The 57,671-nt window shown below is 39.6% G+C and carries 57 protein-coding genes (2 of these 57 cut by a window edge); 27 read left to right on the plus strand and 30 right to left on the minus strand.

What is annotated here, in order from left to right; translation table 11 throughout:
• Nucleotides 1-947, plus strand: the 3' portion of a protein-coding gene (gene groL, locus I4641_RS04340; RefSeq protein WP_229639240.1) for a chaperonin GroEL. 679 nt of this gene lie to the left of the window's left edge; only the last 947 of its 1,626 coding nucleotides appear in the window; its start codon lies off the left edge, out of view; the stop codon is at nt 945-947.
• Between the two features lie 76 nt (nt 948-1,023).
• On the opposite strand, the gene I4641_RS04345 is transcribed toward groL, so the two are convergent.
• The 6 genes from I4641_RS04345 to I4641_RS04370 form a co-directional block, all read right to left on the minus strand.
• Nucleotides 1,024-1,569, minus strand: coding sequence for a Crp/Fnr family transcriptional regulator (locus I4641_RS04345; protein ID WP_229639241.1), 546 nt, complete (start codon nt 1,567-1,569; stop codon nt 1,024-1,026).
• Between the two features lie 116 nt (nt 1,570-1,685).
• Nucleotides 1,686-3,128, minus strand: coding sequence for a CIA30 family protein (locus I4641_RS04350; RefSeq protein ID WP_229639242.1), 1,443 nt, complete (start codon nt 3,126-3,128; stop codon nt 1,686-1,688).
• A gap of 118 nt (nt 3,129-3,246) precedes the next feature.
• On the minus strand, nt 3,247-4,095 hold the full coding sequence (locus I4641_RS04355) for a universal stress protein (RefSeq protein WP_229639243.1): 849 nt from the start codon (nt 4,093-4,095) through the stop codon (nt 3,247-3,249).
• A gap of 134 nt (nt 4,096-4,229) precedes the next feature.
• On the minus strand, nt 4,230-4,517 hold the full coding sequence (locus I4641_RS04360) for a DUF3493 domain-containing protein (RefSeq protein ID WP_229639244.1): 288 nt from the start codon (nt 4,515-4,517) through the stop codon (nt 4,230-4,232).
• A 130-nt stretch (nt 4,518-4,647) separates the two neighbouring features.
• A complete protein-coding gene (petE, locus tag I4641_RS04365; protein WP_229639245.1) occupies nt 4,648-5,007 on the minus strand; it encodes a plastocyanin in 360 nt (119 codons plus the stop codon).
• Nucleotides 4,992-5,282: a hypothetical protein gene (locus I4641_RS04370; RefSeq protein WP_229639246.1), complete on the minus strand. Its 291-nt coding sequence runs from the start codon at nt 5,280-5,282 to the stop codon at nt 4,992-4,994. Before I4641_RS04370 ends, petE begins: the two co-directional genes overlap by 16 nt.
• On the opposite strand from I4641_RS04370, the gene petJ reads away from it, so the two are divergent.
• The 4 genes from petJ (at nt 5,281) to I4641_RS04390 (ending at nt 9,314) form a co-directional block, all read left to right on the plus strand.
• Nucleotides 5,281-5,616 (plus strand): cytochrome c6 PetJ, encoded by a 336-nt coding sequence (gene petJ, locus I4641_RS04375; RefSeq protein ID WP_229639247.1) that lies wholly within the window; start codon nt 5,281-5,283, stop codon nt 5,614-5,616. The genes I4641_RS04370 and petJ overlap by 2 nt on opposite strands.
• 162 nt (nt 5,617-5,778) lie before the next feature.
• Nucleotides 5,779-6,924 carry a pyridoxal-phosphate-dependent aminotransferase family protein gene (locus I4641_RS04380; protein WP_369426721.1) on the plus strand — a complete coding sequence of 382 codons (1,146 nt, stop codon included), beginning with the start codon at nt 5,779-5,781 and terminating at the stop codon, nt 6,922-6,924.
• A gap of 346 nt (nt 6,925-7,270) precedes the next feature.
• Nucleotides 7,271-7,495 (plus strand): Calvin cycle protein CP12, encoded by a 225-nt coding sequence (locus tag I4641_RS04385; RefSeq protein ID WP_229639249.1) that lies wholly within the window; start codon nt 7,271-7,273, stop codon nt 7,493-7,495.
• Between the two features lie 208 nt (nt 7,496-7,703).
• Complete coding sequence (locus tag I4641_RS04390) at nt 7,704-9,314, plus strand: serine/threonine-protein kinase (RefSeq protein ID WP_229639250.1); 1,611 nt, start codon at nt 7,704-7,706, stop codon at nt 9,312-9,314.
• Nucleotides 9,315-9,345: 31 nt separating this feature from the next.
• Here I4641_RS04390 and I4641_RS04395 read toward each other — a convergent pair whose 3' ends face one another.
• Complete coding sequence (locus I4641_RS04395) at nt 9,346-11,157, minus strand: aspartate kinase (protein WP_229639251.1); 1,812 nt, start codon at nt 11,155-11,157, stop codon at nt 9,346-9,348.
• A gap of 111 nt (nt 11,158-11,268) precedes the next feature.
• Entirely contained in the window at nt 11,269-11,490 is a 222-nt protein-coding gene (locus I4641_RS04400) for a type II toxin-antitoxin system HicB family antitoxin (protein ID WP_229639252.1), read from the minus strand.
• A 192-nt stretch (nt 11,491-11,682) separates the two neighbouring features.
• Here I4641_RS04400 and hxpB point away from each other — a divergent pair, with 192 nt between their 5' ends.
• Complete coding sequence (hxpB, locus tag I4641_RS04405; RefSeq protein ID WP_229639253.1) at nt 11,683-12,342, plus strand: hexitol phosphatase HxpB; 660 nt, start codon at nt 11,683-11,685, stop codon at nt 12,340-12,342.
• On the opposite strand, the gene bcp is transcribed toward hxpB, so the two are convergent.
• Together bcp and I4641_RS04415 are read right to left on the minus strand one after the other, a co-directional pair.
• Nucleotides 12,339-12,815 carry a thioredoxin-dependent thiol peroxidase gene (gene bcp / locus I4641_RS04410; RefSeq protein ID WP_229639254.1) on the minus strand — a complete coding sequence of 159 codons (477 nt, stop codon included), beginning with the start codon at nt 12,813-12,815 and terminating at the stop codon, nt 12,339-12,341. The two genes, hxpB and bcp, sit on opposite strands and share 4 nt — an antisense overlap.
• A 20-nt stretch (nt 12,816-12,835) precedes the next feature.
• Complete coding sequence (locus I4641_RS04415) at nt 12,836-14,374, minus strand: FAD-dependent oxidoreductase (RefSeq protein ID WP_229639255.1); 1,539 nt, start codon at nt 14,372-14,374, stop codon at nt 12,836-12,838.
• Between the two features lie 87 nt (nt 14,375-14,461).
• On the opposite strand from I4641_RS04415, the gene I4641_RS04420 reads away from it, so the two are divergent.
• From I4641_RS04420 to I4641_RS04460, 9 genes are all read left to right on the plus strand, one after another.
• The gene (locus I4641_RS04420) at nt 14,462-16,786 is read left to right on the plus strand and encodes an ATP-binding protein (RefSeq protein ID WP_229639256.1); all 2,325 of its coding nucleotides are present in this window, start codon (nt 14,462-14,464) and stop codon (nt 16,784-16,786) included.
• Nucleotides 16,787-16,789: 3 nt separating this feature from the next.
• Nucleotides 16,790-17,272 (plus strand): response regulator, encoded by a 483-nt coding sequence (locus tag I4641_RS04425; RefSeq protein ID WP_229639257.1) that lies wholly within the window; start codon nt 16,790-16,792, stop codon nt 17,270-17,272.
• 89 nt (nt 17,273-17,361) lie between these two features.
• Nucleotides 17,362-18,858, plus strand: coding sequence for a glycerol kinase GlpK (gene glpK / locus I4641_RS04430; protein WP_229639258.1), 1,497 nt, complete (start codon nt 17,362-17,364; stop codon nt 18,856-18,858).
• Nucleotides 18,859-18,882: 24 nt separating this feature from the next.
• Nucleotides 18,883-19,659 (plus strand): ABC transporter permease, encoded by a 777-nt coding sequence (locus I4641_RS04435; RefSeq protein WP_229639259.1) that lies wholly within the window; start codon nt 18,883-18,885, stop codon nt 19,657-19,659.
• 52 nt (nt 19,660-19,711) lie between these two features.
• A complete protein-coding gene (locus I4641_RS04440; protein WP_229639260.1) occupies nt 19,712-21,277 on the plus strand; it encodes a DUF1565 domain-containing protein in 1,566 nt (521 codons plus the stop codon).
• 127 nt (nt 21,278-21,404) lie between these two features.
• Nucleotides 21,405-21,878, plus strand: a complete 474-nt coding sequence (locus I4641_RS24100) for a DUF1622 domain-containing protein (protein WP_229639261.1) — start codon at nt 21,405-21,407, stop codon at nt 21,876-21,878.
• Nucleotides 21,879-22,043: 165 nt separating this feature from the next.
• Nucleotides 22,044-23,450, plus strand: coding sequence for an NAD-dependent malic enzyme (locus I4641_RS04450; protein ID WP_229639262.1), 1,407 nt, complete (start codon nt 22,044-22,046; stop codon nt 23,448-23,450).
• A 24-nt stretch (nt 23,451-23,474) separates the two neighbouring features.
• Nucleotides 23,475-24,260, plus strand: a complete 786-nt coding sequence (locus I4641_RS04455; RefSeq protein WP_229639263.1) for a M15 family metallopeptidase — start codon at nt 23,475-23,477, stop codon at nt 24,258-24,260.
• Nucleotides 24,261-24,355: 95 nt separating this feature from the next.
• Nucleotides 24,356-25,174 (plus strand): SWIM zinc finger family protein, encoded by an 819-nt coding sequence (locus I4641_RS04460; RefSeq protein ID WP_229639264.1) that lies wholly within the window; start codon nt 24,356-24,358, stop codon nt 25,172-25,174.
• 13 nt (nt 25,175-25,187) lie between these two features.
• Here the strand turns inward: I4641_RS04460 and I4641_RS04465 are convergent, their stop codons facing one another.
• The 4 genes from I4641_RS04465 to I4641_RS04480 all read right to left on the minus strand — a co-directional run bounded on the left by I4641_RS04465 (nt 25,188) and on the right by I4641_RS04480 (nt 28,081).
• The gene (locus I4641_RS04465) at nt 25,188-25,721 is read right to left on the minus strand and encodes an anti-sigma factor family protein (RefSeq protein ID WP_229639265.1); all 534 of its coding nucleotides are present in this window, start codon (nt 25,719-25,721) and stop codon (nt 25,188-25,190) included.
• A 60-nt stretch (nt 25,722-25,781) separates the two neighbouring features.
• Entirely contained in the window at nt 25,782-26,441 is a 660-nt protein-coding gene (locus tag I4641_RS04470) for a sigma-70 family RNA polymerase sigma factor (protein WP_229639266.1), read from the minus strand.
• 107 nt (nt 26,442-26,548) lie between these two features.
• Nucleotides 26,549-27,082, minus strand: coding sequence for a late competence development ComFB family protein (locus I4641_RS04475; protein WP_229639267.1), 534 nt, complete (start codon nt 27,080-27,082; stop codon nt 26,549-26,551).
• A gap of 123 nt (nt 27,083-27,205) precedes the next feature.
• A complete protein-coding gene (locus I4641_RS04480) occupies nt 27,206-28,081 on the minus strand; it encodes a M23 family metallopeptidase (protein ID WP_229639268.1) in 876 nt (291 codons plus the stop codon).
• A 295-nt stretch (nt 28,082-28,376) separates the two neighbouring features.
• Here I4641_RS04480 and I4641_RS04485 point away from each other — a divergent pair, with 295 nt between their 5' ends.
• The 6 genes from I4641_RS04485 to I4641_RS04510 all read left to right on the plus strand — a co-directional run bounded on the left by I4641_RS04485 (nt 28,377) and on the right by I4641_RS04510 (nt 35,450).
• Nucleotides 28,377-30,368: a DICT sensory domain-containing protein gene (locus I4641_RS04485; RefSeq protein WP_229639269.1), complete on the plus strand. Its 1,992-nt coding sequence runs from the start codon at nt 28,377-28,379 to the stop codon at nt 30,366-30,368.
• Nucleotides 30,369-30,488: 120 nt separating this feature from the next.
• A complete protein-coding gene (locus I4641_RS04490; protein WP_229639270.1) occupies nt 30,489-30,923 on the plus strand; it encodes a photosystem I reaction center subunit II PsaD in 435 nt (144 codons plus the stop codon).
• 127 nt (nt 30,924-31,050) lie between these two features.
• Nucleotides 31,051-32,580 (plus strand): anthranilate synthase component I, encoded by a 1,530-nt coding sequence (trpE, locus tag I4641_RS04495; RefSeq protein ID WP_229639271.1) that lies wholly within the window; start codon nt 31,051-31,053, stop codon nt 32,578-32,580.
• Nucleotides 32,581-32,844: 264 nt separating this feature from the next.
• On the plus strand, nt 32,845-33,444 hold the full coding sequence (locus I4641_RS04500; protein WP_229639272.1) for a hypothetical protein: 600 nt from the start codon (nt 32,845-32,847) through the stop codon (nt 33,442-33,444).
• A 55-nt stretch (nt 33,445-33,499) separates the two neighbouring features.
• Nucleotides 33,500-34,957: a 9,9'-di-cis-zeta-carotene desaturase gene (gene zds / locus I4641_RS04505; RefSeq protein ID WP_229639273.1), complete on the plus strand. Its 1,458-nt coding sequence runs from the start codon at nt 33,500-33,502 to the stop codon at nt 34,955-34,957.
• Between the two features lie 43 nt (nt 34,958-35,000).
• Nucleotides 35,001-35,450: an SRPBCC family protein gene (locus I4641_RS04510; protein WP_229639274.1), complete on the plus strand. Its 450-nt coding sequence runs from the start codon at nt 35,001-35,003 to the stop codon at nt 35,448-35,450.
• Nucleotides 35,451-35,665: 215 nt separating this feature from the next.
• Here I4641_RS04510 and I4641_RS04515 read toward each other — a convergent pair whose 3' ends face one another.
• The 6 genes from I4641_RS04515 to I4641_RS04540 form a co-directional block, all read right to left on the minus strand.
• Entirely contained in the window at nt 35,666-36,544 is an 879-nt protein-coding gene (locus I4641_RS04515) for a phosphatidate cytidylyltransferase (protein WP_229639275.1), read from the minus strand.
• Between the two features lie 135 nt (nt 36,545-36,679).
• On the minus strand, nt 36,680-37,270 hold the full coding sequence (gene cbiT / locus I4641_RS04520; RefSeq protein ID WP_229639276.1) for a precorrin-6Y C5,15-methyltransferase subunit CbiT: 591 nt from the start codon (nt 37,268-37,270) through the stop codon (nt 36,680-36,682).
• A 48-nt stretch (nt 37,271-37,318) separates the two neighbouring features.
• Complete coding sequence (locus I4641_RS04525; protein WP_229639277.1) at nt 37,319-38,836, minus strand: aminotransferase class I/II-fold pyridoxal phosphate-dependent enzyme; 1,518 nt, start codon at nt 38,834-38,836, stop codon at nt 37,319-37,321.
• Between the two features lie 34 nt (nt 38,837-38,870).
• Nucleotides 38,871-40,526 carry an ABC transporter ATP-binding protein gene (locus tag I4641_RS04530; protein WP_229639278.1) on the minus strand — a complete coding sequence of 552 codons (1,656 nt, stop codon included), beginning with the start codon at nt 40,524-40,526 and terminating at the stop codon, nt 38,871-38,873.
• Between the two features lie 62 nt (nt 40,527-40,588).
• Entirely contained in the window at nt 40,589-42,541 is a 1,953-nt protein-coding gene (locus I4641_RS04535) for a glycoside hydrolase family 9 protein (RefSeq protein WP_229639279.1), read from the minus strand.
• A gap of 138 nt (nt 42,542-42,679) precedes the next feature.
• Complete coding sequence (locus I4641_RS04540) at nt 42,680-43,339, minus strand: HAD-IA family hydrolase (protein WP_229639280.1); 660 nt, start codon at nt 43,337-43,339, stop codon at nt 42,680-42,682.
• A gap of 304 nt (nt 43,340-43,643) precedes the next feature.
• On the opposite strand from I4641_RS04540, the gene I4641_RS04545 reads away from it, so the two are divergent.
• Nucleotides 43,644-44,039: a DUF4346 domain-containing protein gene (locus I4641_RS04545; protein WP_229639281.1), complete on the plus strand. Its 396-nt coding sequence runs from the start codon at nt 43,644-43,646 to the stop codon at nt 44,037-44,039.
• Nucleotides 44,040-44,134: 95 nt separating this feature from the next.
• On the opposite strand, the gene psb32 is transcribed toward I4641_RS04545, so the two are convergent.
• Nucleotides 44,135-44,881 (minus strand): photosystem II repair protein Psb32, encoded by a 747-nt coding sequence (gene psb32 / locus I4641_RS04550; RefSeq protein WP_229639282.1) that lies wholly within the window; start codon nt 44,879-44,881, stop codon nt 44,135-44,137.
• Between the two features lie 179 nt (nt 44,882-45,060).
• On the minus strand, nt 45,061-45,534 hold the full coding sequence (locus I4641_RS04555; RefSeq protein ID WP_229639283.1) for a photosystem I reaction center subunit XI: 474 nt from the start codon (nt 45,532-45,534) through the stop codon (nt 45,061-45,063).
• Nucleotides 45,535-45,715: 181 nt separating this feature from the next.
• Here I4641_RS04555 and I4641_RS04560 point away from each other — a divergent pair, with 181 nt between their 5' ends.
• Nucleotides 45,716-45,838, plus strand: a complete 123-nt coding sequence (locus I4641_RS04560; protein ID WP_263858129.1) for a photosystem I reaction center subunit VIII — start codon at nt 45,716-45,718, stop codon at nt 45,836-45,838.
• A gap of 111 nt (nt 45,839-45,949) precedes the next feature.
• Here the strand turns inward: I4641_RS04560 and I4641_RS04565 are convergent, their stop codons facing one another.
• From I4641_RS04565 to I4641_RS04600, 8 genes are all read right to left on the minus strand, one after another.
• Nucleotides 45,950-46,771, minus strand: a complete 822-nt coding sequence (locus tag I4641_RS04565) for an EI24 domain-containing protein (RefSeq protein ID WP_229639284.1) — start codon at nt 46,769-46,771, stop codon at nt 45,950-45,952.
• Nucleotides 46,772-46,986: 215 nt separating this feature from the next.
• The gene (locus I4641_RS04570; protein WP_229639285.1) at nt 46,987-47,313 is read right to left on the minus strand and encodes a glutathione S-transferase family protein; all 327 of its coding nucleotides are present in this window, start codon (nt 47,311-47,313) and stop codon (nt 46,987-46,989) included.
• A gap of 28 nt (nt 47,314-47,341) precedes the next feature.
• Nucleotides 47,342-47,647, minus strand: coding sequence for a glutathione S-transferase family protein (locus tag I4641_RS04575; protein WP_229639286.1), 306 nt, complete (start codon nt 47,645-47,647; stop codon nt 47,342-47,344).
• A 239-nt stretch (nt 47,648-47,886) separates the two neighbouring features.
• Nucleotides 47,887-49,143, minus strand: coding sequence for an RNA polymerase sigma factor SigC (gene sigC, locus I4641_RS04580; protein WP_229639287.1), 1,257 nt, complete (start codon nt 49,141-49,143; stop codon nt 47,887-47,889).
• A 538-nt stretch (nt 49,144-49,681) separates the two neighbouring features.
• Entirely contained in the window at nt 49,682-50,560 is an 879-nt protein-coding gene (lipA, locus tag I4641_RS04585) for a lipoyl synthase (RefSeq protein ID WP_229639288.1), read from the minus strand.
• A gap of 175 nt (nt 50,561-50,735) precedes the next feature.
• Entirely contained in the window at nt 50,736-52,586 is a 1,851-nt protein-coding gene (gene ftsH3 / locus I4641_RS04590; RefSeq protein WP_229639289.1) for an ATP-dependent zinc metalloprotease FtsH3, read from the minus strand.
• Between the two features lie 263 nt (nt 52,587-52,849).
• A complete protein-coding gene (locus I4641_RS04595) occupies nt 52,850-53,068 on the minus strand; it encodes an NAD(P)H-quinone oxidoreductase subunit O (protein WP_369426722.1) in 219 nt (72 codons plus the stop codon).
• A gap of 40 nt (nt 53,069-53,108) precedes the next feature.
• A complete protein-coding gene (locus I4641_RS04600; protein WP_229639291.1) occupies nt 53,109-54,017 on the minus strand; it encodes an alpha/beta fold hydrolase in 909 nt (302 codons plus the stop codon).
• 250 nt (nt 54,018-54,267) lie between these two features.
• Here I4641_RS04600 and infC point away from each other — a divergent pair, with 250 nt between their 5' ends.
• From infC to I4641_RS04620, 4 genes are all read left to right on the plus strand, one after another.
• Nucleotides 54,268-54,804, plus strand: coding sequence for a translation initiation factor IF-3 (gene infC / locus I4641_RS04605; RefSeq protein ID WP_229639292.1), 537 nt, complete (start codon nt 54,268-54,270; stop codon nt 54,802-54,804).
• 91 nt (nt 54,805-54,895) lie between these two features.
• On the plus strand, nt 54,896-55,834 hold the full coding sequence (locus I4641_RS04610) for a GDP-L-fucose synthase family protein (protein WP_229639293.1): 939 nt from the start codon (nt 54,896-54,898) through the stop codon (nt 55,832-55,834).
• Between the two features lie 362 nt (nt 55,835-56,196).
• Nucleotides 56,197-57,042, plus strand: coding sequence for a hypothetical protein (locus I4641_RS04615; RefSeq protein WP_229639294.1), 846 nt, complete (start codon nt 56,197-56,199; stop codon nt 57,040-57,042).
• A 293-nt stretch (nt 57,043-57,335) separates the two neighbouring features.
• On the plus strand, nt 57,336-57,671 hold the beginning of the coding sequence (locus tag I4641_RS04620; protein WP_229639295.1) for a glycoside hydrolase family 10-like protein. 1,722 nt of this gene lie beyond the right edge of the window; only the first 336 of its 2,058 coding nucleotides appear in the window; its start codon is at nt 57,336-57,338; its stop codon lies off the right edge, out of view.

A 57,671-nucleotide genomic window follows, 5' to 3' on the forward strand; every position in this document is an offset into this window, starting at 1 on the left:
ACTTAGTACAGGATTTAGTACCCGTACTAGAACAAGTTGCTCGTGCAGGCAAGCCTTTGGTAATTATTGCCGAAGACATCGAGAAAGAAGCTCTAGCTACACTAGTAGTTAACCGTTTGCGCGGTGTCTTGAATGTGGCTGCCATTAAAGCTCCTGGTTTCGGCGATCGTCGCAAGCAAATGCTGGAAGATATTGCAGTCTTAACTGGCGGTCAGGTAATTTCTGAAGATGCTGGTCTCAAATTAGAGACGGCTAAAGTAGAAATGCTGGGTACTGCTCGTCGCATTAATATTACTAAAGACAGCACTACTATCGTTGCAGAAGGTCACGAAGAAGGAGTCAGAAAACGCTGCGAACAAATTCGTCGTCAAATGGAAGCGAGCGAATCTTCCTACGATAAAGAAAAGTTACAAGAGCGTCTGGCTAAACTTTCTGGTGGTGTTGCTGTAATTAAAGTCGGCGCAGCAACGGAAACTGAAATGAAAGATCGAAAATTGCGTTTAGAAGATGCAATCAACGCGACTAAAGCAGCAGTAGAAGAAGGTATTGTTCCTGGTGGCGGTACTACTTTGGCTCACCTTGCTCCTAGCTTAGATGAATGGGCAAAAGCTAATCTTAAAGATGAAGGATTAACTGGTGCGACTATTGTAGCCCGTGCTTTGACTGCTCCTTTGAAAAGAATTGCCGAAAACGCTGGTCAAAACGGTGCTGTAGTGGCAGAAAGAGTCAAAGAAAAAGAGTTAAGCATTGGTTATAATGCAGCTACAAACGAATATGTCAATATGTTTGAAGCTGGTATTGTTGACCCTGCCAAAGTAACTCGCTCTGCATTACAAAATGCTGCTTCTATTGCAGGAATGATCTTAACTACTGAGTGTATTATCGTAGATAAACCAGAAAAAGATAAAGGTGCTGCTAGTGGCGGTGCTGGTGACTTTGATTATTAGAATCTTTAAGCTTATAGCTTGATAAGTCATAAAAGAGCTGTCCTGCAAATTTACGGGACAGCTTTTTGTTTTGCCTTTACTTTTTAAGAATGATACATCTAGTTTTTGGTCGCATGATCAAACCATCCTGTTCAAATTGATTTAGAATTTTTGTGACGGTAATTCTAGTCGTACCCAAGGCATTTGCTAATTCTTGATGGGTTAATTTAAAGTCGATTAATTTTCCGTAGCTAACTATTCGACCAAATTTGCTTGCCAGCCAGGTTAAAAGCAACCACAGACGTTGAGAAACTTTAGTATTGCGTACAATATAAATTAACTGTTGGGTTTGTTGCTGACAATAGATCATTTCTCTAGATAAACTTCCCCATTGAATGCGAGGAATTGCGATCGCTTTAACATCGCTTAGGCATCTCATTATATAAGGATCAACCTTTGATAAAGAATTTCCCACCACATCTTTGTTTCCCCAAAAGCCCAAAGTAATCGATGTACCATTTTGACCCTGGGTAAAGGTTTTGACTACCCCGCTAGTAATTAACCATAAGTAATCTACTTCTGTTGGTAGTTGCTCTCCGTCAAGAAAAAATGTTGTATTTTGTTGGCTTATTAGAGTTTGCATTAATTTATGATCGCATTACAGCTAGATTTAATTATTACTACACATTAAACCGTTTTTTTAATGCTGTTTGTAATAAAAATTTACTAAATATCTCAACCAACCACCCCTTCTATGTTTTACGATAGACCGCTAAATAATTTTTGATAGTTGTTTTTGCCCGATCTTGGTTCTTCTTTCACTTCAAAAGTTTTGTTGACTGCTGCGGGTAGATTCATTGCTTGAATACATAATTGAGCTACAGCATCTCGGCTCACTTGCCCCTTTAAATTATCTCCTTGTTCGGCATACAAAATCTTGTTTCCTGGCTGTTCGGTCAAAGCGCAGGGACGAATAATAGTATAAGTCAAACCACTGGCTTTGATTACCTCTTCTCCTCTCAATTTCCAAGTTAATATTCCTCCCAATTGTTCGTTCATTGCTACGGCAGGGGGTTCGTTTTCTAGGTTGATTCCAGGACGACTGGGGCGAGTAACTCCCGCCGAACTTACTTGTATGAATTGCGGTTTAACTTTGCCACCGTAGGCTTTAATCTGTTCGATCTCTATCGCAAACGAACCCGCTTCAAAATTGGGATTTAGCTCGCCGTCGTACTCAAACTTGCTTAACATTAACTGCATGGAATAGATTTTGCTAGCATCTATTTGACTGGCTTGAGAAACAGTTTTGGCTCGAAAAACAGGAATAAGATTTTTGAAGGGAATACGAATTGTCGTCGGGAAATTATAAACAGTGTCAAAGGAATGACAGTAACCCACACCATCCCATTTGCCTTCGCAACGAGTAATAAACTTATAGCGTTTGCCATCACCAGTTACTTTTAATTCAATTCCTTCATAGTCAGATAGATCTAATGGGATAGAGAAATTGCGTGTGCGTACCGAAGCAAAGCCTCCATTGTTATCAGTAGAGACAACCCCCGAGAAAATAGCCTTATTATCTGCCAAGCGAATATTACTCTGGCTTACTCCTCCCATCACTACATCATCTACTGCACCCCACGTTTCTTTGATTTGGGCATTAGGATGAGTAAAATCAAAAATTAGTCTATCGTCAGCAGTAGGTATATGTTGAGCTACAACTTTTACTAAGTTTTTAATTCCCTCGTATTCTACTAATTCAGGAATATCTACGACTTCTGGTAAATAGAACTTGACTCCTTGATAGTATTTTTCTCGTGTAGGGGTATCGCCTTCCACTGGCTGTACTTTTGTTCCCGTACAGCAAATTACCGCCCTAACTCCCCGCATCATGGCTGGCTTTAGGGTTTCGGGGATAGTAATATCTGCTTCAAATAGGTCTACCCCTTCTCCTAAGATATTTTTGGCTCGATTGATATCTCTAACTAAAGCTCGTACTTGGTAATTTTGTTCTAGTAGCCTTTTGACTACTCTTTTACCCACGCCACCCGTCGCACCAGCTACCAAAATTACCATATTTGTCTCTTGTTTAGATTTTATTGCTCGATCGCGTTGGAAGATTTTTTGCCAACAATTAATCACAGGAATGACATCAAAATAAATTAGAGTTTGCCATAGTCTGCCGAATTCCCATTTAGCCACAGTCTAGTCTCGCGAGGATTTTACTATTATTTTATACCCAAGCAACAGTAATGCCCGATGTCTAAATGAAACAACGGGCAGCTAGAGGAAATATTAATTTCTTAATTAGCGATCAAACTTAAGCTTCTTCTTGCCTTGCTAAAAGAACGGGACAAGGAGCTTTGATTCTAATATAGTCGGATAACGAACTACCCAAGAGACGCTCAATATCGGGTAAATTTTTGGCAATAGAGGGACGGCGTTCGGGAGAACCAAGAACTAACAAATCAATATTTCTGGCTTCCGCTAGAGAGCAAATTTTTTGTGCTGGTCTACCACCTGTTACTAAACATTGATAATCTATACCCATTCTTTTTACCTTGGCGATCGCAGGTGCTAAGATCGGATTATTCTCCATATCTTCTTTAGATAATGCCAAATTGGAGTCTAAATCGGGATTGACGCGAGTTAAGAGTATTTCTGCATCTTTATACCCCTGGAGCATAGCAAGGGTAACATCTAGAGCATAGCTAGCAGCAGGAGATTTATCGATCGCGACCATTACCCGTTTGAGCTTTTTGACGTAGATATCATCTTTAACCAACAGCATAGAACGCTCTGTCAATTGGAAGACGTACTGACTGACTGAATTACTCAAGATAGACTGTAACTTACCCAAGCCACGAGAACCCATAATAATCAAGCTCGCATCAATTTCTTGAGCAACTTTTAAAACCGTAGTTTTAGCTTCTCCTTCTTCGACTCTGTTAGAAACTTTCCCTCGGTCTATACCCAACTTAGTAATTAATTCTTCAATTTTAGATTCAGCTTGTTCCTGGGCTGCTGATTCTTCTTCAGTAGTTTTGGGGGAAATGACTCGTAAAACCGTTACCTGAGAATTCTTCGTAGCGGGAAGCTCTAGCAAGATTTTGAGCATATCCTGAGCATTATCTGCGCCAGAGTCAGCATATAAAATTTTATTAAGCATTGTCAGCCTTAGAATTTTTGATGATTTGCAATTTGGTAATGATTCTAGATTACTGCCAATCCATACCCCAAATATTAACTTGAAGTATAAAACTTAATGACTGAATTTGATGCCCCGTATGGGATGGGTAAATTTTATTCTGGTTTGCTTTTACTTTCTAGACGAAATAAAAACACCATCAAAGCAACTACACCTATCTGAAGCAAAAAGTTAGATAAATTAGTTTGCCAATCTTGACCCGCTGCTAATTTTGCCAAGAATACAAACGCCCCAATTAAACCAGATGCACCAAAAGCTCCATAGATTGTTTTCCGCAAGCCTTTGTAGGGGGCTTTCGCCTCTGCCCGCAGACGAGCATATTTTTCAGGAGTGAGGTTGTTTTTTTTTGCCCTCGCTAATTCTTCTGGGGATAGTTTTACCATTATTTAGATTTCGTAATTTTTTTAAAGATATATCAAAATATATAGAATATATTAACGAAAAAGGAGAGGTAAACCTAAACATGGCATCCCCTCCAATTAAATTTCGAGCTAAATATTGCGCGATGGGAAATTACTGAACTACAACCTTACCAACCATTCCTGCACCACGATGGGGTTCGCAATAGTAGGAATATTCACCAGCTTCGTTGAAAGTGCTTTCGTAGCCTTCTCCTGGGGAAAAAACTAAATTTTTGTGGGATTTGTCAGCAGCATTTTCAAACACTACGTTATGGGGAGACATTTTGTTGTTTGCCCACTTAACTGTATCTCCTTCTTTGATGGTTACAGTTGCAGGCTCAAACTTAAGCATTCCGCCGTCAGTACCCATTTTTACTTCTACAGTATTAGCCATAGCGGGACTAACACTAAAGAAAAAGGTAGATACTACTAGTACTAGTGCGGACAATAACAAACTTATTTTTTTAGCCATTTTGTTGAACTCTCTGTGTCAAATATGATTTTTTGTAGTAAACATTCCTGAAAAATAGAGAATCGAGCATTAAAGCTGAATTCGGCTACTTTTATGGGAATTGAGTATTTTTTTCTTAGCTCTATTCCTGATAAATATATTACTACAGAAGTTTGACGAGTTGTAAAAGTTTGACAAGCTGTCTTTTGACATTCTTCCACTGCGATCGCACAATTAGCGATCGATCCCAATCTACTATTTTGATTGAATTTTAAAACTTGGAGAGGAGAAACCATGTTTGCCAGAATACTATCGACCTTAATGGCGTTTTTAACCGCAGCGATGTTTGCCTTGGCAACTCCCGCTATCGCAGGAGATGCAGCTAGTGGTGCTAAAATTTTTAGTGCGAATTGCGCTGCTTGTCACGCTGGAGGCAACAACGTTGTTAATGGTGCAAAAACTTTAAAGAAAGATGCTTTAGAAAAATACGAAATGAATTCCATTGATGCTATTACTTATCAAGTAAACAACGGTAAAAACGCTATGCCAGCTTTCAAAGGTCGTTTGACTGACGCTCAAATTGATGATGTCGCCACTTACGTCCTATCTCAATCCGAAGCAGGATGGTAAGAATAAGTAATAAGTAATAAGTATTTTTTGATTACTTCTTCAATCCTCGATCGCCTGTTACAGATGATTGAGGATATTTTTTATCTAAAATATTATCTATCTCAATCTAGTAAACTAAGCAGAAGAAAGTGTTACAAGGCAAATAGTTTAAGGCTTAAAAATATGGTGACAACTACAGGAATTAGCGATCGCTATCGGATCGAGACGAAACAGCTTGATATGCCTCCTCGTCTTTTATTAGGACCAGGTCCTGCTAATGTCAATCCTAGAGTACTCTCAGCAATGAGTATCAGTCCTGTAGGACATCTCGATCCTACTTATTTGGCATTGATGGACGAGATTAGAGACTTGTTGCGCTATGCTTGGCAGACTGAAAACGAACTAACTATTTCCGTCAGCGGTACGGGGACAGCAGCTATGGAAGCTACCCTCGCTAATGCAGTCGAACCAGGGGATGTTGTCTTAGTTGGGGTTAAAGGTTATTTTGGCAATCGTTTGGTAGATATGGCAGGACGTTATGGTGGGGATGTCCGCACCATGACGAAGCCTTGGGGACAAGTATTTAGTCTTGAAGAAATCAAAACCAACCTAGAAAACCACAAGCCAGCTATCCTAGCCCTAGTTCACGCAGAGACATCTACAGGGGCGTGTCAACCTTTAGAAGGAGTGGCAGACTTATGCCACCAACACGGTTGCTTGTTAATTGTCGATACGGTGACTAGTCTGGGAGGAGTTCCTCTATATATCGATGAATGGGGTATTGATTTAGCTTATAGTTGCAGCCAAAAAGGTTTGGGCTGTCCTCCTGGGGCTTCTCCTTTTACCATGAGTAGTCGGGCGGTAGAGAAACTAAATAACCGTCCCAAACCCGTACCCAACTGGTATTTGGATATGACTCTTTTGGCGAAATATTGGGGGGAACAACGAGTGTATCACCACACTGCACCGATTAATTCTAATTATGCTCTTCGGGAGTCTTTACGTATCGTCGCCGAAGAAGGTCTAGAACAACGCTGGAATCGCCACCAACAGAATGCGGAAATGCTCTGGTCTGGTTTGGCAGAATTGGGCTTATCTTGTCATGTAGATCGAGAACATCGTTTGCCTACCCTAACTACCGTCAGAATTCCTGATGGGGTAGATGGCAAAGCGATCGCGCGTAAACTCTTGACCGAATATAATATTGAAATTGCTGGCGGTTTGGGCGAGTTGGGCGGAAAAGTCTGGCGTATTGGCTTAATGGGATACAATAGCCGTCCTGAAAATGTTCTTTTGCTTTTAGATGCTTTAGAGAAAGTTATTAAATAATAAATAAAGATTCGGATACTGTTTATCTGGTTTTTCACACCAGAGTTGGCGAAGGCAAAGGTTACAATGTTAGATCTAAAACCAAAATTATTTCGCGTCGAAATACTAGCGATCATTTAAGCCTTGAGAAAGATGCTAAATTTTTACTAGATATAAGATATCAAGTAATGTTAAGTTTTAGAGTATAAATGCCTAGTCGCCCTATCTGGAAAAAAATATCGATTAAATTACCAAAACAAGGTTAGATTACAATATTTTCCATAGCTAAAGAGTATGAGTGATTACCAAAGCTAGATAAGGGTGCGTGGCATAATATAACATGAATTTCAATATAAGAGGACTAAAAATGAGCGATATACAAGAGCAAATACAAAAAGAAAGAGAATCAGCCAGAGAAGTTTGTAGCGTTGAAGGAGCGAGTTCTGGAGAATGTGCGGCAGCTTGGGATACAGTAGAAGAACTTTCGGCAGAAGCAGCACACCAAAAACAAAAAACTCCTGAAAAAAGCTCTTTAGAGAAATATTGCGATGATAATCCTGATGCTCTAGAGTGCCGAGTTTACGAAGACTAAAAACTGTTGTAAATAAACCAAAAGTTTTTAAGTAGACATTTTCCCGCAACCGATCTACGGATAGGATGCGGGTTTTTAATAATCGCCCCAGCCAAGAGACTCGATTCTAGATTAACTCGTGATTACTGAGTTATAGTACGAGAATTTTGATTCTTTTTGGTTAAAATTATGAAAGCTCAAGTAAGAAGCCGTTTATACAATTGCGTCGATGGATAACAATCTTGTAGGACAAACTATTCAGGGACGTTATTACGTCGTCAAACAACTAGGACGCGGTGGTGTGGGAGTTACATTTGTAGCTCAAGATCAGCAGTGTTTTGATAGCTTGTGTGTCGTCAAACAACTAAAGCCCAAATCTGCCAGTGATAAAACTCTCGAAATAGCCAGGCGGTTGTTTAATCGAGAAGCAGAAATTATGAATCGTTTGGGAGATTGCGATCGCATTCCTCGATTATTAGCTTATTTTGAACACCAAAACGACTTCTTTTTAGTTCAAGAATTGATTGAAGGACAGGATCTTAGTAATGAAATAATTGCGGGTCAACCTTGGTCGGAAGAAAAAACTATTGGTTTGCTCAAAGATATTCTCGAAGTATTGCAAGTTGTTCAGCAATATAGCGTTATTCATCGAGATCTCAAGCCTTCCAATTTAATGCGTCGCGATAAAGATAAGAAGATTGTTTTGATTGACTTTGGTTCAGTCAAACAAGTCAGTACCCAGATCGTTGATGCAGCAGGAGAAGTTAAACAAACCGTAGCGGTTGGCACAAAGTCTTATATGCCCATGGAACAAATGATGGGTCGCCCAGGGTTTTATAGTGATATTTATGCGGTGGGTGTGATTGCCATTCAAGCCTTAACAGGCATACCGCCTAAAAGGTATACCATCAGTCAAGATGGCGAATTAATTTGGCGCAGTTTACTCGACCCAAACGTTAGCTATCGACCACAATTTCTCAATATTTTAGACAAGATGGTGCGCTATCGTCACCAAGAAAGATATAGTTCCGCAGGAGTTGTATTATCCGATCTAAAACAGTTAGATGATAAAACAATTCTAGTTCCCAAAAAGAATCATTTGTCTACTTCTCCTAAAGTTCCCTCGACTCATATTATTTCAGGAGGAAACCCCCAAGCTAATGGGGCGAAAAATGGATCGACTTTAATCATCAACAATGGATCTGGAGTAGCTAATAACGGGAAAAATTCGACACCCAATCAAGTTACTAATAATTCTCAAACTGCGACTAAAAAACCTCCTCTCAAACTATTTGGTGCGATCGCTGCTGCTGCTGTAGCTATTGGGGGTTTGGGATTTTGGCTTTTGTCCCAATCAGAAAATCCCGAACCCGAAACCAATTTATCTTTATATGAAAATGCCAGCGAGGGTTTTAGGGTTGATTATCCTGAAGCTTGGTCTAAACAAAATCGAGACGATTTCTTTGCGACGGGAGTCGTGTTTTTCTCCCCCCTAGAAGATGAATCAGATCAATTTAAAGAAAGAGTTAGCGTGTTAGTAGAAAACTTATCTGAAGAAGTTTCTTTAGATGGATATACTGAGCGTTCTATTACTGAAATTAAAAAGTTATCAGACCCCTATGTTGGAGAAGCTAAATTTGTTAATTTTGGCGAGGATGAAGGGCGACAAGTAGTCTACACGGGAGAAGAAAATGGCAATACCGTACAAAAAATGCAAACTTGGTCGGTTAAAGAAGATAAAGCTTACGTTATTACCTATACGGCTCGAATTGATAGCTACAATAGTTATTTACCCACAGTAGAAAAGATGATCGAGTCTTTTGAAACTATTAGTAATTAAGAATTATTGGTTATTGGTCGCTGGCAACAAATCAGGTGGGAATAGTTACGTTTTCTTGAGTACCCAATCCAAAAGCGGAATGAACTGCTTGGAGTGCCTTGACTCCTTCAGCTTCGTCTATGACGCAACTAATTTTGATTTCTGATGTGGTGATCATTTGAATATTAATTTTTTCTTGGGCTAAGGCTGCAAAGAACTTGGCAGCTACCCCTGGGTGTCCGATCATACCCGCCCCAACTACACTTAATTTGGCGATCGCTTTATCTCCTGTAGCTTCTCCACAACCGATTTTTTTGTTTAATTCTCCAATTACCTGACAAGCTATATCTGCATCATCGCGATCAACGGTAAAGGCGATATCGCGGGTAGGAAGATCGTTAATAATATGACAGCGTTGGGATTGGATGATTGCATCTACACTAATATTTTTCTGGGCTAGTAAAGAGAAAATTTGTGCTGCCATACCTGGGGTATCTGGTACGTGACGGATGGCAATTCTAGCTTGTTCGTTATCTAATGCTACCCCTCGAACTGGAGGATGCGCCCCTTCATATTTGTTTGCCGTAATTTCTTTTTGGGAATTGAGATCGATATCAAAAGCCTGGGATAATAGATGCAATGCGCGATCGCATTCTGACTCGTTAATGACACAGCTTACTTTGACTTCAGAAGTAGAAATCATTTGAATATTAATTTTGGCATCAGCCAGCACTTTAAACATCTTAGCTGCAATACCTGGACGACCGATCATGCCCGCCCCAGAGATAGCTACCTTCGCAATCTTGCGATCGACAATTACTTCTGCTTGTTCTAAAGCATCGGCACTAGTACGAAGAGAAGGAGCGATGGCAGTTGCTACGGCTTCAGCTTGGTTTAAAACCTTGTTAACGACGGTAAAAGCAATATCGTTACTATTACCATCGTGAATCGATTGAATGATTAAATCTACGTCAATACTTTGTCGAGAAATCTCTCCAAACAAATTGGCAGCTACCCCAGGAAAATCGGGCACGCGCAATAATGCTACTTTTGCTTGATCTCGATCTATTTCCACCCCGTCTACGGCTTTGGCTATTTCCATTCCTTGCAAAGAACGGGGTTGGGGCAAACGAGAAACTACTCTCGTACCAGGGCGATCGCTCCAACTAGATAATACCACCAAAGGCATCCCGTAATTGCGCGCAATTTCTACAGCGCGGGGATGCAATACTTTTGCCCCCAAACTAGCTAATTCCAACATTTCATCGGCAGTAATCTCGGACATCAGTCGGGCAGAAGGTACGAGACGAGGATCTGTAGTGAGAATGCCAGGTACATCAGTATAAATTTCGCAGCGATCGGCTTTTAAGGAGGCTGCTAAAGCCACTGCTGAGGTATCCGAACCACCTCTACCTAAAGTCGTAATTTCTAAATCTGCGGTACTGCTGACCCCTTGAAAACCAGCCACCACTACCACTTCACCTTTATCTAGATGTCTTTCAAGGCGATCGGTACATACTTGTAAAATTCTGGCACGACTATGTTCTGCTTCGGTGACAATTCCTACCTGCGCCCCCGTTAGAGAAATAGCTGGCTGTCCTAATTCTTGTAACGCCATACTCAACAGGGCGATCGTTACTTGTTCCCCTGTGGATAGCAACATATCCATTTCCCGACGACAGGGGTTACTAGATATTTCGTTTGCTAGCTTAACCAAGGTATCAGTTGTCTTGCCCATGGCAGAGACTACTACTACTAAGCTGTTTCCTTGTTGTACTGTCTTTTTGATTCTATTGGCAACAGCCTGGATACGTTCTACCGAACCAACAGATGTCCCGCCGTATTTCTGAACCACCAACGCCATAATATTATTCTCTCATTCCCACAGGAGGCATCGCTTATATTATCAGTTATTAGCTACAAGTTGCCAGTTGTTTATTGAATTTTTGGTAGATATTTAGATAATTAATTTGATTTAGACCTTTTGTAATTGTCCTCTAAAAATGTCTGCCTCGGGCAAAGATGAACCTTCTTCTATCGATGAGTTGACCATCAATTGTAAAACTTCCTTGGCATTACTTAGTGCTTCTTCGTAGGTATCTCCGTAGGTCTGACAAAGCTCTCCCCATTCAGGTAAGGTAACTACAAAGCAACTGTCTTTTTTTGACCACTGAATCACCATACTGTAATTCAACATTTTGATTCTACTCCGTAATGATTGAGAGTTAAGTTTGACTAGATCGACTAAAATGATTTGTTTAATAATGATTTGTTTAATAACAGATCTGAAACTGCTAGACTCAAATTATCTTGAGATCAATAGGTGTTTGTCTACTTAATCTTAAATAAAGATCTTCAGAACGTCATCTTTAAAAATTGATAATCAATAATGACGATTAAAGCAGTAATTTTCGATCTTGATGGCTTGCTGGTAGATTCCGAACCTCTATGGCAAGAAGCAGAAATATTGGTTTTTCAAGAGGTTAATATTACTTTGACTTCAGAACTATGCTTGCGAACCAAAGGTTTGAGGATCGATGAGGTGGTTGATTATTGGTATCAACAATATCCTTGGACAAATCTTAGCAAACAAGAGATTGAAAAAGCGATCGTCGTCAAAGTAATTGAGTTGATTTATCTCAAGGGCAAACCATTACCAGGAGTGGATTATGCTATATCTTTTGTGCGACAGAAGCAGGTTAAAATTGCTTTAGCTTCTTCTTCTTCCTTAAAAATTATTCAGGCTACTCTAGAAAAACTCAACCTAACAGAGGTATTTACTGAAATATATTCAGCAGAGTCGGAAATATTGGGCAAACCCCACCCAGGAGTATATTTAACCACTGCTAATAAGTTAAACGTCACACCGCAAGAATGTTTGGCGTTAGAAGACTCGTTAAATGGAGTGTTGGCGGCCAAAGCAGCACAAATGAAGTGCATTGCCATACCCGAATTGGGACAGCAGAATAATCTTCGATTTGCGATCGCTGATAAGATTCTTCGTTCTTTAACAGAATTGAATGATGAAATTTGGGATAGTTTGAACTAACTTACTCGATTTTTTAATTCTTGTAAAACTTTTTCTACATGAGTTTTCACCCTTACTTTATCCCAAACCTGAGCGATTTTACCGTCGGGAGATATCAAAAAAGTTGATCGCACGACTCCCATATATTCTTTACCCATAAATTTCTTTAACCGCCACCCACCATAGGCTTCAATAATTTTATGTTCGGGATCGCTTAGTAGTTGAATGGACAAGTCGTGTTTATCGATAAACTTACCGTGAGATTTGGAGGAATCTGGACTTATACCGATAATATCTGCGCCTAATTTCTCAAACTCGTCTAAATGTTCGGTAAAATCTTTAGCTTCAGTAGTGCAGCCAGGAGTATTATCTTTGGGATAAAAATACAACACTACCCACCTACCTTGTTTATCTTTTAAGCTAACAGTATTGCCATCTTTATCTTGTCCTGTAAATAGATGTGCGGGTTGTCCAACTTGGGGAATATTACTCATTACTCATTACTCATTACTCATTACTTATAATCTCCTCCCGATCCATATTTCCAGGCATCTAGCCATCTTTGATAATAGTATTGATGGGATGAAGAAAGGTTTTTGGTTAGTGGTTTTAGTTTTTTACCAGCGTTATACAGAATACTATAAAGTGCTAAATTGAAATAGTGAATGCTCCAATTAATTAAAGAAGCAATACCAATCTGGGGTAGTAAAGGAAGAACTAGTTTGGGATTAACTAAAGGTAAGGTTTTCGCCAAAGGCATAAATTGAATTACGTCTTGTAAAAATGGCTTCAATACGCGATCGCCTAATCTTTCCATAACTTGGAAAACCCCAGCCATTAAATTGTTTATTTGGTGGGGATTAACTTCTTTACCTATTTCTACACTCATAGTTTGTTGAAATAGCCAAGTAACAGAAATATTTGGTTGATATGGTTGTAATAAAGCTAAATCTTTTTGACTCAAGCTATTAGCATTCAAGGCAGAATTAATACCATTAGTCAAACGTTGTAAATGACGCACCATCGCGCCAAAACCACCAAAACTAACGGGAGATTGTCCCCCTGCACTATCTCCTACGGGTAAAATGCGATCAAAGGGTAATGAGACTGGGCTATTTTTGTAAGCAGGAAAAAAGCCAAATAAAAACCGTTGAAATTCTAATTGTTCTAATGTAACTTCTTGATATTTGGGTAGCAGTCTTAAATACTCTGACATAAAGTATTCTAAACTCGGTCTTTCGGGGTTAGCATCGAGATAGGTAAACATATAGGTAGTTCGTCCATCTTGAGCGGGAAAAGCTTCCCAAAAGTATTGACAGTGATTGATAATAGGAGTGAAGGAATAAATTAAATCTCCCGTATCATTTTTAGGATAGCCTTTGGCGCAACTACCAACAACTACACATACGGCTTCTGGTTTTGTGCCTTTTCTGGCTTGTTTGATAATAGGAGAAAAGTGACCCATTCCATCAATTAATAAACGAGTTGTAATATTCTTTTTATTCGCTTCTATTGTCACGCCATTAGGATGGACAGTAGCCGATTCAAAAGCTGTATTTTCTAATAATATTCCTCCAGATTGTAGAAATTTTTGTTTGAGTATGTCTAGCAAAAAAACAGGATCTACACCAATATTTAAAACATCTTCAACCCAAATATCTTTGCCGTTGTCAAAACCAACTCTTGCAGGATTGTATTCAGTTACGATCGCTTTTTTCAATTCTACTGGGGTTAATAAATCTAATTCAATAAAAGTTTCTAATTCATTACGAGAAATATTCCATTCTTGCTCTCTTCCTTTTAAAATACCTCGTTCGATCAAAGTTACTTGCCAGCCAAGTTGTTGTAAGGCAGCACCGAGTAATATTCCTAATGTTCCACCACAAATAACAATATCTGCCTCAATTTTTTCTAGATTATTAAAACTATTCCGAATAACTTCTGGTGTGTCTATCTTTCCTTCTTTCAAATCAGACCAAAATTGATCCGCACGACGTAAATTTATCAGCGCATTATCCGAACGGCGACCGAGTATTTCTTCTGCAAGAGTCATTTAATTTAAAAACAAATTATAAGTAAATTTTAGTTCGCGATGCGTAACAACAGATATTATATAAACTGAACTTTATAAATTCTATTTATGTCTTCAGATTCAACATCTCAAGAGATTCTGGCAGCAATTACTAATATTAATTTAAAAACTGTCGATCTCAATAATTGCGATCGCGAACCGATTCATATCCCTAATTTGATTCAACCCCACGGGGTATTACTAGTTGTTTCTCCCAATGAGTATACAATCTTGCAGGTTAGTCTCAATACATCTCAAATATTGGGTATCGAACCACAAGAATTATTAAATCAACCCCTAAAAGAATTGTTAGGAGAAGAAAAAGTCACGGCGATCAAACATTGCTTATCTCAAGATTTCGACCAAATTAATCCTTTAAAAATAAAGCTTATCCAAGGAAAATCTAACAAGACGTTTGATGGTATCGTTCATCATAATGGGAATGCGATCATTTTAGAGTTGGAAACAAGAGAAACTAATACCAGGGTTAATTTTTTCGATTTCTATAAATTGGTTAAAAATCCCGTCAATAAAATTCATCAAGCCTCTACTATAGAACAATTGTGCGATCTAATTGCCAGAGAAATCAAAGCAATAACAGGATTCGATCGCGTGATGGTATACCGTTTTGATCGCGAAGGTGCGGGACAAGTCATCGCAGAAGCAGCCAATCCAGAATTAGAACCATTTTTGGGCTTGCACTATCCCGATACTGATATTCCCAAACAGGCAAAATTGCTATACACTCTCAACCACCTGCGTCTGATTCCCGACGTTACTTACGAACCAGTTGGCTTAACACCTCAATTCAATCCTCTAACCGATAAACCTTTAAATATGAGTATGTCAGCTTTGCGGAGTGTTTCACCCCTACATACTGAATATTTGAATAATATGAGAGTGGGTGCTTCTATGTCCGTATCCTTGGTCAAAAACAAGCAGCTTTGGGGGTTAATTGCCTGTCACCACCAGACACCCAAAAAAGTTCCCTACGAGATTCGTACTGTATCTGAATTTATCGGACAAGTAGTTTCTGTTGATTTGGCAGCCAAAGAAAATAATCAAGATTCAGACTACAAAATTAAGCTTAAATCTATTCAATCACAATTTGTCGCTCATATTTCTCAAGCAGAAGACTTAAAAGCTGCTTTGAGTGAAAACCCCGATTATTTATTAGATTTAGTCGGTGCTTCTGGAGTTGCATTATCTTTTGGCGATAATATTACACTTTTTGGTAATACTCCAGATGAGGCAGAGATTCGAGAGATGCTACCTTGGCTGACAACTCAATTTGACGATGAGGTAATCTACGAAACCAACAATTTAGCGCAGACATATGTTTCTGCTTTAGCCTATGGAGAAACTGCCAGTGGATTGTTGGCTTTATTAATTTCTAGAGTAGAAAAAAGCCTGATTATTTGGTTTCGCCCAGAGGTGATGCAAACTGTAAACTGGGCAGGAAATCCTCAAAAGATCGTAGAAATAGCATCGGATGGCAATATTCGGATGTTTCCCCGCAAATCTTTTGCTAAGTGGCAAGAAACGGTCAAATTAAAATCTTTACCTTGGAAAGCTTGTGAAGTAGAAGCAGCTTTGGAACTACGCAGTTCCATTGTAGGTATTGTACTGCGTAAAGCCGACGAACTGGCACAGGTCAATCAAGAACTATCTCGGAGTAATGTTGAATTGGATGCTTTTGCCTATATTGCTTCTCACGACTTGAAAGAACCTTTGAGAGGAATTTATAATTACTCTAGCTTTTTAATTGAAGACTACGGCGAAGTTCTCGATGAATCGGGCAAGGATAAGCTAAACACTTTGATGCGGTTGACTCATCGCATGGAAGACTTAATTAATTCTTTGCTGCACTATTCTCGTTTGGGTAGAGCAGAATTGCAGGTACATCCCACAGATCTGAATGATTTGATCGCAGGAGTTTTAGATGTAATCGAAATTAGTGCCAGAGATACCCAAGTAGAGTTTCAAATTCCTCCCTCGTTACCCACTATAAAATGCGATCGCACTCAAATTAACGAATTATTTACCAACCTAATCAGCAACGGCATCAAGTACAATCAAAAATCTCAAAAAATTATTGAAATTGGTTATCTCGATCGCGAAGATCCCGTATTAGCTGAGAAAATGCTCGGTCGTACCGATAATATTTTATCGAAGACTGTATTTTATGTCCGCGATAATGGCATTGGCATTCGTGCCAGACACCTAGAATCAATTTTCCGTATTTTCAAACGACTACACGGTCAAAAAAAATACGGTGGTGGTACTGGTGCGGGGTTGACCATTGCCAAAAAAATTGTCGAAAGACATGGAGGCGAAATATGGGTTGAATCTGTCTATACAGAAGGCACTACTTTTTACTTTACCTTGGAATAATTAATGAATGAAGAAAATCAAAAATCTTTATTAATCGTTGAAGATAGCGATGAAGATTTTGCAGCTTTAGAAAGAGCTATATTCAAAGCAAAAATTACCCATCCTATATACCGTTGTGAAGATGGAGAGGAAGCACTTGATTTTTTATCTGGAAAAGGAGAATACCAAAACAAACAACTACCTCTTCCTTCTTTAATTATTTTGGATCTCAACTTACCTGGTACGGATGGTAGAGAAGTCTTGGCAGAATTAAAAAGCGATCGCACACTCGATAGTTCCGATAACCGACTATCTCGTAACTTACAAAAAATTCCTGTAGTTGTCTTTTCTACTTCTTCTAACTCTAAAGATATTAATGCTTGTTATCGTCATGGAGTTAGTGGCTATTTTGTTAAACCGATGGATATCAATCGCTTGAATCAATTGGTCAAAACTATTATGGACTATTGGCTGACTGCGGTGGAGTTACCCACTGAAAATTCATAGTTAAAATTCATAAAAAAACCTAACAAAATATCATTAAGGCGAGACTTTGGGGTAAACCTACAATAACAAGTAGAATTTTGGTATTATTCATGACCGACAAACAATATATTCTCTCTCTAGATTTAGGCACTACAGGAAATCGGGCTATTTTATTCGATCGCCAGGGGAATGTCGTCGGTCAAACTTATCAGGAGTTAACCCAACATTATCCCCAACCAGGATGGCTGGAACACGATGCTACGGAAATATGGCGAGATGTTAAACAAGCTACAGAACGAGTAATTGCTGATAATCAGGCCCAAGCAACGGAAATCGCGGCGATTGGCTTAACCGTACAGAGAGAAACCTGTTTGCTCTGGGATAAAACCACAGGCGAACCTTTACACAAGGCTATAGTCTGGCAAGATCGACGTACGGCAGATCTTTGCGATCGCCTGAAAGCAGAAGGAAAAGCCGAAGTCATCCAACAAAAAACAGGTTTAGTTTTAGATGCCTATTTTTCGGCTACTAAATTAGCTTGGCTGATTAATTGGGTTAAACAAAACAAACCCGATCTCAACTGGGATAATGTGATGGCGGGGACGATCGATACTTGGGCGTTATGGAATCTGACAGGGAAACAAGTTCATGCAACGGATGTTAGCAACGCTAGCCGTACTATGTTGATGAATTTGGATACGGGAAATTGGGACGATTCATTACTAGAATTATTTAATATTCCCCGTCAAATTATGCCCGAAATTAAACCTAGCATGGGCATGTTTGGTAATAGTAGTTCGGATTTGTTAGGTGTGGAAATTCCCATCACTGCTATATTTGGCGATCAACAAGCAGCTTTATTCGCCCACGGTTGCGATCGCCCTGGCTTGCTAAAGTGTACCTATGGTACGGGGTGTTTTTTGGTAGCCCAAACAGGGACACAAGTGACTCGATCTAACAATCAACTCCTCTCTACCGTGGCATGGAGTACCGAAAAACAAACAAACTATGCTTTAGAAGGGGCAATCTTTACTACTGGTGCAGCAATTCAGTGGTTACGAGATGGCTTAAAACTAATTACCAGTGCAGCAGAAACCGAAGCTCTTTGTAATAGTGTAGACAATACTAATGGGGTTTATTTCGTCCCTGCGTTGAGTGGCTTGGGCGCGCCTCACTGGGATATGAAAGCTCGCGGGGCATTTTTGGGTATCACTGGTGGGGTACAGCGAGAACATATGATACGTTCCGTATTAGAAGCGATCGCCTATCAGGTTAAAGAAGTAGTAAACGCGGTTAATCAAGATAGTGCCAACCCCGTATCCCTGCTCAAAATAGATGGTGGTGCAGCCCAAAATAACTTTTTGATGCAATTCCAAGCAGATGCTCTGGGAGTACCCCTAGAACGCCCTGTGGTGCTGGATGCCACCGCCCAAGGTGCAGCATTTGGTGCGGGGTTGGCTGTTGGTTTTTGGGATGACTACCAAAAATTAATTAGCGATCGCCAGATAGACCGAATATTTGAACCAGGGAAGGGACAATTCTTAGCCCAGGATAACTTTGCTATGTGGTCAAAAGCTGTCACTAGAGCTAAGAATTGGATTGAATAATTAATAACCAAACAACCAACAGAAGTGGATAATTTAATTTTGTTAGATACGGTCGATTTGGTTTTGTGTTTGGGCATGATTGGTATTGCGATCGCTTTGTCTGTTTGGCAAAAATTGGGCTTAGAAAAGCAACTAGCCTACAGTGCAGTGCGCTCTTTAATGCAACTTATTGCTATTGGCTATATATTAGATATTGTCTTTGTGATCGATGATTGGTGGGCTGTCTTAATTATTCTGGGAGTAATGCTAACTATTGCTTCAATTGTTGCCCGCAACCGCATCGATCGCCAATTAAAAGGACTATTTTCGACGGTAGCTTTATCTTTAATTGCTAGCAGCCTGTTTACTCTGGCTTATGTAATTCTATTGATTGTTCGACCCGATCAATGGTACGAACCCCAGTATCTTATACCCTTAGCAGGAATGGTGTTTGGTAATACTATGAATAGTGCATCTTTAGCGGGCGATCGCCTTTTAAACAGTATCAATCAAAATCGTTTAGAAATTGAAACCCATCTTTGTCTGGGTGCTACATCTGCTCAAGCTATTGCTTCCTATCGCCAAGAAGCAATTCGCACTAGCTTGATACCCATCCTCAATAATATGGTGGTGGTTGGTTTGGTGAGCTTACCAGGAATGTTTACAGGACAAGTATTAGGGGGAAGCGATCCTTTAGATGCTGCTTCTTATCAAATTCTAATTTTATTTGCGATTGTCTTAGCTAATCTAATTGCTAGCGTTTTAGTTACTGAAGGTATCTACCGTCATTTTTTTAGTCAAGACGATCGATTGATTGCGTAAGTCTGGGATTTATTTATTATTAGATCGATAAAATTGATTTAGGAGCTAGCTCGTGAAAGGAGACGATGGCAAAATGGATAATAAATTCTATTTTAGTTTGATGAAATTCCCCAACAAAGTTAAATATATTGCTTGGTTGCCGATCGCATTAACTATAATAGTTACCTATGATTTAGGGTTGAAAACCGAGCCAGCCTTAACTCAAAATGCCATAGAGAGTTCTTTTTCTCTGGATAAAAATATTATCTATGTTAACTCCAAATCTGGGGATGACAGCCAAGTGGGAGAAAAACTATCTCCCCTGAAAACTATTACTCAAGCTCTTAAAATTGCAGCCCCTGGTACAAAAATTCAGTTAGCCCCAGGAACATATAACGAAGATAGTGGGGAAGAATTCCCTTTAGTTGTTAGAAATAAAATTACACTTCAGGGTAATGCCAAAAACCAAGGACATAATATCATTATTAAAGGTGGTGGTAGTTTTGTCAGTCCCACTGCTGCGGGACAAAATGTGGCGATCGCAGCTTTACAAGATGCGGGGCAGATTATTGGTATCAGCATCACCAATGACCATTCCCGAGGACATGGTTTGTGGATCGAATCATCCAATCCCAATATTATCAGCAATACTTTTACTCGTAATGGTAATACGGGAGTATCCGTTAATGGTAAAAGTGCGCCGTTAATTGAAAATAATTATTTTTACAACAATTCAGGTAATGGCTTGTTGGTTTATGGTACTTCTCAACCCCAAGTAAAGGAAAATACCTTCGAGCAAACGGGATTTGGAGTTAGTTTAGTGCAAAATTCCATTGCTACTTTAACTAGTAACTATTTTGATGGTAATCGGATTGGTCTTATTCTAGAAGGTAATTCTCAAGCAATTTTACGGAATAATGAAATAGTCAATTCTAGCGAATCTGGGTTAACTGCGATCGCTCAATCCCGCGTTGACTTAGGCACGAATGAAAAGGAGGGAAACAATGTTTTTCGTAGTAATAAAAAATTAGATATTCAAAATGCTACTAACCATGAAATAGTTGCAGTGGGAACAGAAACTAATAACAAAACTGAAGGCAATATTAATTTTGATCGCGGAGAATTTAGTCCTAGAATAAATATAGCTAAAGACACCCGCCCTTTACTCGCCCCGTTAGATTCTAATAATAACTCTCCAGCCCCACTCAACTTACCCCCCACTACCACAACAGCATCTTCTTTACCCTCTCCCCCACCCGTTCCCGAACAAAAAACTAGCAATAAAGAGTTAATATTCACCCCCGCTTCTTCTTCCATATCCTCAACTCCAGAGCCAGAACCAGTACCTTTTTTACCTCAAATAAGCAATTCTGCCTTGACTTCTAATAATTCCCAAATTAGTAGTTTATCCGATGTTTTAGGTTCGAGAAATGCCGTTTCAGTTAAATATAAAGTATTAGTAGAAGCGGAAGACGAATCTGATGAATTAGATGTGCGATCGCTTTTTCCCGAAGCCTTTGCTACTATTTATCAAGGCAAGTCTGTCCTACAGATAGGTGCGTTTAATAATTGGGACAAAGCCAAACAAGCCAAGCAATCTTTAGAAGATTTGGGCTTGAATACTCATATTTTGGAGTGAAAAATATTCATAAATTTTACTGTTCAAAATTAAAGATTATTTTTGTATTTATAGAGTAACTTTCATCATAGTTTATCATAGGATGAAAATTAATTGTTAATTAGCATTTTTATATTGGGTTAGTATCGTGTTTTTAAATTATTACTACTTTTTGAGCGAAGCAGCATTAGATAGTCATGCAGCTTCTGCTTTCGATCTAAATCATTTTTTTGAACAACTATTATTAGAATCTGCTTTATTTATCAAAATAATCATCGAAGGAATTGCCCTATTAATTGTCCTTTTCGCAATTATCAAAGCCATCAAATCAATGACCTTGAGTTTTAATAGAATCAATGGCAGACGAATGAACCGCCAAGATACTTTATTATTAGTTCGTATTGATTTGGGTACTGCTTTATCCCTTTCTCTTGAATTCTTACTAGCTGCGGATATTGCTGCCACCGCAGTAGCTCCCACCTGGGAAAAACTAGGACAGTTAGCTGCTATTTCTGCCATTCGGACTTTTCTTAACTTCTTCCTCCAAAGAGAAATTCATGAATTGGAACATATGCGACAAAGCAATATTCGGACAATGGATACTCAATTGTTGACGGAATAAGCGATCGCTTTACTTAATCATTTATTATTTACTTTTACAAGTAAAGCTATTGCTATATTCGTAGCTAACTTTTGGTTACTAAAGTTGACGTATAGCGTATAGAACGATTCAGTCCTTATAGTCCAAAACGTTTTACAATAGTCTACTCCGCAATAGATATTAACAATGGTAGAATTAAACCCCAGTGCCAGCTTTAGCCTGAAGATCGAGTTAGAAATTCCCAACCGTCCTGGTGCATTAGCCTCAATCATGAGTACTGTCGCCTCAGTAGGGGGTAGTTTGGGAGATATTGTGCTATTGCAGCGCAATCTCAAATATACTCATCGAGAATTAACCATCGATGCCTCTAGTACCGAACAAGGGGATAAAATAATTGCAGCAATTAAAAGTCTGCCTAAAGTAAAAGTGATTAGCTACAACGATCGCACTTTTGCCATTCATCGAGGGGGAAAAATCTCCGTTGAAAGTAAACTACCCTTGAATTCCCAGTCGGATTTAGCGATGGCATATACTCCAGGGGTGGGTAGAATTTGTCGGGCGATCGCTGAAAATCCTGAAGAAGTTTATAATTTAACCATTAAAAGTAATACCGTAGCAGTGGTAACGGATGGTAGTGCTGTCTTAGGCTTGGGAAATTTGGGGCCAGAGGCATCTCTTCCCGTCATGGAGGGAAAAGCCCTCTTATTTAAAGAATTTGCAGGAATTGACGCTTTTCCCATCGCCCTAGATACACAAGATACGGAAGAAATAATTAAAGCCGTCAAGCAAATCGCTCCCGTATTTGGCGGGGTAAACCTAGAAGATATTACCGCACCTCGTTGTTTTGAAATCGAACATAGATTGCGACAAGAGCTTGATATTCCTGTATTTCACGACGATCAACACGGCACTGCCATTGTAGTTTTAGCAGCGTTGTATAATGCGCTTAAATTGATTGGTAAAGAAATAAATGAGATTAAAATAGTTATTAATGGTGCGGGGGCTGCGGGAATCGCGATCGCTTTATTGCTTAAAAAAGCAGGAGCGAGTAACATTACGATTTGCGACTCCAAAGGAATTATTTCGACTCAAAGAGACGATCTAAACTCCAACAAGCAAGAATTTGCCGTCAAACAACAGGGTACTCTAGCCGATGCCATGAAAGATGCGGATGTATTTCTTGGGGTAAGCGCCCCTGGAGTTGTCACTCCTGAGATGGTTTATACAATGGCAGATCAAGGAATTGTTTTTGCCATGGCAAATCCGATCCCCGAAATTCAACCAGAATTAATTTATGACTATGTAGCAGTTATGGCAACAGGGAGGAGTGATTATCCCAATCAAATAAATAATGTGTTAGCCTTTCCTGGTGTTTTTCGCGGTGCATTAGATTGTCGGGCTACGGCAATTACCACTAATATGTACCTAGAAGCTGCCAAAGCGATCGCGCTTTTAGTAAATGATGACGATTTAGATCGAGAGCATATTATTCCTTCTGTCTTTGACAAGCGTGTAGCTACTACAGTGGCTCAAGCTGTATGTCTGGCTGCCCAACGGGATAATATAGCTCAAAAACCAATAACTAACAAGTGAAACATATAGTTGTTGACTATATTTATGGATGAGATTGAAATTCCAGAAGCGATTAGGGAAAACATTGAGTTACCCAAAAAATCCCGTCTAACTTTATCTTTGCCCTTGATAATTGGCATAATTTTTTGTTTGGGCGTGGCGGGTTTATTCTCGATGTTTGTTCTATCGCCCAAACCCAAGTCTGCTCCCCAGACAGTTAAGCAACCAGCAACTCAACCTAGATCTCCCCAACAGGAGACTGCCCCCCAAAATCCCCAAACAGTTTCTCCTCCTCAAGAGAAAACTCCAACCAAACCCAGCAAAGGAGATTTATTAGGACATTTACCCTACCAAGTTGCTCCCCAAGAGTCATTAGCACCAATTACTGCGGATAACAGACTTAAGATGCGCTCTGCTGCTGCCAGCAAATTTAAACAAATGCAAACAGATGCTAGGGCGCAAGGAGTAATACTAGTTCCTATTTCTGCCTTTCGTACTGCCGAAGCCCAAGAACAACTATTTTTCGGCGTTAAAGAGCAGAGAGTACAAGATGCTACCAAAAGAGCCGAAGTAAGCGCGCCTCCTGGCTATAGCGAGCATCATACAGGCTATGCGATCGATCTTGGGGATGGTAATGCTCCTGCTACCAATTTAGAGACAGATTTTGCCAACACTGCTGCATTTTCCTGGCTGAAAGAAAATGCTCTCAAATACAGTTTTGAACTATCTTTTCCGCCCGATAACGATCTAGGGGTTAGTTACGAACCCTGGCATTGGCGTTTTGTCGGCGATCGCGATAGTCTAGAAACATTTTATAAAGCCAGAAATTAGCTAATCGATCTATAACTATTAAATTAAACCTAAGATAAAACTAATACCAATAAACAAGCTAATAGCCGAACGCTAATAGTTAATAGCCGATAAAAATGACCAACTTTGAAGTAGAAAAACAAGAATGGTGGGTAGAAAGATGGTTGGATTTGTTAAATTCCTACCGCTTTAAAAAACGCCTAGAAAGGGGGCGTAGCTATGCCAGGGAGGGTAATGTCTTGACCATGGATTTTGCCGACTCCAAAGCTAAAGCAACAGTTCAAGGAAGTGATGCCGAACCGTATCGGGTATCTATATCTCTAGATTCTTTTAGTAAAGAAGACTGGAACTTTGCGATCGCCAAAATGTCGGAAAAAGCAGTATTCACCGCCCAATTGTTGGCGGGAGAAATGCCCGAAAGCATCGAAGCAGTATTTACTAAGAGTGGTTTGAGCTTATTTCCCTTTACCCTCAACGAAGTTCGCTCTCGCTGTAGTTGTCCCGATAAAGCCAATCCTTGCAAGCATATTGCAGCAGTATACTATCAGTTAGGCGATCGCTTTAGCGAAGATCCTTTTATTATTTTTCAGTTGAGGGGACGAACCAAAAGCCAAATTATCGAACGTCTGCGTCAAATTCGTAGTCAGGCAGCAGTAGCCCAACCAGTCGATCCAACAGCCACAGCTATTGTTAATGCTGCTACTAATGCAGGAGACAAAACATCCGCCACGGTCAAAGGTTTTTGGCAATATAACGAGCCATTAGAATCTAGTTTAGTCGCGATCGTTCCTCCTTCGGAACAAAAAAACGTCCTAGATATTTTAGGAAAAATGCCTTTGCCCCCCGATGAATCTGAAGCGGTTCAACAGTATTTGAAAGAAATATATCAAAACACAGGGCAACAAGCTTTGATGTCTGCCCTAAATAGAGCCTGATTGATCAAATATTCTAATTGCGATCGATTTCTAAATTTTGATCGGAATAACCCCTAGCAGATTTTGGTATATCGATCGCAGGTCGATCTAAGGCTACCGCTAACATTACTGAATTAGTTAGATTATTTGGAGAGTTTACTTGAGCTAGTTGGGGAGATAAGGGAGAAAATCCGCCAAATACACCAAATATTCCCGCGATCGCCGAAGCAACGACGGCACTACCAACCCAAACTAGTTTGAGTTGCCAACGACGGTGGCGATCTATCGAACGAAAAACCTCTTTTGTAATCTCCTCTGTAGATTTTTCACTGGGCGGTGCCACGGAATGCTGTATTTGACCTTGTAAAGCCAATAGCTGGGTATATAGTTGCTTAAAGTTAGGATCTTTATCCAGCCAAGTTTGTACCTGTTTTACTTCAAGGGCAGACAACTCCCCATCAAGATACGCGCTAAGGAGTTCAAACGAATTTGGGGTGGAATCCTCTATTCCTAAATATTGGTCTTCAGACGATAAATCGCGCTCAAAACCTTCAGATTGAGATGTCATTCTGGCATACCACTACATTAAAAAAATAATATATTAAAAATTAACAATACTTCTACTAATTTACTCGTCATCAAGATAGTTTTGCAATACCGACTGAAGCTTTAACCTTGCTCTAGCAATTCTGGACTTAACAGTACCCAAAGAAACCCCCGTCATTTCGGCAATCTCCTCATAAGGCAAGCCTTCAATCTCTCGCAATACTATAGTGGTGCGAAAAGTTTCGGGCAATTGGGCGATCGCTGTTCGTAAATGTTCGTAGAACTCTCTTGTTGCCAGATCGTCATCGGGGCTAGGAGCATTATCGGGCAATTCCCAGCTCATTTCGCCATCTTCGACATAGCGGGGCGCATCTAGAGAAAGAGGAGGGCTGACGCGCTTACGCTTGCGTAACTCATCATAAAAAAGATTAGTCGCAATCCGACTTAGCCAACCACGAAACTTGGCTGGATCTTGAAGACGATGAATATTACGATAAACTCGAATCCAAACTTCCTGAGCTAAATCCGCTCTTTCTTGCCAATCTGGGGCTAAATGATAAAAAAGACGATTTAGATGAGATTGATATCTTCTTAATAATTCTGCAAAAGCAGCTTTGTCAGGCTGAGTATCTGCTTGACAGCATACAATAAGATCGTAACTAGAGAGTTGTTCGGGAGACACTACACTTTGTGTTTGATTTGCCTCGGCTCTTGACCAAGATATAGGAAGAGATAGACTCATAAACTTAATCAACCTAAATTTACTAGGGCTTTAAAGTATATCTCCATTGACTTTAAACAAACCACAAAAGTTCCTAACGCGATCGAAACCACCACCCCTACTACTTTTTACTTTTCATAATTAGGGGCATAATCTTTGAGTAGACTACTAAGTTGTCCTGCCATATTGGAATTACCCTTACTAGTAATAGCTTGTCGTTCGGGGAAGAATTCAGGTCGATCGAGATAGCGAGAAATCGCTTCTGTTACCTGTTCTTGAATCAAACTCTGCATTTCTTCCCTTGCTCTTTGACGTTGGTAGTTTGCGCCTTCTTCTGTGGTGGCATACAACGGTGGTAGACGGTTCAGGGCATAGGCTGCAATATCTCCTACATCCAAAGAAACATCGCTGGTTTGCTCTATTTCAGCTACGCGAGTAATTGCTTCGCTCAAAACCAATTCTTCCATCACGTTAATAAATTGCTTGCGAGGAACAGCAACCACTTCTCCCGTCAATAACGCGCCCATAAGCTTATCTAAAGCCATGTATTCTTCCACCGATAGTTCGGCAGCCGTATCGCAAATTCGTCCGACTTCAGCCTCCATAGTGGGAGTTAGATAGCCATCTTGTAAAGCTTGTTCGACAATCGAATTAATTCCCATAGATCGGATAACAATAAAAAATTCTTTCTTGAGCAGACCTTCCGAACCATCTTAATCGCTATTATCTAGAATCGAAAAGATATCGATCTAAAATGATGAAAAATAGCCGTTGGAGCTAGTTATTTATTCAATCGCACCAAACCGCCAAGGAACGGGATCTACCGCTACTTGATTTACATATAAGCCCCAATGGAGATGGGGTCCTGTAGATGCTCCCGTCGAGCCTATCGTACCAATTTTTTCACCAGCTTTAATCATTTTTCCTTCGGTAACATTGATATCTTGTAAGTGCATAAATACACTTACTACCCCTTGTCCGTGATCGATACCTACAATATTACCGTGGACGTGAAAACCCTCACTTTCTTTTCCCACTAAACGAATCATTCCTGCTGCGGGAGCAACTACAGGCGATCCATATCCTCCTGCATAATCCACTCCTTTATGATAATAATCATTAGCAAAGACATTATTGTAGTAACGACGCAAGCCAAATCCTGTAGAAACCCGCGAAGCATTGGGGCGAACAAAAGCACCCTGCCAAAATTTTTGGGGAGTTACTAACTCTTTGAATTCTCTAACTCGATTTAATTCTAGTTGGGTTGCAGGGCGAGAAGCATTACCACTAAGCCAGATACGTTGGACGGGAAAGGCTTTGTTTTTTAACCAGACTCCCATATTGCTAGTGCGATTATCTCCTGTAACGCGGAGGGCAATTTTGCCAGGAACATTGAGGGGAGAAGTAGGAATAAAAGCTCGATATTTACCGTTGGTGGAAAAGACTGGATAGTCGATTTCGTTGGCAGTGACTTGGGGTGGAATAGTCTTATCTTGAAGATCGACAATTACGGAAATAGTATCTCCCTGTTGGGGAGTTTTAGGCAAAATTTCCACTTCCAGAGCTTTAGCAGGGAGAGTTAAGGCTAATACGATCGCTGTGGTGATTCCTGTCAAAGTGGGAAAGCGTAAATGGTGGCTCATATTGTTGGGATCTGTCATTTACCATTGAACAATTTGTTTCGAGTTTATTCTAGCTTTAATAAAATTGCAGTAATTGTTGCAATACGTAGCAGTTAGGGGCGCAAGTTTTTTGTAGGATGTTTAAGTGTAGAGAATTTTCTGAGCCATAATGATTTGCTGGCACGATCGAATTTCGATCTTTTGATCTCTAGTATAGCGATCGCCAATGGGGCTACAACGGACAACAATTATCTAAACTAAACTTTGCTTTTTGTGGTGATGGAGGGTACTTTAACCCATGAAGGACAAGGATCTTACATACAAAATTTTATAGATGAGCATTTCTAATTCTGTGGTAGAACAACTGCTAGCAATTTGCACTGGTTGGCGACCACAAATGTACTTCAAGTCTTCTTTAACGGCGTTATCCCACGCCATGGAAGATCTGGTGCTTAATGATTCTGATACGCCCTTAGTCATTGCTAGCTTTCAACGAGAACGTTTTTATCGTCAGGAGGCTCATCGTTACAAACGAATTTCCCGTAAATCCGATCAAGTATATGTTTTAGCTGCTCCTGAGACTGATTTTAGCCATGATTCGACTGATTATGAAACTGTCGCTTTTGAACCCACCGATGCTCTGGCTCAAGAATGGCACTTAGTAATTATCGGACAAAATTATGCTAGCTGTTTGATCTGTCGCGAGAAAAATATTCCTGTTTCCCCAAAGGAAAATAATCAAACAACCATTGACCCCAATCGACGTTTTGAGGGGATTTGGACTTTTGATCGCCAGGTGACGATCACAGCAGCCCAAATCATGCTCGATCGCATCGGAATTTATCGACCAGAATTAGAATCTAAATTAGCTCAAGCTCGTCAACTGTATTTATCGACAGTAGAAAAGGTCAATTCGGGCATTCCGATTGATTCTCCCCTAACCAACCCCGATCCTTTCGTGCAAAGATTGGTTACTTATCTACAGGCTGGTCAATATAAATTACTAAAAGCTAACAAATCTTTAGCTGCTAAACAACGAAAAGAACAATTACTTAATTCTGTCTCCGATGCGGTTAGGCGATCGCTCAATACGAAACAAATCTTACAGGTAGCAGTCCAAAAATTAGGAGAAGGGGTAGGGGTATGTCGGTGTATTATCTATCGCTGTCACGAAGATGATACCGTCGCTACAGTAGATCGAGAATTTAATAGTCCTGGAATCAAATCCGTCAGAGGACAACAATGGCAGTTGGCTAATAATCCCCTCTTTGAAGAAGCGATCGCTACTACTGAAACTATTAGAGTTGATAATACTCTAGAAGACGAGCGAATTACTAAACTTGCTCTAGAAAAAGGGACTCATAAGTTTTTTCAAAACCTAATTCAAAATTATTCTATTTCTTCTTGGTTGTTAGTTCCCATTTTTTACCACGGTAAGTTATTAGGCGTTTTAGAACTCCATCATTGCGAAGCCGAACCCATTCCTTGGAAAAAACATGATGTGGCTTTAGTCGATGCGATCGCAACACAGGTGGGAGTAGCCCTAATTCAAGCAGAAGCCTATGCCGACCTCGAACACCTCAATCAACAGCTAGAAGCTTTAGACCGTACCCGTTCCAACTTGGTGGCGATTGTCGGTCACGAATTGCGGACTCCCCTTTCTACAATTCAAGTGTGTTTGGAAAGTTTGGCTAGCGAACCCGATATGCCGACTGAATTGAGCGAGGTGATGTTAGATACCGCCCTCAGCGATGCCGAAAGAATGCGCAATCTGGTGCAAGACTTTTTGACCCTATCTCGCTTAGAAGGAGGGGCAGTAGAGTGGAACTTGGAAACTCTCTCCATCAGCGAATGTATCGATTTAGCGGTCAGCAATGTCAAGGCGCGCAATCATAGTACAAAGTTACCCCAAATTGATAATTTAACTACTCCAGAAGATTTACCTCTAATACAAGTTGATGGGGAATGGCTAGTAGAAGTCCTCGCCAAACTACTAGACAATGCTTGCAAATTTACTCAAGCTGATGGCAAAATTGCGATCGCCGTTCAAACTAACGGAGGTAAAACCCTGGAGGTGACTGTTTCCGACACAGGGAGAGGAATCGAAACCAACAGTCTAGAAACCGTCTTCGATCGCTTTTATCAAGAAGAAGGAGCATTACGGCGCAGTGCGGGGGGGACTGGTTTGGGTCTGGCGATCTGTCGACAAATAGTCAAAAATTGGGGCGGTGAAATTTGGGCAGAATCACCAGGGAAAGATCGCGGTAGTATATTTCATTTTACTATTCCCATCAAAGCAGCAAATTATAAATCTCAGTCATTTTAATTAAATTACTCTAAACTCAGCCTTGCTAAAAACTGTTACAGTTTTTGACGTACTGATAATATTGTCCCAAAGTGAATGATAGGATGCCGTAAATACCTTTAATTGAGGATTTTTATTAAAATGGCAGAAGAAATTAAGCTTTCTGGAAAAACACCAAAGTTTGGTGGCAGTACGGGTGGCTTGTTAACTAAAGCAGAAGTAGAAGAAAAATACGCTATCACTTGGACGAGTCCTAAAGAGCAAGTATTTGAAATGCCCACTGGTGGCGCAGCTACTATGAACGAAGGAGAAAACCTACTTTATTTAGCTCGTAAAGAACAGTGTTTGGCGTTAGGCAAACAACTTCGCACTTCATTTAAACCAAGAATTCAGGACTACAAGATCTATCGCGTACTTCCTAGCGGTGAAACAACCCTTCTGCATCCCGCAGATGGTGTCTTCCCTGAAAAAGTAAATGAGGGTCGTGAATATCACGGCAAAAAAGACCGTCGCATCGGTCAAAATCCTCAACCAGCTACGATCAAATTCTCTGGGAAAGCAACTTACGAAGTTTAACGACAACCAGATAAAATTAAGAAGGACGAAAGGTAAACTATATTGTTTGCCAGTCCTTCTTTTTTTGGCGATCTTGTATAGACCAGGCATACCTTGTCTCTCCTTGCTACTTGCTACTTATTAAAAAATGATTTTGACTAATTTCGATCGATTTAGCGAACTCGCCCAGCAGGGTAATTTTGTTCCCGTATATCAAGAGCTAGTAGCGGACTTAGAAACCCCTGTATCGGCTTGGTATAAAGTTTGTGCGGGTCAACCTTACAATTTCCTTTTAGAGTCCGTAGAAGGAGAAGAAAAACTAGGTCGCTATAGTTTTTTGGGCTGCGATCCGATGTGGGTATTAGAGGCTAGGGGAGAGAAAACCACTCAAACCCATCGCGATGGCAAGATCGTAGAGTATGAAGGTAATCCTTTTGATATTTGCGATCGCTGTCTGACGACAATTAAACCAGTCAAGTTACCCGAATTACCCCCTGGTATTGGCGGTTTATTTGGAGTTTGGGGATACGAATTGATTCGTTGGATCGAACCGCGAGTCCCCATTAAAGAGCCTCAGCCAGACGACCTACCCGACGGGGTTTGGATGCAGGTAGATAATTTAATTATTTTCGATCAAATCAAAAGAAAGATTTGGGCAATTTCCTACGCAGATTTACGAGATCCCGATACTAATTTAGAAGAAGCCTATCAAGCAGCAAGCGATCGCGTTAGTAAGTTGATGCTCAAGCTTCAGTTACCCCTACCCATAGAAGCCCAGTCTTTGGAATGGAAATCTTCCAATAATTCCACCGATGACTCGGGGTTAGTTTATTGCAGTAATACCGACAAACAGCTTTATTGTGACAACGTAGATAAAGCTAAAGATTATATTCGTGCGGGAGATATTTTTCAGGTAGTCCTCTCCCAAAGATTATCTACCATTTATAAAGGTCATCCTTTCAATCTTTATCGTTCTTTGCGCTTAATTAATCCTTCTCCCTACATGAGTTACTATCAGTTTGGCGACTGGGAATTGATCGGCTCGTCTCCAGAAGTTATGGTTAAAGCCGATACTCGCAGTGATGGCAAAATAGAAGCCACCCTCAGACCCATTGCAGGAACTCGTCCTAGAGGCAGAAATAATGTCCAAGACGATGCTTATGCCCAGGATTTACTAGCAGATCCCAAAGAAGTGGCAGAGCATATTATGCTCGTAGATTTAGGAAGGAACGATCTCGGTCGGGTCTGTGTAAAAGGTAGCGTGACTGTAGACGAACTCATGGTAATCGAACGCTATTCCCACGTGATGCACATTGTCAGTAATGTTATTGGTGAACTCGAACCAGATAAAACAGCTTGGGACTTGCTCAAAGCTTGTTTTCCTGCGGGTACAGTAAGTGGCGCGCCCAAAATTAGAGCGATGGAAATAATTAACGAACTCGAACCAGAAAGAAGAGGCCCTTATTCAGGAGTATATGGCTACTATGATTTTGAAGGTCAGCTTAATAGTGCTATTACCATCAGAACGATGATCGTTCGACCCTACAAAGAAAATCAATGTATGGTCTCTGTCCAAGCAGGCGCGGGACTAGTAGCTGATTCTGTCCCCGAAACTGAATATCAAGAAACTCTCAATAAAGCCAAAGGACTATTAGAAGCCATTAAAAGTATCAATTGAATAATTTGCTAGTGCTAATTTTATAAGGTCTTTTGGGTAAACTAGGGCTGAAATAAATCGCTTAAGTTAAATTAGAATTAGATTTTGATCGAATCTAACAAATAGATTAACAATTAATAATTATTGATTTATTGTCCCCCAAACTGTATCGGTGAAGACTAGATTCATCTAAATTTAACAGCTAGAATGTATCAGTCAATATTTTATTAATCGGTAACGCGGTATATTTTTAGTCCTATTCACTACTGTAAGTAACCAAGTTCGATGACTGAACTAACTCAAGATTTATCATTAGCTCAAGCCAAATCTCTAATTGATAGTTATGCTTTCGATTTGGGAGGAGATGACGCAGAGCAACTACTAGAATCATGGTCAAAAATATATCATGCTAGTTGGATTGGGCTGGCAACGATTGAAGCTTTATATCTAGGACGCTATAAAGCTATTTCTATCGAACATATCCTGAGTGTTTGGTTGCGAATTGGTAATCCTAATACCCACTTTACCTATGAGTTTGAAAGATTAATTTGTCGCAAATTACCCAAGCAGCAGATCGATTTATCCGAGTTCAATATTACAACCAAGACACCTACTATAAACCCTTATCCCTACAGCAATTACAGCAAAACTCAAAACCCAGTCGCAATTGTCTCGGAGCGATCGACTGCCACATTAAATCCAACTAAGCCCAAACAGTTTCCCCGTAATATCCCCATAATTTCAGCCTTGGAACTTTCCTATCAAACTAATTGGTCGGAGTTTGCCCAACAACATAAAATAATACCTCAGTTTATTCCCGTACCTGATGTATCTTCTTTTTTTTACAAGCTCAAAACATTCGGCGAAGAAAAGTTAGAAAATTAGCGATTCATATTACAATATGTAAAGATAAAACTGCTTTTCGGGAATTAGAAATTTAATGCGCGTAGCAATTGTTGGTGCAGGATTAGCTGGTATGGCAACAGCCATTGACCTAGTTGATGCGGGTGCTGAGGTAGAAATCTTTGAATCTCGTCCTTTTGTGGGGGGGAAAGTTGGTAGCTGGGTAGATCGGGATGGCAACCATTTGGAAATGGGCTTGCACGTATTCTTTGGCTGCTATTACAATCTCTTCGCCTTGATGGAAAAAGTCGGCGCAATAGATAACCTCCGTCTGAAAGATCATACTCATACCTTTATCAACGAAGGTGGTAGAGTTGGCGAACTAGATTTTCGCTTCCTTACTGGCGCACCATTCAATGGTTTAAAAGCTTTTTTTACTACCTCTCAGCTTTCAACAGTAGATAAAGCAGCCAACTCCTTGGCTCTGGGTACGAGTCCCATTGTCAGGGCATTAATCGACCCTGAAGGGGCAATGAAAACTATCCGCGATCTAGATTCGGTGAGTTTTGCCGATTGGTTTCGCAGTCACGGGGGGAACAACGGCAGCTTGAGAAAAATGTGGAATCCTATTGCCTATGCTTTGGGTTTTATCGATACAGAAAACATTTCTGCTCGCTGTATGTTAACTATTTTTCAATTTTTTGCCACTAAAACCGAAGCTTCTGTATTGCGGATGCTGGAAGGTTCGCCTAGCGAATATTTACACAAGCCTATTGTGGATTATTTAGAAGCGCGAGGAGTTAAGATACACACTCGTCGTCGTGTCAGAGAGATTTTGTATCAAGATGGTAAAGACGATACTAAAGTTACGGGAATTATCGTCGCTAATGGGGAACAGGAAGAAACTATTACTGCCGATGCTTATGTTTGTGCTTGTGACGTACCAGGAATTAAAAAAGTTATTCCCCAAGAGTGGCGCAAGTGGTCGGAATTTGACAACATTTATAAACTGGATGCCGTACCTGTAGCTACAGTGCAGTTGCGCTTTGATGGTTGGGTGACGGAATTAAATGATAGGAATAATCGCGAGCAACTGGAAAAAGCAGTGGGTATTGATAATCTACTTTATACTCCCGATGCAGATTTTTCTTGTTTTGCAGATTTAGCCTTAACTAGTCCTAGTGATTATTACAGAGAAGGAGAAGGATCTTTACTACAATTAGTTTTGACTCCTGGCGATCCTTTTATCAAAGAGAAAAACGAGGATATTGCCAACCATGTTTTAGAACAGGTGCGGAATTTATTCCCTTCTGCTAGAGATTTAAACATGACTTGGTATAGCGTGGTGAAATTAGCCCAATCTCTCTATCGCGAAGCCCCAGGAATGGATCTTTATCGTCCAGCCCAACAAACCCCCATAGTTAACTTTTTCTTAGCGGGTAGCTACACTCAACAAGATTATATCGATAGTATGGAAGGAGCTACTTTGTCTGGCAAGCAAGCAGCCAAAGCAGTGTTAGAAAATGCCGAACAGTTGAAAGCTGTAGCGGTATAACGATCGTTTCTATTGGGGACATTTAGGTAATCAAGTAATAAATATGACAGACTGGCTAGAACATACCGTACAAATAGAAGTTCCTGTCCCCATCGAACTTGTCTGGAGTCTTTGGTCAGATTTAGAACAAATGACAATCTGGATGAAATGGATTGAGTCGGTCAAAATTTTGGAGGATAATCCAGAGTTATCGCGCTGGAAACTAGCTAGTGGTGGATTTAACTTTACCTGGCTATCTCGTATCGTACAGCTTGTTCCCTATCAAATCATCGAATGGCAGTCGGTGGATGGTTTGCCCAACAAAGGCGCGATTCGTTTTTACGATCGCAAGGAATATAGTATTGTTAAAATGTCTTTTGCCTATGGCGTACCAGGAATTATTGGCAAGTTATTGGATAGTGCGATCGGCGATATTGTGGAATCAACGGTTATGGCAGATTTAGAAAGATTCAAAGAATATGCGATTAAAGCTCACGCTGAATCTAATATTTAGCAGATGTGTATTTTATTTTAACGGTGCAAAATTAGATTCATTTTGTTATAAAGGAGAAAAAATATTATCAAAAAATAAATCAAAATGAGATATAGAAAATGCAGACCAGAAAAACGAATCTATCGCAATCTAGCATTAGGAATTATAACTTTTATAGTCTTGGCAACAGTATTACCCGTCATCAATTCTTCTGGAATATCTTAAATTAAGAGTATTTAAGAAGCCGAAAATAAAGGAAGTAATAAAGTAAAGAAATAATAGACCAAAGGGGCAGTAAAAACATAGCTGTCGGTACGGTCTAAAATACCTCCGTGTCCTGGTATTAATTGTCCAGAATCTTTAACTCCCGCATCCCGTTTCATCATCGACTCGGTTAGATCTCCTAGCAAACTAGTAATCCCAATTAACGTACCCAACATGACACCGCTAACTTGCCAAGCTGGTAAATGAAAATACCAAGCACCCAATTCTGCCACAATTAAGCTACCTAGAACGCCAAATAATGCACCTTCTACGGTCTTTTTGGGACTAATATCAGAAAGCCGAGTGCGACCAAAACTTTTACCCATAGTATACGCACCAATATCTGCTGCCCAAATACAAGCCATTACTAAAAAGGTTAAAGTTAGTCCAACGGGAAACTGACTGGGATTGAGCCAAGAATCGGGCCAGTATCCATTGAGGGGTAGGTTACTAGCATTATTCACATTAGGCAGACTAACTCTCAAGCGCACCCAAAAAGTAGGCAAATAGCCCGTATAAAATAAACCCAAAATAGAGCTAGAAATATCAGCAATGGTTGCCATTTTGGGTTGGAATAATAAGTAGAAACAAATAATTGTTCCTCCAAGACAAAACATAGCATCGGTTACATTCGGGGCGAGGGTAGAACCGATTAATAAAAGTTGGGAGACAATTAAAGTAGTTTTAGCTGCGGGTTCGACTCCTTTGGCGCGGACTAGACGAAAATATTCTAATTGTGCTAAGACCATTAAAATACCGATACCAAAGGTGAAGTACCATCCTCCGAGAATAATCATTCCCAAGGCTAAGGCGATCGCGATTACTGCACTAACTATACGAGACAAGGGCATAATGCGTTGCTGCTACCAACGCTGATTTAAGGGTGAGAATTGAGTTTAAGACAACCTTATGAAAGGTTAGCATATTGCCTTAAGTCCTAATATATATTTACAAGAAGCTAGTAGGAAATTTGATGTTACTAACACTTATAATTTTTCGCCACTCAAAATAAACATCGGATTTACCGCAGCAAAAGTTTGATGAATACCTCGTGTTTCTAGACGATTGACGGCGGATTGAACTACTTCAATATTACGGGCTTGTAGTTCTGATAAACCTTTGGAAATAATATATAAGTTTTCTAAATTATTTACCGTAGCTACGATACGCCCTTCTGGTTTGAGATATTTCCAAGTTTGTTTGAGTATATCTTCAATCGGTTTTCCTCCTTCAATACAGACTAAATCTGGTTGGGGTTGAATTTCTTCTAGACACTCTGGCGCGCTACCTTGAATTACTTTAACGTTCTTTACTCCAAAGCGATCGCAATTACGCTCGATCAAACCCGCAACTTCATTATCTCTTTCGACAGCGACGATCTTACCTTCAGGACAAAGCAAGCCTATCTCGACAGGAATTGTTCCCGTCCCCGCACCGATATCCCACAATACCGAATCTGGCTTCATCCGCAAGGAAGAAATAATCAGAATACGCACCTCTCTTTTGCTTAGAGGTATACCAGGTAAGCGTTCAAAGAGTTTATCGGGAATGCCAGGAGTTTTATATTGCCAAAGCATAATTTAATTATCAGTTATCAGTTACCAATTCTTGTTTAATTATTAGTGCTATTTCAGTGTTTGTATGGTTTGCAGAATAGGATCTTTACACCCTGTAATAGTGCCTCCTGCTACTACAACTTGTTGCAGATATTCGATCGCTTCAGTGGTAATTATTTCTCCTGGCATTAATAAAGGTATTCCTGGAGGATAAGGACAAATTAATTCTCCACAAAAGCGATCGCTTGCTTGGTTAATAGGGACTGTTTCAGTCGGGGCAAAGTAGGCTTTGCGGGGGGACTTGGGGATTTGCCCTAAAGGATAACGCTTCCCATAGGGATTTGCCCTAAAGGATACCGCTTCCCATAGGGATTTGGGGACTTGCCCTAAAGGATACCGCTTCCCATAGGGACTTGCCCTAAAGGATACCGCTTCCCATAGGGACTTGGGGAGGGTTTGGCAAGCTTGGATTAGGTTGTGGACGTCTTCTGGAGTATTGCCCAGGGAGATAATGAAGGTAAGGTGATGTAATAGAGGGAGTTCGCAAGTTACGTTGAGTTTTTCGTGGAGAATTTCGTCCGCTGCAAAACCAGTTATGCCTAGGTTGGATACATTGATAGTTAGCCTGGTAATATCTAAGCGATCGCATCCAGGTTTTAAATTGGGTTCGAGGATAGATAGGTTGGGGATTGCAGCTATTTTATTTCTGGCTTCTAGGGCTAAATTTAGCGTACGATCCATCAATTCTTGACCCTGAGTTGCCATTTGTTGTCTGGCTGCATCTAAAGAAGCTAATAGAAGGTAGCTAGGACTGGTAGATTCTAGCAATTGTAAGGCTTTGTTAATTCTTTGGGGACAAATGAGATCGCCTTGGCAATGCAGCATAGATGCCTGTGTCATGGCACTCAAGACTTTATGGGTAGATTGCACTGTTAGATCCGCGCCGACAGTCATAGCCGATGGTGGTAAATCTGGGTGAAAAGCAAAATGCGCGCCGTGGGCTTCGTCTACCAGTAAAGGAATATTATATTGGTGAGTTAGATCGGCGATCGCTTTTAAATCGCTACAGATGCCTTGATAAGTAGGGTGCAGCACCATTACCGCTTTGGTGTCGGGGTGGGCGGTTAATGCTTGTCTTACCGCATCAGCAGTAACGTTATAAGCTAATCTCTCTTGAGGATCGTATTCTGGATTGACAAATATGGGTATTGCCCCTGACAAAACTAAACCCGCGATCGCCGATTGATGGATATTTCTGGGTAAGATTATTTTATCCCCCTCGCCACATACCGCCAAAATTCCCGCTATAATGCCACAGGTCGAACCATTAACTAAGAACCAAGTTTTTGATGCGCCAAAGGTATTAGATGCTAGCTCTTGTGCCTGTTTGATTACTCCTTCAGGGGCAAATAAATTGTCTAGTTCGGGCAATTCGGGTAAATCCGCCGCAAAAACACTCTTACCCAAAAATTCTAAAATTCTTTGATTACTGCCTTTTCCTTGTTTGTGTCCTGGTGCATAAAAAGCAGCATGAGGCTTTTGTGCCGATTTGATCAATGCATCCAATAACGGCGTATCTGAAAACATAATTTGTCATTGGTTATTTGTTATTTGTTATTGGTTACTTGTTACTTAAAAGTGGTGCAGCAGAAAGCAATTTCTTCGTATAGGGATGTTGTGCTTGGGTAAAGATTTTTTCAGTGCGATCAATTTCGACAATTTTACCTGAATTCATCACTGCAATGCGATCGCAAAAGAATCTCGCTACCCAAAGATCGTGAGTAATAAACAGGTAAGTTAAGTCAAATTCCTTTTTTAATGCCAGCATAAGCTCTAATACTTGGGTTTGTACTGTTGCATCAAGCATACTGACGGGTTCGTCGCAGATTACTAGCTTAGGATTAGTAATTAAAGCTCTGGCGATCGCAACTCTTTGTTGTTGTCCCCCCGATAATTCTTTAGGATAGCGTCGGGAGTATTCTTCTGTCGGAGTTAAACCAACCTTGGCTAGCATGGTTGCAACCTGTTGTTTGGCTTCGGCTTTAGTAGCTAGTTTGTGAATTAATAAGGGATCGGCAATACTATCGCCTACATTCATTAAGGGATTAAGACAAGCATGGGGATCTTGGAATACCATTTGTAATTGTCGTCTTTGACTCCGCATCTCTTGGGGAGACAGGGTAGTTAGATCTTTTCCCAAGAATTTTACTGTACCTGAAGTGGGTTGGAGTAATTGTAAGATAGTACGAGAAAGAGTACTTTTTCCGCAGCCAGATTCTCCGACTAGCCCTAAAATTTCCCCTGGATAGAGATCGAAACTAATATCATCGACGGCTTTAATGACTTCTGTTTTCTTCTGAGAAAACCATTGCTGAATTAAATTTCCTTCCAGAGAAAAATGTTGTTTTAAATTTTTAACCTCTAAAATTGGTGCTGCTTGATTCTCGATCGCTACGGGGTTTTCATCTACTACCTGTAAGAGCAAAGCTGCATTCAACAAAGACTTAGTATATTCGTGTTGAGGATTGTAGAGAATCGATTTAACATCCCCCTGTTCGACCATTTTGCCCCGATACATCACCGCAATGCGATCGCAATATTCTCCCACCATTGCCAAGTCGTGAGAGATTAAGATTAAACCCATTTCTCTTTCGTCACACAAGCGAGTCAATTCGTCGAGAATTTCTGCCGAGACGGTAACATCTAAACTGGTGGTGGGTTCGTCTGCCACAATAACTTTGGGGTTAAGCAACAAAGCCAAAGCGATCGCCACTCTTTGACGCATTCCCCCACTGAATTCATGGGGATATTGTCCCCAACGGTTTGCGGGTATCTTCACCGTATCCAAAGTTGCGATCGCCAATTTCTGGGCTGCGGATTTGGATAACTCTGGCTGATGGGCTTTTAAGGTTTCCAAACAGTGATCGCCAATAGTCATCAAAGGATCTAACCTGGTCATGGGATCTTGAAAAACTAAGGCTACGACTTCTCCCCGAAATTGCCTCAAGTCGGTTTTATTTAATTCAAATACTGATTTATTGTTAAATATGGCTTTACCTTCTACTTGACTGCCTTCGGGCAATAAGCGCATAATAGCTCTGCCTAAAGTAGATTTACCACAGCCAGATTCCCCTACTAAGCCAATCTTTTCCCCTTTTTTCAGGTCAAAAGAAACATCATCCACCGCCCAAACAGTTTGCGATCGAGATGAGCCAGAAGGATAAGCAACTCTAAGATTAGCAACCGATAAAAGGGCAGAAGTCATAGTCTGAGTCATTTCGTTTAACATCTAATATTGATCGCGGATGGTTGTCTTAGCACTGTTATATCCTTTGATGTTTATTTTTCAAATTGCGATTCCCAAAGTAGCTTGTCATCGTCATACAAACAAATTTTAGTAACTCGAACGGGTTTGGCAAACATTTTACTCAAGCCATCAAATAAATTACTGCTACCCGATTTATTTAGGTCTATTGTTAGGGTAATTTGCTTTTTATAATCCATATCTCCCCCTGGATAAATAACCGTATCCCTACAGACAACGTCAGTGTAGTAAGTGTCTTCTTTGAGTTTGACTACTTTGGAAGGAGAATTGGCACAATCATTCGATACTGCGAATGTAGAAATATCCTTGACTCGTTCTGGTTTAACTTCATAAACTACTCTCACCATGGCATTTTCCAATCCCTGGGCGGGAGCAGCAGATTTATTGATAATAGTTAAATCGATCTCAGTATTCTGTTTTTCGCCCACCGTAGTTTTAGATTCTACATAGATCTCAGGATCGTTTGATTTGGGGAAAGATATTTCTGCTAAAGGCTCGCCACCAAACTCCTCATACATTTTAGCCAAAGCCCCTGTCAGTCCTGCATTATAGGTTACGCCCACTTCATTGCGTACCCAATCATTGCGGTCGTCTTCCCAGTTTTCTTCGCCATCAGGACCTCCTACCAATGCACCGATTAAAAGATTGCGGGTCTGTTGGGGTTCTTTTACGCTATTAAGCCAACTACCGTGGGCGGTGCGATGGTGGGGATTTTGGGGATAGTTGTCACCATAGCCAATCATATAACTGCGTCGTGAAGGATTTTGCCCCAGGATGTAATTAATTTGGCTGACACCTAAGTCGTAATATCTTTGGGCTTTGGCTGAGTTTCCTTGAGTTTTTTTGAGCCAGTCGCTATAGACAAAAGCAAGAAAACTAGTATTGGCAGACAGGGGTAACGAACCCCATTTAACCAAAAATGCCAAACCTCCTGGGGTGTATTTAATCCTTTGACCTTGATGTCCTACCGTCCAAAAATCTAACCAAGCTTCTGCACGCTGTTGATATTCTAGTTTGCCTGTTTCTTGTGCCAACAAGATATAAACTCCATAGGACTTATCATCAAACTGATAGGTGTAGTTGAAGGGTTTATCCATCTTTTGGTATTCAGCTTCGGCAAATGTCAGATATTCTCCTGAATAGCTATTATTTTGCGCTTTTTTAGCTTTATGCAGCCAAATAGCACTCCAAGTTAGTTCGTCGCGATCGCCGTTAACAGAGGTGTAAAAAGGTACTGCTTCTTTTAAACAGTCGGAATATTTACCGCGATAAGTATTGGCAAAATCGAAGAGTTTTTCCGCTTTTTCTACCAACAAGTCAGCATATTTTGGATCGCCATTGGCTCTAAATAAAATTGAGCTAGAAGCCAAGGCTGCGGAGGTTTCTCCCGCTAAATCTGTCCCAGGACAACTGGTATCGATTTTATAGGCTGGTCGATCCATTTCGTAATGAACTACTTCTGCTGCACCCCACCATTTATGGTCTAGTTTCCCATTCCCTACCTGTCCGTAAAGAACATATTCTCCTGGTTTGTCATTGGCAAAGGAATTGAGTAAATAATCTGTAACCCACTTGATATTTTGGGACAAATCTTCCAATTGACCAGATTTTTGATAGGCATCATAATATTCTATCCCTCCCCAAGCAAGGGTAGTGACTGTGTATGCCATCGGAAAGTTAAACTTGACGTTATCCCCCGCATCTAGCCATCCTCCACTGAGATCGACCCCTACATCTGCACCATCTTCTAGGGTTGCATCGTCTCGCCAAGGAATTCTATTCCACTCTGGTAGCTTTCCTGCTTGCTGTGCTTCGTAAAATAAGATTGATTTTTGTAAGGCTTCGCCATAGTTTTCCCGATCTTGGCTGATTGCTGGAGTTGAGGTAGTAGCGATCGCGATGGAGACCATCAATCCAGCTAAAATTTTTTTGAGTAATTTTTGAGTAATTTTTGACTTTAAATACATAAATAAAAGAAAGGTAAAGAGGAATATAAATAGTTAGATTATTAACACTGATTTTAAGCACTATTTTGTCTGTTAAATCGATAAATCCTTGAACCATTTCCCATTAACCAGTCTCAACGGATCTGTGAGTAGGTAACATCAGCTAGTAATCATTTGGGGATCGAACTCTGTCATCGAATTAAGTACCATATCTGCTGCGGTAAACATTTTCTTGTCAAAGACTGGATCGGGAATAACCACTACAGTCATCCCCGCAGCGATCGCTGCTTCCATTCCCGATAAAGAATCTTCAAACACCAAACAGTTTTCAGGCTGGGCATTTAATCTTTGGGCGGTGAGTAAAAATATATCTGGGGCAGGTTTGCCTTGTTTAATTTCTGGATCGTCTCCTAAGGTAAATAACTCGAAATATTTTAACCAGTCTTGATGGTTGACGGTTTTCATCTCAAAGTTTTTGCGGGAAGAACTTGAAGCGATCGCTTGAGGGATATTATATTGGGCTAAATGTTGGACTAATTCGACTGCCCCTGGAAAAGTTTTGGCGGTGGGATATAAAGGATATAGTAATTTATTTCTCTCTCCTAAATACTCTTCAATCGTGAGAGGAATTTCTAAGGTTTTGATAATTGTTTGGGCTGAATTTACGGCTGTTGTTCCAGCGATCGCAATTTTAATGTCAGAAGTAAAACTTTTGCCATAGCGTTCGACTATCTCCCCGTTGACTCTTTCATTGAGAGATTCTGTATCTAATAACAATCCATCCATGTCATAAATGACGTGGGTAATAGGTTTAGACATAGATTTTTCCCATAATAATTAGTTAGAGTTCAAATATAGCCGACGATGATTAACACTAAGATATATATTAGATAAAATTTCTGTTGTTTTAATCGTTGGTTGCTTCGAGAATAAAGTTATAACAGTTATGTTAAAGAGATCGCCAAGTAGTATTTCGCGATCGCCTTCTTGCTTAACCAAAAATCTTTATTGATTTTACACAGTAAGTTCGGTAGAACCATAAAAAATTTAACTAATTGATGATAAATAATCTAGAAAGATTTATGATAATTTTTGAGAAATTAGACAAACATGATGAATTTTAATGCCAATCACAACCATTAATACCGAACACTTAAAAGCTTTAGATGATGAACTTTCCCAACGTCCTATTGCCTTAGATCCTGGTGGCTATTATGTTATTTATCTGGATCGTGAAGCAAGTTTGATCTGCGCTAAACATTACACGAATACAATCAACGATCGAGGTTTGGCAGTCGATCCAGATACAGGAGAAGTAATTGCTTGTGGTGGCAAAAAGGTAGAGCGAGTTGCAGAGACACTCTATACTGCTAGAACAGCCAAGGAACTATGTGTTGAGGCGATCGAAAAACCGAATCCTTGTCCTATTACAATGCTAGACCATGCAGCATATTTAGGAAGAGAATTTACTAAAGCTGAATATGCTCTAGTAAATGGCACTGAATATATTCAAGATTGATAGAATTCTTGAAAAGGTGGGCAATAAATTGTATTAATTCAAACTTCAACACATCCACAAACATTGCCCATCCTCCAGCATATTAAAATTTGAGACTAGCTACCAAATCCTACATACCAATAGTAAGTCGCCATAGGAATTACCGTCGCAACAATCAAAAATCCAATGACCCAAATTGTTGCACTACTGTCGTCGGTGTCTTCGGCTTTGGTAAAAGTACCTTCAATTTGAATGTCATCTTCCATAATGGGAGGTCCTGGATCTTCTTGTCCAGAAAGCACCGCTACCAAGCGATCTCCTGCATCGAGGAAAGCCTGATTATATTTATTTCCTTTACGGATATTGTAACCAACAGTGTCATCAATAATACTTTCTGCAATTTCTGTACTAACCATTCCTTTTGCAGCATCTCCCGTACGAATGGCAGCATTATTAGTTAGGGTATCTAATACAATCAGTGTCTGATTGGCTTGTATTTCAGGGTTAGAATACCAATCTTTGAATATTTCATCTGCTAGAGTATCAACAGTTTCACCGTAGTCTAAACGACGAATAGCGACCATTCTCACTTCTTGACCAGTCTCATCCGCTAAATCCTTAAAAGTTTTGCTTAACTTGCTTTGGTTTGCACTACTAATAGCATCAGCAGTATCTACTACCCATATTTGATCAGCATCAAAATTAGGTAGATCGAATAAGCCAGTTGCGATCGCTGAAGGAGTAGCGAAGCTTATCACTGATGCTGCAATACAAGATAAAGTGAATACAACTAATAAGGTCGTAACAATTAAGCTCTTTAAGCGCGAACCCCATTGTTTCATTAGCATAAGATATTGTTTCATTGTCTTTATTCTCAAATAACTACTTTTTTTAAAGAATATTGTTTAGCCATCAACAAAATTTATGTTGAATATCCCTATTTAATAATAAAGCCCAGAGTTCCCCCTGAGCTGCAATTTATATAGTTGTGAGAGTAGAACTATCGACTATCTCGAATGTTTTAAATTTTAATCGGTAAAAATTAAAGACCAATTAATTCCTTAATGCTTGATAAATAAGCAGAAGAAAGCAAGAAATAGGCGAAGAATGCGCCACCGCCTCCTCCAATAAAGAAACCAGTTGCAAATTCGCTCCAACCTTCTTTAGTAGCAAAAGCAGGGGATACTTTACCAGTAGTTATAGTTTCAGAAGGTTTGCCACCCATTGCACTAGCATATAGAGACAAACATACAGTCAAGATAGTTACTAGACCGAAAGACGCTAGTAAAGCTGCAATATCTGCGTTATCGGTATTTCTTAAAGGCCCTAAAACTAGAAAAGGTCCATATAGCAAGTATCCATGTGCCATACCAACTTCTAAACCGCGACGAAGAGGTGCAAGACCATCGCGATAAGCTGGTAGGTTGCGGATGAAAGCCAAACTAAAACCTGACGAATTAAGGGGAGTAGCCAAATTCCCTACTTGGGGATCTCCAGTATGTGTAATTGCGTCCATAAAATTAAGTTCTCCTTTTAAATCAATGAGATTCATAGAATCCCTTTAAATAGCATTACTCTAACTTGGTTTAAGTTCGCTTTTTGTTAAGAATCTTTATAACTAAACCTATTCGTATAGGCGTTCGCAGTAATATCCAAGTTGTCAACGTTTTAGTCCAAAAAAATAAGGAAGGTAAAATATGATTGGCGATTACGCAGCTTCTTGGCTACCCGTAGCGATGGTACCTCTTGTAGGTCTCGTTAGTGCCGCAGTTTCCATGGCTCTTTTATTTGTATATATTGAAGGCGACGCTGAAGCCTAATAATTATGCATATTTGATATTTTTAAGTAAGTTTTTTACTTATGGAATATTAATGCTCTACCTTTTTAGGTGGAGTATTTTTTATGCAACGTCTTGAGTTCAATTAATTAATTATCTTTGTAGAGGCAAACGAACGCGATCGCAAATAAATAATGTTCCTGAGGCGACACACAAAGGAATTGTGACTAGATTGACTAAAGGAATACTAATTAAGCCCAAGCAAACTAAGCCCAAGCTAGCACTAGCAGGGAGGCTTTTAAGAACTATTCCTAATTTTTGACGAAATTTTAGTCTTCTACGTTCTAAACAAGAATCAAGAAAGTCCATACAGACAATTGTTGTAGTTAGAGCCAAAGAACCAATACTTGAGACTAATGTGCCAACTCCAGGAAAAAAGTTGATTGCTAATAAAGGAATGCCTATCGAAGCGATTAACACAAGTTTTTTTAACTCATATAAGATAGCCCGAGTTAAATCACTCACTATATTTAATTCAATTAATTCAACTTTCCCCGTACGTAATTTTTCTAGTTGTTCGGAAAGTTGACCGTACCAAGGCGCACCTAACAATACTCCAAATTGAGTTAAGACAAAACCCGTAGCAATAAACAGAATGACTATTAGCAAAAATCGTACGACTACAATTAATCCTGAAACAGTATAAGTTAGAAATCCTAACCATTGAGGTAAATCATTAATTAATTGATTTAACCAAAGAATCAAGTCCCCCTGCACTTGATCGACAATTTGCCAGCCAAAATAAAGTAGACCGCTATAAAGAGCGATCGCAACTACAATATTAAGCAATATAGGAATGGCAATATATTTTATTAGTCGGGGATTTCTGATGAAAACCATCAAGGCTTTGAAAGGATAAGTAGCACCATCTAATGTGCCAAATCCACCCAAAACTTTTTTAATCGTATTTAACATTAACTATTGATTATTCAGAGCCTTTACTAAAGCTAAACTAGGGTACATTTTGGCTTGATTTTGCCGTTTACAAATCTAATAAGCAATAATTGCCTGAAAAGCAGATTCCATAGCAGAATAACAATTAATAATTGCTGTCTGTACGTCTTCTCTGGCAAAATCTACGCCGATATATTGCAGCGCGGGTTGATATTTACGATAAATTTATTGGATGATTATCTCCTTTGCAAAATAGCTTTCATAATTGCTTTAGAACGTTCGATTTCTTCAGTAGAAGAAGCGGTTTGTTGCCAACTAGGACGTTGATTGAGATTGTCTATCCATTTAGTTAACTTAGGATAGGGTTCGAGGCTAATATTTAAGTTAGGTATAGCAGCAATAGCTGTTCCTGCAACAATATCGGCATAAGTCAAATTTTCTCCTACTAAATAGGCTCGATCTGCAACTAAATTATCTTCAAAATACTGTAGTGTAGTAGCCATCGTTTTCTTTGCTTGTTCTACCTTTGGTGGCTCTACAGGGACATCTAGCATTTCTTTCATCAAGACAATAGAAGCAGGAGGAAATTCATTAATTAATGGTAATTAGCTCTTGCATACGCACCGTAGCAATGTCTTCGGGGCTAGTAGGCATAAAAGATGGGCTAGGATACTTTGCTTCTAAATAATCTAAAATTGCTAAAGATTCAAATACTTTAAAATCTCCATCTACTAGTACTGGAATGTGATGGAAAGGATTGAGAGCTAAAAAATCTGGTTGAAATTGATCGCCATTAAGTTTGAGAATGATTGATTCAAATTCTAAATTCTTTTCTAAAAGAGTCACCCAAACCCGTCGAGCGTTGATGGAAAGACGAGAATAATAAAATTTCAGCATAATTAATAAATTGACAATTCAATTAATATTCTAAAATTTTTTTAACCAGCAAAGCGATCGCATTGTCAATTTCTGCCAAACACTTACCATAGCTCTCTAAATTTTCTTGAGGTAATACAAATATTAAGTAACCGTTCACTCCCCCCCTACTTATCAACGAAAAAACAAGAAAATCAACACTTTTTAGGAGGGGGTGTGAATAATTACTCCGGGGTTACTCTATCTCGATTTTGATCGCTTTAACTTAGAGATTCCAAATAGTCTCTAATTAGATTTCTACGTCGGGGTTGACGTAATTTTTGTAAGGCTTTAGCTTCAATTTGACGTACTCGTTCGCGAGACAATTCCAAACAACGACCAATTTCCGCTAAAGAAAAAGGCTTTTCTCCGCCAAAACCAAAGCGCATTTGAATTACTTCTCGTTCGCGACTAGTCAATTCAGAAAGAAGGTAATGCAAATCTTTTTGCAAAGACTCTCTCATCAACGTTTCTTCGGGAGAAGCACTTTCTGTTTCTAGCAAATCTCCCAATTCTGTATCTTTTTCTTTCCCGACTTTAATTTCTAGAGAAACCGAACGAGGTACGCGCAACAATACTTCGCGAATTTGTGCTGCTGTCATATCCAACTCTTGAGCAATATCCTCAATTTTAGGAGTACGTCCTTTTTCTTGAGAAATCTTGCGTTGAGCTTTTTTGATTTTGTTTAATTTTTCCGTAATGTGTACGGGAAGGCGAATAGTTCTGCTTTGAGTTGCGATCGCTCTAGTAATACCCTGACGAATCCACCAATAAGCATAAGTACTAAAACGATAACCCTTAGTGGGGTCAAACTTTTCTACTGCTCTTTCTAAGCCTAATGTTCCCTCTTGAATCAAGTCGAGTAATTCTAAACCGCGATTTTGATATTTCTTAGCGACAGACACAACCAGACGTAAGTTCGCCTTGATCATATGTTCCTTAGCACGAATGCCATTTTTTTGAATTCTGTCTAATTCTTTGACATCACAGCCAACAACTTCTGCCCAGGCATTTTTTCCAGTCGCTAACTTCTCTTTTAGGATAGGGATTTCCATACCCAATGCCATTGACCATCTTTTCAAAGAAGGGCGATGACTAATTTGAGTAACTAAACGATCATGAACGTCGACTAGCTTGATAAATTCTTGTAGAGTTGTGTTACCCGCCTCCGCAGCTTTAGCACGTTCTTCCACGATTTGAATATGCTTTTGAACTTTTTGGGCTTCAGAAACCTCTTCATCTCTTTCTAATAGAGGAACTCTACCAATTTCTTGTAAATATAATCGGACTAGATCGGTGGTAGTACGGCTGCCCCTTCGAGCAATGCGATCGGGATCTGCACTTTCTAAATCAAGTTCTACAAGTTCTTCGGGTAACTTATCAGAACCATCATTATTAGCTTCTAAATCGAGATTTAGATCGGGATTGGGTGAAGAATTATATCCTTCGGTTTCAACGTATGAAGAACTAGCAAGCATAGCGATCTCTTAATGACGACTCCAGTTAAGGTTGGGGATTTGACTTCCTCCTCTGAGAATAGATTGCCCAATTCGCTGTGAAAAAGAACATAACTGAAGTTTTTTTCGTTTTTTTTTCAGTTTTTTAAATCCATTCTCAGTAACAACACGGTTGGCTGAATGTTGTTAAAATCACTTCGGATTATGAGGAAGTCGATAAATATTGCTTTCTGGAGAGAGGAAGGATCGCAGCAACTAAAAGTTCCTTGAAATACAAATAGTTTACATTTCTTAATATAACTCAAGCAAAGACCGCTCTTTTAAACCAGCTAAAACGAACGTCAAAACTACTGTATGGCAAGGAAGAAAAGGATTTCAATCGTTAAAAAACAATAGCATAAAAAAAGAAACCGCTATGAATAAACAGTTTCTTAAACTCACTAAATTGGTCATTTGTTACCAGTTTTATAAGTAATTATGCGGAAAGAATCAGAAACAACGATGAACTACCTCTAACAGTCTCTCTGTCGCTCTTTAATTTGGTCACATCATCCTTTTCTCAAGATTTGTGGCGGGGATAAAGCTGCATTAAAGTTTTAACTTGTTCTGCATGGTAGGAACTACGAGTAAGAGGACTAGAAACCACCTGTAGAAGACCAATAGACTCGCCAAACTCTTGCCAAGCATCGAACTGTTCGGGAGGAACAAAGTCTTTAACTCCTAAATGCTTTTGAGAGGGTTGAAGATATTGCCCAATAGTCAAAATATCGCAGTCTACATCTCGCAAGCTTTGAATTACTTCTTTAACTTCTGTATCGGTTTCTCCCAAACCTACCATGATCCCAGATTTGGTATATACCCAAGGAGCAATTTCACGAGCGCGTTTCAATAATTCAAGCGATCGCTGATAGTCTCCTTGAGGGCGGACTCTTTTATATAGTCTAGGAATAGTTTCTGTATTGTGATTGAGTACGTCGGGTTGAGCGTCGAGAATGATTTTTAAGGCATCCCAATTCCCACACAAATCGGGAATAAGCAACTCAATCGTGGTGTTGGGGGAAACTTTACGTACCTCTTCAATACATCGTACAAATTGAGATGAGCCTTCATCGGAGAGATCGTCACGATTTACCGAAGTGATTACTACATGATTTAATTTCAGGCGACGTACTGCTTCTGCTAGCTGGAATGGCTCATTAGGGTCTAAAGCTTGGGGTTTTTTTTCAAAATCAATATCACAATAAGGACAAGCACGAGTACAAGCAGGTCCCATGATTAAAAAAGTCGCGGTACCAACGGCAAAGCATTCTCCAATATTAGGGCAAGATGCTTCCTCACAGACAGTATTTAGAGATAAATCACGCAAGATCTCTTTTACACTGCCTACCCGTTCGACTTGGGGTGCTTTTACTCTCAACCAGTCTGGTTTAACTACCACTCCTTACTGCTCCAACTTATTAAGTAAGATTTCTCGATCATCATTTTATCTTGTTCGGAGGTTCATAAGTACCCAGGTAAAATTAATGAATGATCGCCAGGAAAAAAGACAGCACTGATAATTTTAGTACTGCCTTGATTCAAACTATAAATTCCAAAACACAATTAGTTGTGCTTTATGCTAAAGTTGCCATTTTTACATCGTTTTCGTTCAGAACTGTTTGTAGTTCATCAGCTTCTACGGTTTCTTTCTCAATTAACATTTCTGCCAAACGGTCCAAAATATGACGGTTGTCTATCAAGACTTTCTTCGCACGACTGTATGCTTGGTCTACATAGTTACGCACTTCTTCATCAATCGCTGCTGCGGTTTCATTAGAAAAATCGCGATCGGAAGCGATGTCACGACCCATAAAGACGTTACCATTTTGACGACCCAAAGCAACAGGACCTAAGCGATCGCTCATTCCAAAGCGAGTTACCATTTGACGAGCTACTCTGGTTACTTGTTGCAGGTCATTAGAAGCACCAGTAGTCACTTCTTCTTCACCATAAATAATCTCTTCTGCTAGACGACCGCCCAAAGCCACAGCCATTTGGTTTTGTAGATAAGAGCGAGAATATAAACCAGACTCCATACGGTCTTCACTAGGAGTAAACCAGGTCAAACCACCAGCACGTCCGCGAGGAATGATACTGATTTTCTGTACTGGGTCGTAGTCGGGCATCAATGCACCTACTAGAGCGTGACCTGCTTCGTGATATGCCACGAGTTCTTTGCGCTTTTCGCTCATGACTCGATTTTTCTTCTCTGGCCCTGCCATAACGCGATCGATCGCATCATTGACTTCATCCATCGAAATTTCAGTTAAGCTACGACGGGCAGCTAGAATTGCAGCCTCATTGAGCAAGTTGGCTAAATCTGCACCAGTAAAACCAGGAGTACGACGAGCAACTTTGTTGAGGTCTACGTCTTTGGCTAGAGTTTTACCACGAGCGTGAACGTTAAGGATTTCTTGACGACCTGCATAGTCGGGACGGTCTACTACTACCTGACGGTCAAAACGACCAGGACGCATTAACGCAGAATCTAATACATCGGGACGGTTAGTGGCAGCAATTAGAATAATACCTGTATTGCCTTCAAAACCATCCATTTCGGTAAGGAGTTGGTTAAGAGTTTGTTCTCTTTCATCGTTACCTCCGCCTAAACCAGCACCACGCTGACGACCTACGGCATCAATCTCATCGATAAAGACGATACAAGGCGCGTTAGCTTTGGCTTGTTCAAATAGATCGCGGACGCGGGATGCACCCACACCAACAAACATTTCGACAAATTCTGAACCAGAAATACTAAAGAAAGGTACGCCAGCTTCACCAGCTACTGCTTTAGCCAGAAGAGTTTTGCCTGTCCCTGGAGGGCCAACAAGTAAGACACCTTTAGGAATTTTTGCACCAATGGCAGTAAAGCGATCGGCATTTTTGAGGAAATCTACCACTTCAGTAAGCTCTAGTTTGGCTTGTTCGATACCTGCAACATCACCAAACGTCACTTGTGTTTTGGGTTCCATCTGGACTCTAGCCTTGGATTTACCAAAGTTCATTGCCTGAGATCCAGGACCACTTTGCGCCCTTCTGAGTAAGAAGAATAGTCCCACCAATAATAGGATGGGGAACAACAAGCTACTTAAAGCTCTAAACCAAAATCCTTCATCACTTTGAGGCAATACGGCAATATCCACACCATTATCACTCAAGATGTCGATCAACTGAGGGTCGTTGGGTAAGTTGACCAGGATAGGTGTTCCTTCACTGTTAATTACTTGTGCTTTAGTGCGGTCGGCACTAATTTTTACAGTTTCGATTTTGTTGCTTTGAACTTCGTCGATTAACTTGCTATATGCCCAGGTAGTACGTGCTTGAGGCTGTTTGTCCAAGAAGGCGGTCCCCAATGCAACTACCACTATAGCTAGCAGAACATATAATCCTGCATTCCGCCATTTTTTATTGTTATCTTTACTCACTCTGACAGCCTCCCTTAGCTGAAGATTAAAGGATATTTTTATCTTTATTTTAACTACTGTTACCTTGCCACTCCTTTCAAAAGACATGAATGTGGCTAGCTTATGTTAGGAAAACTAGTATTTATTGCTCTTTTAGTTTTTACGTTGTTAACTTATGTTAACGTTTCTCAGGAAATATTTACCAATTATTTTCTTGAATTCAGAATTTACTTGAATTTAGAATTGAAATGTAACGCATTCGTACTGGCATAATACAAAAGGTTTTATTTTGCTTCTTCTAATTGATCTAGACGCAGCCAAACATTAGGAGTAGGAACATAAAATTGCACTAGAGCATAATCGTCATTTACGTCCAAAATTTCTCCTTTACTATCAAATAAGTAGGAAGGAAGACGAACATCACTAGCTTTGGCTTCTAAACTTCCTTCTAGTTGTTCTTTGACTACACGAACTAAAGATCCTTTTTTGATACCTGCCATAATTATTAATCGCGATCGCTTCTGAGAGTATATTTAGTTTAAATTATATAGATTCGAGCCAGTCACAGAGAATAGAATTAAATTCATCGGGATATTCGTCGTGGGGACAATGACCAGCATTGGGTAATTCTATTAGTTTTAAAAGCGGATTGAAGGATGCGATTTCTTTGGCTTGATTGGGTGGTATCATCTTATCTTGCAATCCCCAGATCAGCAGCATGGGTATAGTTATCTTGGGCAGCAACTCTTTGACCGATTTAGCAAAACTAGCTTTTCTGACACTACGAGATAACCTCAGCAAAGTTTGTCCAGAGTCATCATCGTAAGCAGGACTAGATAAAATTTCTACCAACTCATCGGTAACAGCTTGTTTATTAGGGTAAGCCAGTCCCGCCCAACGACGAATGATATTGGGCTTTCTAACTATCTTGAGGATATTTTTAATTAAAAACGGAGATGCAACCAAATTTTCTAATGTTGTCACAAGAGGACGTATTAGAGGTGGCAAAATATCTTCCCGTACCGAAACGTCTGGTAAACTAAGCATGACTAAACCAGCGACCATTTTGGGATAGGTAGCAGTTGCATTGAGACAAACCAACGAACCAATTGAGTTACCAACTAAAATTACAGGAGTACCAATAAAAGTTTGCCAAAAATCATGAAGTTGTTCTGTCCATAGAGTTGCGCTGTATTCTACGTCGGCTTTCCTCGATGCTCCAAAACCCAACAAATCCAGAGCATAAATATCATAAGTACGAGATATTACGGGCAAATTGTGACGCCAGTGTTCGATACTAGCACCAAAGCCGTGAATGAATATTATGACAGGAGACGGAAAATTACTATTATTATGTTTTGCTCTCAAGTAACTATAACGAGTTTGCCATCCTCGCCAGACCCAATCTCTTTGATTGCCGATACGTTCTTGCCAAGGTTGATTGATGTTCAAATTTTCACTTAAAAAATATTTACATAATGTACTCTTATGACTCAAAGTATATCTATTGCTAGATTAATGTCTAATTTTGATATAGATTAAATTAGAAAATAAAGTTAACTTAACATTCTATTAATAGCAAGATAGATAAAATAGTGGACAAGATAACTATTTATCCTAATTTATCCTAATTTATCATCTTAAAATTTAGAATTTTCAGTTCGTCGTAATACTAATACAAAAGGAAAGAAACAATACGCCTGTGAGAGATAGAAGACGCAGTAGCCCTAGTCGAGATCTAACCAAAACCAACGAAAGAATTCGCTTCCCCGAAATTCGTGTAATCGATTCCGAAGGCGAGCAACTGGGAATTATTACTCCCAAAGAGGCTCTAACTATAGCTCAAGAAAAAGGTTTAGACTTAGTTTTAGTCAGTGAAACCGCTAAGCCTCCTGTCTGTAAAATAATGGACTATGGGAAATATAAATACGAGCAAGATAAAAAGCAAAAAGAAGCGAAGAAAAAGCAGCATAACGCTGACGTTAAGGAAGTGAAGATGCGTTATAAAATCGAAGAACACGATTACAACGTGCGCGTCAAAAATGCTCAACGCTTTTTGAAATCTGGGGATAAAGTCAAGGCTACCATTAGCTTCCGAGGAAGAGAAATTCAACATTCCAGGCTGGCAGAGGATTTACTGCGTCGTATGGCAAAAGATTTGGAAGATTATGCCGAAGTGCAGCAATTTCCTAAACGAGAAGGACGTAACATGATGATGATGTTATCTCCAAAGAAATAATTTTTTAGAAAGCAAAGTTAAAGAAGGGCAATCTCGCTCTTCTTTTTTTTATATAGAATATATTGCGGTTAGACGTTGCATCACCATTAAAATGTTAGATCTACAAAATAAACGAATTCTGGTAACAGGTGGAAACGGTTTTTTGGGCAAACAAGTTGTAGACCAATTGTGCCAATTTGGAGCGACTATAGATAAAATTAGCACACCGCGATCGCGAGAGTTGGATTTGTGTAAGTGGGAAAATTGCCAACAAGCGGTTAAAGAACAAGATGTTGTGGTTCATTTGGCTGCTCATGTAGGGGGGATTGGTTTGAACCAAGAAAAACCCGCCGAGTTGTTTTATGACAATTTGATGATGGGTACGCAGCTAATTCATGCTGCATATCAAGAAGGAGTAGAGAAATTTGTCTGTGTCGGGACTATTTGTGCTTATCCTAAGTTTACTCCTGTTCCTTTCAAGGAGGATGACTTATGGAATGGTTATCCAGAAGAAACCAATGCACCCTATGGTATTGCTAAAAAAGCTTTATTGGTGCAGTTAGAAGCCTATCGTCAGCAATACGGATTTAACGGAATTTATCTTTTACCAGTTAATTTATATGGCCCTGAAGATAATTTTAAACCTCAAAGCTCTCATGTCATTCCTGCTTTGATTCGTAAGGTATATGAAGCCCAACAAAGAGGAGATGAAAAATTACCTGTTTGGGGTGACGGTAGTCCGACTCGCGAATTTTTATATTCTACCGATGCAGCACGGGGGATCGCGATCGCAACTCAAAAATATGATGAGTCTGCGCCAGTTAATTTGGGAACTAATCAAGAAATATCGATTAAAAGCTTAGTCGAAACTATCTGTGAGTTGATGGAATTTGAGGGAGAAATTATCTGGCAAACAGATAAACCTAACGGTCAACCCCGTCGTTGTTTGGATACTCAAAGAGCGAAAGAAAAGTTTGGTTTCGTAGCACAAACTGAGTTTCGTCAAGGTCTAAAAAATACTATTGATTGGTATCGTCAAAATCCAGATTAATATCGTTTGAGTCTTACTAAAAAAGCGATCAAGTTAATGAGCTGTTAATGCATTTACATTGTATTAACAGTTTAATGCTTAATTATAAACTTACTGTGAAACATTTAATCCACAGGTAGTAAAAATTACCATTTTTTTCTAGATCGATACATTTTAACTTAATTCTTATTCAAATATTTATATTTATTTGGATCAATTGATTGGAAAATATTCATTAATTATCAAGCTTACTATTTTAAAATTTATCTCTAGCATTTAATCGAAGAATAAAGCTTAAATCTTAGAGCGAAGTAATAATTAAATATTCTTGCAATAATTAATTCTATTAAAACTAAAAATTTTCTCAATTTATTTTAAGTAAAATGAAAATTAAGCAGTTATTTACGATTCTATTTGTAGCTAATCTTATATCTTTTAGCAACGCTATTCGGGTACGCGCTCAAAATACTGAAAGGGTAATCAATAACAATAACGAAAATGTAGATATCAGCGTCCAAGAATCAGGTTCGCAAAGCCAAGGACAAAGTTCTAATGGCAATACATCAGATGTAACTGTTACTGATAATGAAAAAAGCGACAATTTTTGGAGCGATAGCTACCGAGGTCGTCTCTCAGTACCATCTGGTAGTGCTTCTCTAACCTGTGGAGAACAAATTATCTCTTTTTCTCGTTCTGGTGGTTTTGGCTTGGGTGTCGGTGCAGTGGGTATCAATTTTAGCGATAATTCTGGTTCGCTTCCCGAAGAATTTCATCCTAGTTTAGCTGAAATTAGACAGTGTGCTAAAGAAAAAAATGCAGCTGAAATTCTGGATAAATATATAGAATTAAAATCTATTGATAAAGCGATCGCGAATACTTATTTGAGGACAGTTTCGCCAGAAATATATGCTACTTTCTTTGTTGAAAACTCTAAGGATAGCGGAGAAATACTTTCACCAAAAACTTTCTCTAACCTGAGTACCAATCTTAGAAATGAAGAATTCGACCGAGTCGTAGAATGGCAAGATAATTTTCACGGTGTGGGTTTAGCAGAAAAAAGAGTAGAGCTTAGAGAAAATCAAGAATTGCGCTCAACAGAACGCAAAAAAAGACTAGTAGAGCTAGAAGTTTTGGAATTAGAAAGAAGATCTCAAGAAGTGGAAGCTATACTCAAACAGAGACAATCTCAACTAAATAATTTACTGCGCCAATATAAGCAGCCCAATTAATTAGATATTCAGCAAATTTTTTCTCTAGTTCGCGTATTTCTACTACTACTAGATAGTTAGTGTATTAGTTATTTTCCCGTAAAAGAATTCTAAAAAACTGATATTCAATGATTATCTATGGTCACTATTACCGATATGAATATTAATATTTCAAGACTATAATAGGTGTTTGGAAATCAGTTAAATGTAATAGCCAATCAATAAACTATTTATTAGAAACTTTTAAAATATTAGAGATAGAGGGAATTTCTGTGCTAGGAAATGATAAGCCTTTCCAAGATTCATACTCACAGATGAGTATTAAAACAAAACTAATAAACAATCAAATAATCAAATTAATTATTCCCTTTTTGCCTATTACATTATTTAGCCTTCCAGTATTAGCGAAAGAACCAGTATCAAATAATAATAAAACTCTCGAAGCCATATCATCACAGCCCCAAAAAAGCAATACAATTCCGCATCATCTTCAAACACAAATCAATTTCAACGAAGTGAGGGGAAATTTACCTCAAAATGGCGATCGCAAATTCCCTTGGGAATCAGTGATTTCTCCTGGAGAAAAACGTTTGATGACCCAAGAACTTGAGGGTTTAATTGGTCGCTTTGAGACAACTCTCCTAACGGCG

This window comes from Waterburya agarophytonicola KI4, from assembly GCF_020640915.1.
Taxonomy (GTDB): Bacteria; Cyanobacteriota; Cyanobacteriia; order Cyanobacteriales; family Xenococcaceae; genus Waterburya; species Waterburya agarophytonicola.

Coding starts and splice junctions, on each gene's coding strand:
- I4641_RS04555 (WP_229639283.1), bottom strand. CDS start 45,534: ATGGACGCAATTACACATACTGGAGATCCCCAAGTAGGGAATTTGGCT.
- I4641_RS04535 (WP_229639279.1), bottom strand. CDS start 42,541: ATGTATTTAAAGTCAAAAATTACTCAAAAATTACTCAAAAAAATTTTA.
- psb32 (WP_229639282.1), bottom strand. CDS start 44,881: ATGAAACAATATCTTATGCTAATGAAACAATGGGGTTCGCGCTTAAAG.
- I4641_RS04530 (WP_229639278.1), bottom strand. CDS start 40,526: ATGACTCAGACTATGACTTCTGCCCTTTTATCGGTTGCTAATCTTAGA.
- I4641_RS04565 (WP_229639284.1), bottom strand. CDS start 46,771: ATGTTAAATACGATTAAAAAAGTTTTGGGTGGATTTGGCACATTAGAT.
- I4641_RS04560 (WP_263858129.1), top strand. CDS start 45,716: ATGATTGGCGATTACGCAGCTTCTTGGCTACCCGTAGCGATGGTACCT.
- I4641_RS04545 (WP_229639281.1), top strand. CDS start 43,644: ATGCCAATCACAACCATTAATACCGAACACTTAAAAGCTTTAGATGAT.
- I4641_RS04460 (WP_229639264.1), top strand. CDS start 24,356: ATGACCAACTTTGAAGTAGAAAAACAAGAATGGTGGGTAGAAAGATGG.
- sigC (WP_229639287.1), bottom strand. CDS start 49,143: ATGCTTGCTAGTTCTTCATACGTTGAAACCGAAGGATATAATTCTTCA.
- I4641_RS04415 (WP_229639255.1), bottom strand. CDS start 14,374: ATGACTCTTGCAGAAGAAATACTCGGTCGCCGTTCGGATAATGCGCTG.
- I4641_RS04490 (WP_229639270.1), top strand. CDS start 30,489: ATGGCAGAAGAAATTAAGCTTTCTGGAAAAACACCAAAGTTTGGTGGC.
- I4641_RS04385 (WP_229639249.1), top strand. CDS start 7,271: ATGAGCGATATACAAGAGCAAATACAAAAAGAAAGAGAATCAGCCAGA.
- I4641_RS04485 (WP_229639269.1), top strand. CDS start 28,377: ATGAGCATTTCTAATTCTGTGGTAGAACAACTGCTAGCAATTTGCACT.
- bcp (WP_229639254.1), bottom strand. CDS start 12,815: ATGAGTAATATTCCCCAAGTTGGACAACCCGCACATCTATTTACAGGA.
- I4641_RS04370 (WP_229639246.1), bottom strand. CDS start 5,282: ATGGTTTCTCCTCTCCAAGTTTTAAAATTCAATCAAAATAGTAGATTG.
- I4641_RS04615 (WP_229639294.1), top strand. CDS start 56,197: ATGAAAATTAAGCAGTTATTTACGATTCTATTTGTAGCTAATCTTATA.
- hxpB (WP_229639253.1), top strand. CDS start 11,683: ATGACGATTAAAGCAGTAATTTTCGATCTTGATGGCTTGCTGGTAGAT.
- I4641_RS04470 (WP_229639266.1), bottom strand. CDS start 26,441: ATGAGTCTATCTCTTCCTATATCTTGGTCAAGAGCCGAGGCAAATCAA.
- trpE (WP_229639271.1), top strand. CDS start 31,051: ATGATTTTGACTAATTTCGATCGATTTAGCGAACTCGCCCAGCAGGGT.
- cbiT (WP_229639276.1), bottom strand. CDS start 37,270: ATGCTTTGGCAATATAAAACTCCTGGCATTCCCGATAAACTCTTTGAA.
- I4641_RS04525 (WP_229639277.1), bottom strand. CDS start 38,836: ATGTTTTCAGATACGCCGTTATTGGATGCATTGATCAAATCGGCACAA.
- I4641_RS04515 (WP_229639275.1), bottom strand. CDS start 36,544: ATGCCCTTGTCTCGTATAGTTAGTGCAGTAATCGCGATCGCCTTAGCC.
- I4641_RS04465 (WP_229639265.1), bottom strand. CDS start 25,721: ATGACATCTCAATCTGAAGGTTTTGAGCGCGATTTATCGTCTGAAGAC.
- I4641_RS04475 (WP_229639267.1), bottom strand. CDS start 27,082: ATGGGAATTAATTCGATTGTCGAACAAGCTTTACAAGATGGCTATCTA.
- petE (WP_229639245.1), bottom strand. CDS start 5,007: ATGGCTAAAAAAATAAGTTTGTTATTGTCCGCACTAGTACTAGTAGTA.
- glpK (WP_229639258.1), top strand. CDS start 17,362: ATGACCGACAAACAATATATTCTCTCTCTAGATTTAGGCACTACAGGA.
- I4641_RS04450 (WP_229639262.1), top strand. CDS start 22,044: ATGGTAGAATTAAACCCCAGTGCCAGCTTTAGCCTGAAGATCGAGTTA.
- I4641_RS04480 (WP_229639268.1), bottom strand. CDS start 28,081: ATGACAGATCCCAACAATATGAGCCACCATTTACGCTTTCCCACTTTG.
- I4641_RS04610 (WP_229639293.1), top strand. CDS start 54,896: ATGTTAGATCTACAAAATAAACGAATTCTGGTAACAGGTGGAAACGGT.
- I4641_RS04455 (WP_229639263.1), top strand. CDS start 23,475: ATGGATGAGATTGAAATTCCAGAAGCGATTAGGGAAAACATTGAGTTA.
- I4641_RS04420 (WP_229639256.1), top strand. CDS start 14,462: ATGTCTTCAGATTCAACATCTCAAGAGATTCTGGCAGCAATTACTAAT.
- I4641_RS04400 (WP_229639252.1), bottom strand. CDS start 11,490: ATGTTGAATTACAGTATGGTGATTCAGTGGTCAAAAAAAGACAGTTGC.
- I4641_RS04540 (WP_229639280.1), bottom strand. CDS start 43,339: ATGTCTAAACCTATTACCCACGTCATTTATGACATGGATGGATTGTTA.
- I4641_RS04390 (WP_229639250.1), top strand. CDS start 7,704: ATGGATAACAATCTTGTAGGACAAACTATTCAGGGACGTTATTACGTC.
- I4641_RS04380 (WP_369426721.1), top strand. CDS start 5,779: ATGGTGACAACTACAGGAATTAGCGATCGCTATCGGATCGAGACGAAA.
- I4641_RS04500 (WP_229639272.1), top strand. CDS start 32,845: ATGACTGAACTAACTCAAGATTTATCATTAGCTCAAGCCAAATCTCTA.
- petJ (WP_229639247.1), top strand. CDS start 5,281: ATGTTTGCCAGAATACTATCGACCTTAATGGCGTTTTTAACCGCAGCG.
- I4641_RS04395 (WP_229639251.1), bottom strand. CDS start 11,157: ATGGCGTTGGTGGTTCAGAAATACGGCGGGACATCTGTTGGTTCGGTA.
- I4641_RS04425 (WP_229639257.1), top strand. CDS start 16,790: ATGAATGAAGAAAATCAAAAATCTTTATTAATCGTTGAAGATAGCGAT.
- I4641_RS04570 (WP_229639285.1), bottom strand. CDS start 47,313: ATGAAAGAAATGCTAGATGTCCCTGTAGAGCCACCAAAGGTAGAACAA.
- I4641_RS04360 (WP_229639244.1), bottom strand. CDS start 4,517: ATGGTAAAACTATCCCCAGAAGAATTAGCGAGGGCAAAAAAAAACAAC.
- I4641_RS04510 (WP_229639274.1), top strand. CDS start 35,001: ATGACAGACTGGCTAGAACATACCGTACAAATAGAAGTTCCTGTCCCC.
- I4641_RS04355 (WP_229639243.1), bottom strand. CDS start 4,095: ATGCTTAATAAAATTTTATATGCTGACTCTGGCGCAGATAATGCTCAG.
- I4641_RS04575 (WP_229639286.1), bottom strand. CDS start 47,647: ATGCTGAAATTTTATTATTCTCGTCTTTCCATCAACGCTCGACGGGTT.
- I4641_RS04345 (WP_229639241.1), bottom strand. CDS start 1,569: ATGCAAACTCTAATAAGCCAACAAAATACAACATTTTTTCTTGACGGA.
- zds (WP_229639273.1), top strand. CDS start 33,500: ATGCGCGTAGCAATTGTTGGTGCAGGATTAGCTGGTATGGCAACAGCC.